This window comes from Lyngbya sp. CCAP 1446/10, assembly GCF_026130175.1.
GTDB lineage: Bacteria > Cyanobacteriota > Cyanobacteriia > Cyanobacteriales > Microcoleaceae > Microcoleus.
The window spans coordinates 1-57671 of sequence record NZ_JAIGNI010000020.1; the positions used below are offsets into that span (position 1 = coordinate 1).

Genomic DNA, 57671 nt, shown 5'->3' on the forward strand with positions numbered 1-57671 from the left:
CTCTCCCCCTCTCCCTCTCTCCCCCTCTCCCTCTCTTCCTCTTCGATCGATACTCTGAGCCGATTTCAGCAACCCCTCCCACAATCTCAAAAGTTTTTTTGATTTAGGGGTTGCAATTTTCCGAAAGATGTGTTTATATTAGAGAGTAGACAAAGCGACGCGGGATAGAGCAGCCTGGTAGCTCGTCGGGCTCATAACCCGAAGGTCAGTGGTTCAAATCCACTTCCCGCCACCAACTTGAAACAAACTCTGTAATCTCAACGATTACAGAGTTTGATTTTCGGAAACGACTAGAAATATAGATTAAGCGACGCGGGATAGAGCAGCCTGGTAGCTCGTCGGGCTCATAACCCGAAGGTCAGTGGTTCAAATCCACTTCCCGCCACCAAATTTAATCAGACAAGCCCCGGCAACCGAAAAGTTGCTGGGGTTTGTTTTATGGCGTCTGGAGCCATAAAACAGACCCTCAACCTCAACACTCAACTCCATACTTTTCTACGCCCGTTTGTGCAAGCTTTATTTCTCAAAAATCGGCAATTCGATATCCCTGTTTGTGAACTTTGCATTTTAAATTGCTAAGCCGGCTGAGTTTGCAGCCAATCAAAGATCAAGTCTAACTGTTCCAGCGTGACTAACCCATACTGCCACAGAACCATCGGCAGTTGGCTGGCATCTTCTTCGCCGTGTCTCAGAGCAACAGCGATCGCAGAATTCGAGATCGCCAACTCCCCCCGCAAATAATCGATCAGTTGAGCCTTTCCCATCACCTTCACCGCCTGTTTTATGCGATCTTGTAAATATATGTATCCGATTTGACTGAATCTGAAGTTTAATAGTCCTAATTTTCTGTTGATAATGGGCGATGTGGTGTGATGGAAAGCGCACGCAATTTGTGATAAAACTGATAAAAAAAGGCGATCGCAGTCACAAGAGATCCCAGCCTCAAAAATAGGATCGGGCGATCGATCGCTTGACATCAATTCATTTAAAATTGTTAGAGTCCTAGCTGAAGCTGAACTCCCCCTCCTGTGCCGCTGTCGTTGGGTTTGAGAGGTAAGGGATTTCCTAGACGCTGGGAGTCGGAAGGAGTAGTGATAAATTCCAATTCCGGGCCAACTTTCATGCGAAATGTATCCGCCAAGCTGCGCTCCCTCCTAGCAGAATTAGCCCCCGTTTGTGATTCACCAATCAAGTTTTGGTAGTCCGAGTCCACGGTTCTGTCCTCCACAGTTCTCAGGGAATCCCCAGATAAAGTCGTTTCCGAATTTTGCGGCCCTGATTGCACTCTTTGTTGGGCGAGAACCGCCGGGGTGAAACTGATAAAAATTGAGCTCAGTCCGAGAACAGTACCAAAATTAGCCATAACTGCGTTCATCATCCATGCCTCCGTTAGCTGCATCCTACTATGTTTATTATATGTAGTTTCAACTCCACAAGCTGTGTGGAATTGACAACGCTAATGGAAAAATAGCTCCAAAAGCTCGATCGCCCTCCCAAAGCTCCCGATCGCGTTAAGATAGCGGTGGCAGCCGTTAAAAATTCAGTTACCAGCGACAGATTCCGATTTCTTAACAGCACTTTGCCTGCTCAAGCAATCTCAACGTTCAAAATCTGCGCTCATCAGGTTGTACTTTACTTAAATGTTGTGGATTCGTAATATTTCTGCTCGATCATGCCAATCAGATCTCTGACAGACCGGATTTTCAAAATATCGAGTAAAGTGCCAATTCGCATCGTCCTTGTCGTGCCTTTTGCCATCCAGACTTTTGCTGCGGTGGGGCTGACGGGGTGGCTGTCGCTGCGCAACGGGCGCATAGCTGTCAACGATGTTGCCACGCAACTGCGGGCCGAAGTCACATCGCGCATCCAGCAACACATTCATAGTTTGATCGAAACGCCACACCAAATCAATCAACTCAATCTTGATGCCATCCGTCTCGGCATTTTGAACGTGCAGGATGAAGTTAGCTTGCGTAACTACTTCTCCAAACAACTCCAAACGTTTGATAAAGTGAGCTACATTCAATTCGGCTCCGAACAAAAAACTTTTACTGGAGTTGAACACCTCGACGATGGCAATTTGCAAGTTCGGATTTCTAATAAATCTACTGGCTATAACTTTCACAGCTACGCACCGTCAGAGTTCGGCAAATCAACTAAGCTATTAAAAACTACTCCTAATTACGACCCCCGCACTCGACCTTGGTACATAGCTCCGGCGAGGGCCGGCAAGCCGACATGGACTAAAATATATACTTATTTTGATACCCCAAAACTAGCAATTACTGCCGCTCAACCAGTTTACGACAAGAATAACAAATTGATTGGAATCCTGGGTTCTGACTTGACACTTTCCAAGATAAATCAATTTTTGGAAGGTTTCAAGATTGGTAAATCAGGGCAGACTTTTATTGTGGAAAGGTCGGGAGAATTGGTGGCAAATTCTACTCCAGAACCGCCGTTTATTGTTAGCAACGGCGTTCCGAAACGAATTGCTGCAACTCAAAGTAACAATGTTCTAATTCGATCGACTGCCCGGTATTTGAAAGAACGTTTTGGGGATTTGAGCAAGATTGACAGCTCTCGCCAGCTAGATTTTGCGATCGACGGGGAACGGCAATTTCTACAAGTGACGCCCTTCTCAGACAGCAGAGGCCTCGACTGGTTGATTGTGGTGGCGGTTCCCGAAGCCGATTTTATGGAAGCGATTAACGCTAACACTCGTTACACAATTTTGCTTTGTTTCGGTGCTTTGGTGGTGGCGACGGCTCTAGGGATTCTGACTTCGAGATGGATTGTGATGCCGATTCAGCGTCTGAGCAAGGCTGCGGAGGCTTTGTCGCGGGGAGAATGGGACTCGATGGCGGTAGATCCCCGCTTGATGGTGTCTCTAGAGCGGGAGGATGAGGTGGGTGTCCTGGCCCGCTCTTTTAATACGATGGCCGGTCAATTGGAAGAGTCGTTTACTACTCTCGAAGAGCGGGTGGAAGCTGCGATTGCTGATAAAACTAAATTAATTGGCTCTCTGGAAAAATCTCAGCAAAAACTCGCTCTCCACCTCTATCAAACTCCTTTGGGGGCGATCGAATGGAATCTAAATTTTGAAGTGGCAGACTGGAATTTGTCAGCCGAAAGAATTTTTGGATACAACCGCTTGGAAGCAATGGGATGCCACGGAGTCGATCTAATAGTTCCTGACAGTGCGAAGGAGTATGTCAGGCAACTATCTATAACTTTGCTCACTAATCAAGGAGGAGTTAGTAGCATTAACGAGAATATCAGAAAGGACGGGCAAATTATTCTTTGCGAGTGGTACAATACTACTTTGGTTGATGCTGACGGCACGATCATCGGGGTGGCATCGCTGATTCAGGACGTAACCGAGTTTCACACTGCGATGGAGCAGTTGCGGGCTAGTGAGGAGCGGTTTCGCCAGTTGGCAGAAAATATTCATGAGGTGTTTTGGATTAGAGAACCAAATCAACAGCAAATAATTTATGTGAGTCCAGCTTGCCAGAAAATATGGCATTTGAGCTATCAGAGTTTGCTGTCAGAACCGGAGGCTTTTTGGGATGCTATTCACCCGGAGGATGTCGATCGCCTCAAGGCTGCTTTTGAAAAACACGCGCAGGGCGATTATGATGAGGAGTATCGGGTAGTGCGATCTGACGGTTCAGTTTGCTGGGTGCGCGATCGGGCTTTTCCAGTCCGCAACGAAACCGGAGAAATTTACCGCATTGTCGGTATTGCAGAAGACATTACCCAACGCAAACTAGCAGAAGAATTCCAAAAAGTCGCTCAAACCGCTCAAGCTGCAAGCCAAGCCAAAAGCGCTTTTTTAGCCAATATGAGCCACGAATTGCGTACTCCCCTCAACGCAATTATCGGTTACAGCGAGATGCTCAAAGAAGACGCCGAGGATTTAGGCCACGAAGATTTTATCCCCGACTTGCACAAAATTCAAACTGCCGGCAAACACTTGCTATCTTTAATTAGCGATATTTTAGATATTTCTAAGATTGAAGCAGGGCGGATGGAACTTTATTTAGAAACTTTCAACCCAGTTAATTTAATTGAGGATGTAGTTTCTACTATCGAATCCCTCGTCGAGAAAAACTCTAATAAGTTTGAAGTTAATTATGTTGGCGATTTGGGAATGATGTATGCTGACATTACCAAAACTCGTCAAATATTGCTTAACCTGCTCAGCAATGCAGCGAAATTTACGGAAGGTGGCACTATTACCCTGTCCATTGAAAAGGTTAAATATGACAGCTTAATAACTCAAGAAATAGCAGAAACTTCCGACTTGATAATTTTCCGGGTAGCTGATACGGGCATTGGGATTCCGGCAGAACAAATGCAGCATTTATTTCAAGCTTTTATGCAGGGCGACGCTTCAACTACGCGCAAGTACGGCGGCACGGGTTTGGGATTGACTATTAGCCGTCATTTTTGCTTGATGATGAGCGGCGATATGCAAGTTCAAAGCCAATTAGGTGGCGGTTCGGTTTTTACAGTTTACTTGCCCGCGCAAGTTGAATTATTAGATAAGACGGCGGTTGAAACCGCGTCTACAAAAACGAAGTCCGCCTCCGCGGACTGAAGAAAATAGCGTAATTTCAACCGCCCGGCCTTCTTCTCCTCCTTCTTGCTCCTCCTTCTTCCTTCTTGCTCCTTCCGACTTCCATCGGACTGAAATCCGTTACATCCGTTACATCCGTTACAGAATCCGTTGCCGAACTGTCTTCTGCCTTCTGCTATACTTCCCGTTTTTTTCGCCCCAACATTTGAGCTGCTAATATCCCGCCTGCAAAGCCAAAGAAATGTGCTTGCCAGGAAACTCCAGGCTGCGAGGGCAAAACTCCCCAAATTAAACTGCCGTAGAAGAAACCGACAATTAAAGATATCATAATAGACGTAAAGCTGCGTTCAAAATAGCCCCGCAGTAGCAAAAATCCGAAGTAACCAAAGATTAATCCGCTGGCACCAATGTGTACGGAATTGGGCGCGCCTGTCAGCCAAACTCCCAATCCGCTGATGAGTACAGTAACGGCACTTACGATAAAAAAGTCGCTAGTTTCTCGCAGCATGATTAACCAACCAAATGTCAAAAAAGGAAGGGTATTGGCGGCTAAGTGAGCAAAACTGCCGTGCAGAAAAGGCATGAAGAGGATGCCTTCGAGTCCGTCGATGCTGCGGGGGCGGACTCCGTAGGAATTCAGCGCGCCTCTAAACACGAATACATCGAGAATCTCGATCGCCCACAGGAGGGAGACGAAGCCGCCGAGAATGGCGGCGTGGCTTTGCAATTCGCGGGTAATAGATTTGGTTTCTGGGTTGCTCATGGGTGGTGAGGGCGGTAATACCGATTATTTATAATTGTAGGAGTTTCTGGGCCATTCCCTACGGGATAGCTACGCCGCGCGTGCGAAGCGACACTTGGCGCTGGGTTTCAGGCTTTTTTGCAGCCGAGCTTATTTGAAACTATTATAACTTTCATTTGAAATTCCGCATTTTCACGTATAGGATAATTCACCTCGATGCGTCACAATTGTAATTGAACTACAAAAGGAGAGTCAACCGAAGGTTGAAGCTAAAACGTAGAAGACAGAATTTTTACCCGATCGATAAATTCTCGATCTGGCAATGAGGACACTTTTGCGATCGCACACTGTCTCTAAAAAAAACTCAGGAACTACTTGTCTCGGTTCTAGTCATTAATTAAAGAACTTTCATCCGGTAAAGCAAAACGAGCTGCTGTAGGTACTTATTGTAGACAAAATCCAGTACAAGCTCTACAAAGAGTTCTTGGCAGCTCGTTCTAAAAGAGGAGAAGAGCAATATGAACGTATTTGAGCAAAAATTACCCCAGAGAATTCTGCCAATTTGGGTATGGCATGGCAAAGAAGAAATTACTGTTACTGTCGCTACAATTTCTCAGCCTTACAGTAAAAAGCCGCGGTTTGATTTATTACATCCGCTGAAAGAGTGGATCGAGAACACGGAAATTAAGAGTCAAAAATTGGCTCGGTTGTTGTGTAAATATATTCCATCGCAGTGTCCGTTTGAGCGGGAAGTCAAGTTTGGCGATCGCACTTTATTTTCCATTCCGCCGTTGTGTAAGTTAAATCCGCTTTACGAGCAAGTAGTTGGGATTCGCTTTCGGGCTTTGTGTTATTTGGCTGACGACTGCGGCGTGGATGTAACTCCCTATTGTTAATTCTCCAAAATTTTAATTTCTAACTCTCTTTTTCGCCCTCCCTTCTCCTTGTTGGGGAGGTTTTTTTGTTTTGTGCGGGCGAATTAGCGATCGGAAGTGCGATCGCCCTTTCGGAAGCTAATACAGCAGATTTCAGGTTTGTAGGGGCGGTTCTAAGAGTTCCCGCCCGCGATCGACCTAAAATCTGCTGCGACGATCCAACGGAGGACTAAAGTCCTTACTACGAACCTATTTTGAGGGACTATCGCTGTCTTTCTCTTCTTGCCTAATATCCTGAAAAATGTGCCAAATTAAGCAAACAATACTAATCCAAAATCCTGAAACTGGATCTAACCACGAGATTAAATTGACGACGCCAAACTCGGTCAATTGTCCAGCAACGCAGGTGAATTTGTGAGTTTTTACAATATCTTTGAACTTCATGGCGGTATTCCTAAATGTCATAATCTACAAATAACCGCATACCAGGGGCAGCATCCAGAGCAAAACAGTGCAGATTGAACTGCACTAATCTGCACTATGATTTTTCCCTAGCTATTCACTAAACTATGAATAGTCGCAATCTCTCCACTTACCACCGATGAGCAAAACTCCCAATTCCAGCACCATAGGGCTTACTCTAGAAGGATTAGAGAAAGTTCGCGAAAGAATGGCCCAATTGCCAAAGCCTGAAAAACCAGATAAGAAAGGTTGGACTCAAGAGGATTTGGCAAAAAAGTCAGGGGTGAGTATTGACACGGTTAAGCGGTTTCTTGATAAAAAGCGAATTAGGAGAGACTTTATTACTTGGATCGCCCAAGCTTTAAATTTAGAAATAACCGAAATTGTCGATCGCCACGAATGGAGCCCGCCCTCACCGCCAGCAACCCAAATCGACTGGCGCGAAACCTGCCGCGCCGCAGCCCAAGCCAAGCGACAAGCGGCCAACACTTTTTTTGCTAACGACTTAGCGCGAAAAATCGACCTCAACGAGATTCACGTCCCCTTGGGATTAATCGAACGCCAGCAAAAACCCCAGCGCCGCGATGATTTCTCCCCTCAAACAGGTTCCCAAGCTTATCAGGAAGCCGAAAAATTGATTCCCCTCAGTTACGACGAATTTTGCGAAAAAGTCCTCACAAACAGCGATAGCCCTAAAAGCAAGGGGAAACGCCTTGCAGTCATCGGCGAACCGGGTGCGGGAAAAACTACTCAATTGTTGAAAATTTGCGATCGCATATTGGCGGAAACTGAATATTTGCCCGTATGGATATCCTTAGCAGAGGTGAAAAAACCTTTGTGCAAATATTTAATCGAAGATTGGCTGCGAATAGCGGCGGGAAAATTGGATGCTGCACCTGCGGAATGGGTGAAAGAATTTAATGAATTACTGAGTGAAGGAAAAATCTGGTTGCTGTTGGACGGCGCGGATGAAATGGGAATAGCCGATTCCCTGGGAACTCTATCGCCACAGTTGAGAGAACGGGTATTTGATAAAGTACGAATAGTAATCAGTTGTCGCCTGAATATTTGGGAGGCTACGGGGAATGCCCTGTCTGATTTTGATACTTATAAAATGCTCGACTTCAGCTATGGAGACGGCGATAATTGCGATCAAGTGAAATTGTTTATCGATCAATGGTTTACCCCCCTTAATCCCCCCTTGGAAAGGGGGGAAACTGGCCCAATTCCTAATCCCTTACCAAGGGTGGAAACTACCTCAATTCCTACTCCCCCCCTTACTAAGGGGGGGCTGGGGGGGGTTCTACGCGCCGCCTTAGACGAACCGGGAAAAGAGCGAATCAAAGATTTAGCACGCAATCCCCTGCGGTTATTCCTGCTGTGTTTAACTTGGGAATTCGGACAGCAAGAATTACCCGATACTAAAGCCGAACTTTATGAGGTATTTGTCACAGCGCTTTATGATTTCAAGAAACAAGCTTTCCCGACAACAGCAGCACAGAGAATAGACTTAAATGCTGCGTTGGGAAGGTTTGCACTGACAGCAATTGAAGCTGGATATAAATCGATATTGCCCGATTGGTTTGTGAGCCAAAATCTGGCGCAACCGCATCCTGAGTTATTTGAAAAAGCAATTGAATTAGGTTGGCTGAATCGAGTGGGAGATGATGCCCAAAACCCGCTGAAATCTGTTTATGCTTTCTATCATCCCACGTTTCAGGAATATTTTGCAGCGTGCGAGATTGAGGATTGGCACTTTTTCTTGAATCATGTGCCGCAGAATCCGCAGCAGGGGATTTATCGGATTTTTGAGCGGCAGTGGAAAGAGGTGATGTTGTTGTGGATGGGGCGAAAGGATGTGGATAGGGAGGAGAAGGAAGCGTTTATTCAGGCGTTGGTGGAGTTTCAGGATGGAATTGAAGATGAGTTTTATTGGTATCGAGCTTATTTTCTAGCTGCTGTCTTAATTGATGAGTTTAAGGATTGTTCTTTGGGTGATGCGATCGTTGCACAAATTGTCCAGTGGGGATTTGGATATTTTAATATTGAAAAGCAGGAGTGGCAGACATTTTTATATCCAATTGCCGAAGCATCAAAAGCAATATTGCCAGAGAGTGATCGTACAATAGCGATCGCAGCTTTAACTAAATTAATCCGCACATCTGAGGCTGAAGATATCCGGTGGCAGGCAGCCTATAGCTTAGAAGAAATAGGCAAAGGCAACCCAGATGCGATCGTCGCTTTAATTGATTTAATCCACACCTCTGAAAATGAATATATCCAGTTGCAGGCAGCAAATAGCTTATGGAAAATAGACGAAGGCAACCCAGATGCTATCGCCTATTTAACTGAGTTAATCCGCACTTCTGAAAATGTAGATATCCGGCGGCAGGCAGCAGAATATTTAGGGAAAATAGATAAAAGGAATTCAGATGCTATCGCCACTTTAACTGAGTTAATCCGCACCTTTAAAAATGAGAATATCCGGTGGGAAGCAGCAGATACATTAGTTAGAATAGACCAAAAAAATTCCGATGCGGTCGCCTATTTTACTGAATTTATTCGCACTTCTGAAAATGGATTACTCCGGTGTCTAGCAGTAGAAAACTTAGGGGAAATAGGTAAAGAACACCCAGATATGATCGCCACTTTAACTCAATTATTCCGCACACCTGAAAATGAATTCATCTTGTGGCAGGCAGCACATAGCTTAGGAAAACTAGACAAAAGTAACCCAGATGCGAGCGTCGCTTTAACTCAATTAAGCTTCAAATCAGATGAGGAATTTATCCAAGCTCTAGCAGCAGGAAACTTATGGAAAATAGGAAAAGGCAACCCAGATATAATCGCCACTTTAACTGAGTTAATCCGCACCTCTGGGAATCTAAGTATCCGGTGGCAGGCAGCAAATAGCTTAGGAAAAATAGACAAAGGCAACCCAGATGCGATCGCCACTTTAACTGAGTTAATCCGTACCTCTGGGAATCTAAATATCCGGAGACAGGCAGCCCATAGCTTAGGAAAAATAGACGAAGGCAACCCAGATGCGATCGCAGCTTTAACTGAGTTAATCCGCACCTCTGGGAATAAATATATCTTCGAGCAGACAGTAGATAGTTTAGTGGAAATAAGCAAAAGCAACCCAGATGCGATAGCCATTTTAACTGAGTTAATCTGTACCTCTGAAAAGGAAGATATCCTATCGCAAGCAGCACATACTTTCAATAAATTTTTGACAGAAACTCAGCAAATGACAGGGGTTGTCACTGCCTTAAAAAATTGCCTATCCGATGAGACTTACGAAAATGACTTGGACAGATACAACAATTCCTACAAAGTCATCTGGCACTGTGCCCAAAATCTCCCTTACCCCACCTTCTATGACGCATGGCACCATCCACCCACCACACCCCATTCTGAAGTTCCCGATTGGCAAACTTTCCTCCAAGACATTGCCAGAGAAATCAATAATCAAGCCGAATTATCCAATCAAATCCAACTTTTGTGCATCGACAGCAAAAACTTCATCAACCCCGACAACCCCGCCGCCAAGATTTACACCCAAATGCTGAAACAAGGCTGTCCCAAAAGTGAGGATGCCACACCGAAAACAATGGCAGATTTACAAACTTATTGGGATTTGCTGCTGATGGATCGCGAGAAATCTTTCATCTTATTATTCTACAACTCGCGGGGGGAAGAGGCGACAGGATTTAGCGAGACATTTCTCAATGATTTAAGCAAGTTTGACGGCAACATTGCTATTGTTAGCGAGAATGACGCGGATTCGCTGACAGCTTTTTCACCAAGTCAATCTGATTTGATTGGAGCGATTGTGCGGTGGATTTGCCAAGTTGTATGCGAAAGTTGATCGGAGCATCTCAGTTTTGCTTTCGTAGTGCTGTCCCCGCTAGCGAGTCTTGTATAGCTCGCGAGCGTATAAAAAAATGCTTTTTACAAAAATGAAATGCTCCCAAGTTATACCATTTTGACAAATTATTGCTACGGTTATTAATCGTATATAAATTATCTGTCATGAGCATAAATTACCGGATACGGCAGTGCCGTGTCCCTACAGGTAAAAACCTTTATTTTTTTTGTAGCAAGGTTTTTTTAAATTGGTATTATACCATTTCTAAGAAGTATTGCTACATAAATTAGAGGATATAATTTGTAGGGAAACGGCATTGCCGTTTCCGGCGGGGGTTATGCAAATGACAGATAATTTGTATAAAGTAATTGTAGCTTATTCAAGGACTTTGATGATAGTGGCGATCGGGATAAAAAGTGAAAGTTCATCATCCTCTAGCGGTATGAAACCGTATTTCAAATAAAACTGTTTCGCTTGCTGATTTTTAGCATCGACTGTCACCGCAAATATTCCCACTTCTGACGAGAATCGAACTGCTTTGCGAAAAGACTCCATCAGTAGCTCCTCCTACTCCTCTCCCTTGCATGGAACGATCTACAGCAAGTTTGCCAAGACGCATCCCTGGTACTGGATAGCGTGGCAATCCTCTCCGATAATTTTCGGGTAGAGACTCCCGTTTAATTTCAGCCATACTGACAGAATAATAGCCTGCTACATCTGGGCTGCCAACTTCAGGAATTGCCACAAAAGTTTTAGAGATGCCTCTTTTATCGTTTTGTTTGGCATATTTTTTAATGTACTCATTTAACTCTGGTACACCGCAGTCGAAAGCTTCTCGTTTGATTCGGTTATCCTCAATGGAGCAAAAAATTAATTCCATTGTTTACCACTTTCCATACTTTTCTTGATGCTCTTTAATGGCTGCTTTTAGTGCTTCGTTGGGCTCCGGTGGGTTTTCGATCGCAGATGCGAAGTTTTCCCAGTCGCGCTCGCTTAACACGATCTGCTCTACTTGAGGAGTTTCTTTGGCTGCTTTCAGTGCTATGTCTAGCAAATATTCGTTGAGGCTCAAGCACTTCGCAGTGGCGGCTTTTTCGAGAATTTCTTTATCTGCTTGGCTGAGGGTGAACTCTATTTTTGTTTGGGTATCGGTTGGTGTTGACATCGTTTTGTTACCAAAGAGCGATCGACTAATTTTATTGTAGCAATTGTCCTCGCGGGCGATCGCCTCTGTGTACCGATCGCTGGAAATGTGGGTTATTATTTAAAAGAGCGATTCCCTACGGGATAGCTTCGCCGATCGCACTCAAAAAAAGTATTTGTTCAACATCCTGGTGGGAGAATAGCTTAATGACAACCACTTTGCCAACAACCGACCAACATTACTTCACAGAAGAGCAATATTTAGCACTGGAAGAAACAGCAGAGGACAAAAGTGAATATCTCGACGGGGAAATTATTCCTATGACAGGCGGCTCTACCAATCACAATCGGCTCGCAGGAAACGTTTACATTGCTTTAAATTTGGCTCTTCCAGAACAAGAGTATGATGTCTTCATCGGTGACGTGCGTCTGTGGGTTCCAAAAGTGCGACTTTATACTTATCCCGACGTAATGGTAATTTTGGGAAAACCGGAGTATCACAACAATCGCACAGACATGATTACTAACCCTCAAGTGATTGTGGAAGTTTTATCAAAGTCTACTAAAAATTACGATCGAGGTGACAAGTTTAAATTATACAAAACTATTCCTAGTTTTCGAGAATACATTCTGATTGACCAAACACAAATTAATGTTGAGCAGTATTCTAAAACCGAGAATAAAAAATGGTTGTATTCCGAGTATGATGAGGAAGATACCGCATTAGTGTTTAATTCCTTCGAGGTTGAAATTCCTCTATCGGCTATTTATAAGAAAGTCAATTTTGAGGAAGTTGAGAAAGACAATAATCAGAATGAGGTGTGAGGGCGATTCCCTACAGGATAGCTTCACTTCATGCACTTGCCTCCTGTTAAACTGAATCTAGCGGTCGTCTTAAGCAAGGAAAAAATAGCCGTGATACCTCTCAAAGAAAAACTCGTTGAAAAACTGAAAAATTTCTCTGAAATTGAACTGCAAGAAATCCTCAACTTTGCTGACTTCCTGTTATGGCAGCGGAAACAACAGGAAATAGCTTCGCCGCTCGATGAAACTGGCAACAGCCAACCAGCAAATATGGATGAAGAGTGCGAGGTTCATTATGTTGGTGGAGTCTTAGTCGTCAAAGCATCATCAATAAAAACTGAATAAGTAATTAATTGGGATACAATCATTTCCGATATGCGCGAAGATGGAAAATATATAATTGAAAAGACATGACTCAAAATAATTTACTCTCTCGCATCTCAATCGACTCGAATATCTGCTTTGGCAAACCCTGTATTCGCGGCCATCGCATCTGGGTTTCTCTGATTCTTGACTTTCTCGCTAGCGGCATGACTTTAGAAGAATTGCTTGAGGAATATCCGGGAATTGAACGAGAAGACGTTTTGGCTTGTATTGCTTATGGGGCTGAGTTGGCAAGAGATTATTATGTCGAAATTCCTCTGGGTGAAAAAAAGGTAGTTTTAAAGTGAAGTTAAAACTTGATGAAAATTTGGGCAGCATCCGCGTTGTTTCGATGTTACGTTTGGCTGGCCATGATGTTGCGACTGTACGGGAACAAAATTTGAGTTCCACACCGGATGAATTATTAATTGATATATGTCGGAGGGAAGATAGATGTTTTGTGACTTTGGATAGGGGGTTTGGCAATCGCCTCCGCTACAATCCTTCTGATTATTCTGGGATTGTGTTACTGCGTCTGCCTTCTCAATCGAAACCGCAAGATTTGCAAGCGGCAGTAGAAATATTAATTCGCGGATTGGATGCCGCAGAAGTTGCGGGTAAATTGTGGATTATCCGAGGGGAACAGCTTTTGGAATATCAAGCAATATCGGAAGATGAATCTGACTAAATGCGGGCAGAAATAATGGAAAAATTTATTCTTGAATAAACTTTTTAGCTGAAATAATCTTCATTATCAATATCACTGAAGTAATTCCAAAATTAAGGGTTGAAAGAGATCTGTCCAAGATTTTATAGATCTGCAAGGGCATCCACAACAGAGGCCCTTACCCAACTAACTACGCGCCGACAGCTTCCTTGGCCGCGTACAACACCTCAGCATTAATTAAAGCAATACCGCGCTCGCGAGCAAACTTCTCAGTATTTCGCTTCACCTTACCCCGGACAAAACCAGGGATTTTATTCAACTCAGCTTGTCCATCCTTCGTCCAATTCATATCAGAATCAGCCGAAATACCCTTAGTAATCACTTCCTTAGTATCGTGGCCGCCGAAGATTTCTAGCAAGTGGTCTTCCATGCCCAAAGTAAAGGAATTGTAGACCAAATCTACGCACTGATTTGTGCCTTCATAACCCAAAAATGGCTTGTAGCCGATCGGGAAATTTTGAACGTGAATCGGCGCAGCAATCACACCGCACGGAATATCAAGCCTTTTACCGACGTGGCGTTCCATTTGCGTGCCGAAAATTGCCGAAGGTTCCGCTTTCGCGATCGCATCCCCGATCGCCCCGTGATCCTCCGTCACCAGCACTTCATCACAATACCCTTTTACCTCTTCCCGGAACCAATCAGCATCGTGTTTGCAGTAGGTTCCTGCCCATACAACGTGGATTCCCATCTCGCGAGCCAAAATCTTCGTCATCGCCGCAGCGTGCGTATTATCGCCAAATACGACCGCTTTTTTGCCCGTTAAGTTTTGGCAGTCGATCGACCTTGAGAACCAAGCAGCCTGAGACACAAACCGCGTTTGTTGGTCAATAAACTCTTCATAATTAACATCCGCACCTTGAGCATTCAACACTTCCTGAATCTTGCGAATACAGCGCGCAGTTTCTACCACACCCATCGGCGTAATATCCACCATCGGAGTGCCAAATTCTTTTTGCAAATACTTCCCAGTCATCATCCCCAATTCCCGATAAGGAACCAAGTTAAACCAAGCGCGCGGCAGTCTTTTTAAGTTATGAACCGAAGCACCTTCGGGAATAACTTCGTTAACTTCAATTCCCAAATCTGCCATCAAACGCTTCAACTCGGTGCAGTCGTGCTGGTTGTGAAAACCCAGCGTAGACATACCGATAATATTCACCGATGGTTTTTCACTTTTACTTTCCAAATCGCCTTTTTTGCGAGCTTTGTTAATGTAAAATTGCACGATTTGATCTAAAGTGCGATCGGCAGCTTCGAGTTCGTTAACCCGATAATGGTTGACATCGGCTAGCAACACGTCGCCTTTGGCATCCAATTGAGCTCGCTCCACGAAGTTTTCCAAGTCTTCTTGCAAAATGCTGGAGGTGCAAGTCGGAGTCAACACGATTAAATCTGGGCTTTCTTCTCTGTCTTTGCGGGTGATATTGTCCACCACCCGTTCCTGCGAGCCCCGCGCCAGTACGTGTCTGTCAACGACGCTGGTAGTTACAGGCGTGAAATCCCGTTCCCTCTCTAGCATGGAGCGCATGACGTTAAAATAGTCATCTCCAATCGGTGCGTGCATGATGGCGTGGACGTTTTTGAAGGAAGTCGCAACGCGCAAAGTGCCGATGTGGGCTGGGCCTGCGTACATCCAATAAGCCAATTTCATAGGTATTTTTCCTGGTGTTGGTTGAGATTTGCCCGATCGGGCGATTACTGCTAAATTTTAAGGTTGTTTCCGATTTTCTCACCGGATGAATCCTTTAGAAATAATAACTTTCTGAAGATTTACAGATGGGAAAAATCCTCAAACCCTTTTCCTGGCTGGGATTTTACTCGCCATTCCCACAATTTTACCTTTGTTTTATGGCAATAATTCTTAATCTATTGTCAAGTTTCGTTAAGAACCGGACACATCTTATCAACCTAGGATACGCCAGCCGCACCTGACACCTAAATTGCTACAATAATTTTCGCCCAACTGCATTATTGACTTTTTAAGCAACATCAAATACACTATTAATTAATCCACTATTTCCTCTGTCGCGCAACTTGCTTTATTAGGGGAAATATTGACCTAAAACAAATCATTGATAAATCCTATGAAACTATCCAAAATTGACTTGAGCAATGTCTTAGCAGTCGGTCACTCTAACGGCCAGTTAGGACTATTGATCGATCGCGGTGAACAAGTCGAATTTATCGAAATTGCTGCTCCCGAAGCTGCAATGCAGGGCCTGCAAATGGTTGATTTCATCGCCAATACAGATTCAACCGAACTCGATCCCGGTATTGAATTAACAGAAATTGCTCACCGCGACGAACCGATTGCTATGATCCCGGTTGATTCGGCAATGGCTAGCGCGATCGGATACAACGAAGAGGAGCAAGTTTTGCAAATAGAATTTAGCAGCGGGTCAGTCTATCAATACAGCCACGTAGAACCGGAAATTTGGGAATCTCTGCAAGAAGCTGATTCTACAGGCCGATTTTTTAACTCCGAGATTAAAGGTTATTATTCCAGCCAGCGCGTAGATGACCCAATAGATAAGACAGCGGTTGAAACCGCTTTTGAAATCGAACTCGGATGACGGGCGCTTCGCCACATACGAGTTCGATCTCAAACTACAAAAACGTAGGCGTTAACCTTCCCGAAGGGTAGTCCGCCTCCGCGGGCTGAAGAAAAATCACCTAATTTTAACCCCCCGTTCTTCAACCCGCTTGGAGTGCATGAGTGTTTGTGTAGACGCGGTTTCAACCGCCCGGTCTCTGTCAAGGCCTGTCTTCCCATACATCCCAAAAGATAGCTTTTGAGTGATAATGAAGAATAACATAGGATTTACCAAAATAAACCCGGTTCACACTAAAAAATCTTGGGTTTGTCAACGACTAGCAACGAAAAAATCGGGTTTCTAGCCCGCCGCGCGCAACTCCTGTAATATTGACCAAGCACACCTAATTTGAGAGAACCTGACTATGATGGCAATTCCCGGCGTTGCAGTTCTCGCTCTTATTTATGAAAGCAGCACTTCCCTGGTTTACCGCGGCCGTAACGAGCAAGACAACCAACCTGTTATTATCAAAATTATCAAAGAAGACTATCCGACTCCCGAAGAACTGAATAGATACAAACGCGAATATGATATTACTGCCAACTTAAACCAGCTCGACGGAGTTGTTAAAGTGTACAAGTTGCAGCAGGTTAGCAATATTTTGGCAATGATTTTAGAAGATTTTGGCGGCGAATCTTTAAAAATATTTATGGCTACCCAAAAATTTACCACTTTAGGATTTTTGACTACAGCCATCAAAGTTGCTGAAACTTTGGGAGAAATTCACGCAAAAAATGTAATACATAAAGATATAAACCCCTCTAATATAGTTTTTAATCCCGCAACGGGACAAGTTAAACTTATAGATTTTAGCATCTCAACTGACTCAAATCAAGAAAATCTTGCCAATAAAAATCCTAATTTTTTAGAAGGCACTTTAGCCTATATGTCGCCGGAACAAACCGGCAGAATGAACAGGGTTATTGATTACCGCACAGACTTTTATTCCCTTGGTGTCACCTTCTATGAAATCCTGTCAGGACAGCTCCCTTTTCCCACTACCGATCCGATGGAGTTAGTTCACTGTCACATCGCCAAACAGCCAGTACCTCTCGCTGAAATTGCACCAGAAATTCCTCAAGCTATTTCAGACATTGTGATGAAATTACTAGCAAAAACGGCGGAGGATCGCTATCAAAGTGCTTGGGGACTGAAAGCAGATTTGGAATCCTGTCTGTTTCAGTTGCAAACATCTGGGGTTATTTCTGAGTTTGCTCTTGGCAACCAAGATATTTCCGACAAATTTCAAATTCCTCAAAAACTTTATGGCAGACAGCGAGAAGTTGAAACTCTTTTAGCGGCATTTGAACGGGTAGCAGCAACAAATAATCGAGCCTACCGCATCGAACACTCCCAAATTTCTGTCATCAAGAAAGAGAGCAAATCGAAACAAGAAAATTCTGTGTCCGTGCTGGCGAGAGGACAGCATAAATCCCGCAGCGAGATGATGCTGATTGCTGGTTATTCCGGCATTGGCAAATCTGCAATGGTGAAGATTTTAGACAAACCAATTACCCGCAGGCGTGGCTATTTTATTTGGGGAAAATTTGACCAGTACAAGCGGACTATTCCTTACTCTGCCGTTGTCAGCGCTTTTTCGGAATTGGTGCGGCAACTGTTAACTGAAAGCGAAGCTCAATTGGCAGTTTGGCGCGAAAAACTCCGCACTTCTTTCGGGCAAAATGGGCAAATTATTATTGATGTACTTCCAGAAGTTGAACTAATTGTCGGAGCTCAGTCTCCTGTAGCTGAATTGGGGCCAACGGAATCTCTGAATCGCTTTAATTTAGTCTTTCAAAACTTCATTCGCGTATTTTGTCAGCCCGAACATCCGCTGGTGATTTTTCTCGACGATTTGCAGTGGGCTGATTCTGCCACACTCAAATTGATCGAATTGATGATGACAGATGAAGCGACACAATATCTGTTTTTAATTGGCGCTTATCGGGATAATGAAGTCAGTCCCACTCATCCTTTAATGATGACTGTGGAGACGCTGCGAAATCAGGAAGCTATCATTAATCAGATTGCTTTGTCGCCGCTGGGGGTGGAAAATATAACTCATTTGATTGCCGAGACTTTGCACAGCGATCGCGAATCTGTCAAACCTTTAGCTGAACTGGTAGTCAGCAAAACAGACGGCAATCCTTTTTTTGTAAATCAATTCCTGCAAACATTGTATCAAGAAAACCTGCTAGTTTTTCAGCCACCGCAAGCGGGGAGCAAGGGCGGCTGGCATTGGGATATGACTCAAATTGAGCAGTGCGCTATCACTGACAATGTGGTAGATTTGATGGTACAAAAATTGAGAAAACTGCCAAGTTCAACGCAGCAGGTTTTGCGTTTAGTGGCTTGTTTGGGTAACGAATTTGACTTAAACACTCTTTCTTTAATTCATGAAAAAGAAGCGTCGGAAACTTTTTCTCACCTGTTGCCAGCGATTAAGTCTGGACTGATCTTGCCAACTTCGGAATTGGAAAGTAAGTCATTAGATTACGTGCTGTTTCCGCTATTAATTCTCAATTATAAATTTTTGCACGATCGAGTCCAACAAGCAGCTTATGCTTTAATTGACGACTCGCAAAAAAAAGACGTTCACCTGAAAATTGGCAGGCAGATTCTCGAAAATACTCCGGCTGAATATCGCGCTGACAGAATCTTTGAATTAGTCGATCACTTGAATGTAGCCCGATCGCTAATTCGAGACGAGCGAGAATTAATTGAACTGGCAACGCTGAATTTAGACGCGGCTCGGAGAGCTAAAGATGCCACTGCTTATGTTGCTGCGTTGCAGTATTTAACCGCAGGTATGGACGGTTTAACCGCCGATATTTGGGATTCCCACTACGATTTAGCCTTTGCTCTGCACATGGAGCGCGCAAATGTTGAGTATTTAAACGGTTATTTTGAGCATTCAGAAGAATTTATCAACATAACCTTGCAAAAAGCGCGATCGGCCTTAGAAAAAGTAGAAATTTACAACCTGCTGATCGTGCAGTACACCCTGCGAGCGAAGTATGAAGAAGCCGTTAAAGCCGGAATCAAAGCTTTGGACTTGCTGGGAATTGACTTGCCGCTAGACGGGCTGCAAAAAGTCATCTCCGAAGAATTTGCAGCAGCCACAAATTTTTTAGCAGGTAGAGAAATATCTTCGCTGATTGACGCTCCCGAAATGACTGTACCCGATAAAAAAGTGGCAGTCAAATTAATCACAAACCTGTTAACATCGGCTTACCTCAAAAATCCCGACTTGTGGAAAGTCAGCGTATTAAAAGGAGTCAATCTTTCTCTCACATACGGTTTGGTTCCCGAAGCATCTCTCTGCTACGCGGGCTACGGTATGTTCTTAAACGCTGTTTCTGGAGATTACAAAACAGCTTATCAATTTGCCCTGCTGTCGCTAAATTTGAGCGAAAAATCGGGAAATATCGGCTTGAAGTGCAGAGCTTGTTCGTCCTTGGTCAGTATTTTTCATTACTGGTTCAATCATATTAAAGAAGCACACGCAATCAGCAATGAAGGGTATCAAGCAGCTTTAGAATCAGGAGATTTAGAATACGCAGGTTATATCCTGTCCAACCGTATAGCCAATTACTTTTTTCAAGGTAAAGAAATCTCGCAAATTCTAGCAGACACGAGCAGGTATTTGCAGTTCAGCCAAAAAACGAAAAATCAGCTTGTTACCGATATATTATTAGGGGTAGAGTTAATCCTACGCAACTTGAGCCAACTGACTCCTGAAAAGTTTGTATTTGAAAGCGAAGATTTGAGCGAAGCTGAATACGTACACAACTGTCAAGCTCATCAAAATTTGTACTCGCTCTGCCTTTATCAGATTCGCAAATGCCAGGTAATGTACTGGTATGGCAACTTTAACGAAGCGTTACAACTAGCTTTGGAAGTTGAAAAGCAGCTATCTTTTATTACTGGAGCAATCCCCGCTACCGAGTGGAATTTTTTCTTTTCTCTAACTTTGGCGGCAGTTTTTCCCAATGTTTCGGAAGACAAACAAAAGCAATACTTGGAGAAGTTAGAAGCTAATCAAAAACAAATGAAAATTTGGTCAGACAACTGTGCAGAAAATTTTCTGCACAAGTACCTTTTAGTCCAAGCAGAAATAGCCCGAATTACCAAGAAAGATTCAGAAGCTGTAGAGCTTTACGATTTCTCGATAAATTTAGCTCAAGATAATGAGTTTGTGCAAAATGAAGCCCTCGCCAATGAACTAGCGGCTAAGTTTTGGTTGAGTAAAGGCAAATATCAATATGCCAAAATCCACTTGCGCGAAGCTCACTCATGCTACTTGCGCTGGGGTGCAGTCCGCAAAGTTGAAGATTTAGAACAGAAGTATCCGCAGTTGCGGGAAATGACGCCGCTCCACGGAAGTTTTAACAACAATCAAACTACAAATACTATTCATACTTCTACTGGCAGTGATGCGAGAGTGCTGGATTTAGCAACTGTAATGAAAGCATCTCTGGCAATTTCCAGCGAAATTGTCCTCGACAAGCTGCTGGCTTCTTTGATGAGGATATCGCTAGAAAACGCGGGGGCACAATCCGGTTTTTTAATCTTAGTTAGAGATGGAAAACTTTTAATATCAGCTCAAGCGTCAGTAGTTGCTGAAGATGTCGCGGTGCTGCAATTTACGCCTGTTGAAGAATGTCAGGATTTACCTGTGACGGTGATTAATTATGTGGAAAGGACTCGCGAAGATTTGGTGTTGAGCAATGCCGCGGCTGAAGGGCGATTTACTGCCGATGCTTACATCGCCAAACACCAGCTCAAATCTCTTTTGTGTACGCCGATAGTCAATCAACGCAAATTAATCGGCATTCTTTATTTAGAAAATAACTTAACTGTTGGGGCTTTTACTGCCCACAGATTAGAAGTTTTAAGGCTGCTTTCTTCCCAAGTTGCTATTTCTTTGGAAAATGCTCTGCTTTACAATTCTGTGGAGCAGAAAGTGCAAGAGCGGACGTATGAGTTAAATGATAAAAACGAGCGTTTAGAAAAAACTTTGCGGGAGCTGAAACTGACTCAAGCTCAATTAATTCAAACGGAAAAGATGTCGAGTTTAGGGCAAATGGTGGCTGGTGTAGCTCACGAAATCAATAATCCTGTAAGTTTCATCTACGGTAATCTCAATCCAGCTAGCGAATACGTTAAAGATTTGCTAAAATTGATTGAGCTCTACCAGCAACACTATCCAGAACCTGCTGATGAAATCCTAGAGGAAATAGAAACAATTGAACTGGAATTTTTGAGTGAAGATTTGCAAAAGTTGCTGGATTCAATGAAAGTGGGAGCCGAAAGAATCCGGGATATTGTGTTGAGTTTGCGGAATTTCTCGCGCCTCGACGAAGCGCAAATGAAGTCGGTTGATATCCATGAAGGCATCGACAGTACGGTGATGTTGCTGCAACCGCGCCTGAGAAAAGAGGGCGGCCGTTTGGGGATTGAGCTGATTAAAAATTATGCCAACTTGCCGTTAATTACTTGTTATGCGTCGCAGTTGAATCAGGTATTTATGAATATTCTTACCAATGCGATCGATGCGATGCTGTTGGCAAGAAATTGCCCGGAAACGTCTCAAAATACTCCTAATATTACAATTTCTACGGAGGTGACAGACCGCAATTCTGTAATAATCAGAATGGCTGACAGCGGGCCGGGGATGAGCACTGAGGTGCTGCACAAGATATTCGATCCGTTTTTTACAACTAAGCCGGTGGGTTCGGGCACTGGTTTGGGATTGTCTATTTCTCACTCGATTGTTGTTAGTTCTCATGGCGGAAATTTGACTTGTGTGTCTGTACCGGGAGAGGGGAGTGAGTTTGTTATTGAAATTCCGATCGCCCCCAGGCAAGTTTTGTAAAGAAAGAAAAATGGCGAATATAATGCAAATATAGGGCGAATTATAGGGCGAATAGAATTCGCTTCTACACAAACAAAGTCCGCCTCCGCGGACTAAGAAAACTGCACTTGGCGGTATAAATCCCCGATCGCAATTTCGACATCCACTGATTCCAGTTGCAAAGCATCGCCCAAACCATACTCCGACAGCACCCATAACCCTTGTTCGTTGCGCCGAAACATCTCTACTCCGGGCTGTTCAACTTGCACCAAGACATACTCTTGCAGCGTGGAAAATTGACGGTATTTAGCAAATTTTGCGCCGCGATCTAGGGCTTCAGTTGAAGGTGACAAAACTTCGATAATCAAGGAAGGAAATTGAACCAATTGCGGATCGTTATCGCGATCGTCGCAAGTTACGACAACATCAGGATAAAAATACTTTCTCCCTGGTTCTACCCGTAGTTTAACAGCTAGGATGTAAATTTCGTAGGGCAGATTAAGGCGATCGTCTAATAGCTTGAAGAAGTTGAAGGTAATTCGATTGTGATTGCGGGTTCCACCTGTCATAGCGACGACTTCGCCATCCCAATACTCGTAGCGTTCTTCTTGGGTGGGTTCCCAAGTCAGGTATTCTGCTGCGCTCATCAATTGGCGATCGGGTAAAGCAACCATGATGCGATCGGGGAATGAAGTATGTTTCTAGGATAACAGGAAGATTGGCTTCCCTGGATACTGTTGAATGAAGGGCGATCGCTCTCAAATATCAAGTTTGCTAAACCCTGATAAAATATGACATAATTGGTAAAAAATACCTTGAGGAGAAACAGATGAAAGCTGTTGAAGTATTGGGAACTATAGATGATAAAGGTCAATTATTTCTCGATCGCCCGATCGAAGACTTCCCCCCTAGCCGCGTGCGAGTGATTGTACTTTTTGCTGAAGTAGCAGAGGAAGTCGAAACCGATCCTGATGATACTCCCATTGCAGAAGTGAAAGCAAGTCTCAGGAGAGCATTAGAGGAAGCAAAAGCAGGACAACGCATCCCCCTTTCAGAAATGTGGGAGGGAATAGATGTCGAATGAAATTGCTTTCATACAGATTGATTTAACCCCTGAATACAAACGGAATTTGCGTGAATTATCAAAAAAATATCGCAATGTCAGGTTAGATACTCAGCCAATTATTGAACAATTCCAAGGGGGCAACTTTACTGGCGATCGCATCCCCGGAATGGGTGAAGATTATGTCATATTAAAGGTGAGAGTCAAAAATAGCAATATCCAAAAAGGGAAAAGCGCTGGTTATCGACTGATCTATCAAGTTGAGTCACCGAATAGCCTACTTCTATTAACCATTTATGCTAAATCAGACCGAGAAGATATTAGTCCTAATGAGATTCGTAACATCTTAGCTGAGTTAGATCGGGATGAATGATTAATGTCGGCAATTACGAGGTCAAAATAAACCAATTTAAAGAGCTTGCCGCTGAGCCTCCAACAATTCCTGAATCCCTATTTCTGCCAAGTCTAAAATTTGATTTAACTGAGGGCGACTAAAACTTCCTTCTTCCGCAGTTCCCTGGATTTCTATGATGCTCAAATCTCCATTCATTACCACATTACAATCAATTTGGGCCGCCACATCTTCAAGATAATTCAAATCTAAAAATGGCTCGCCTTCCAAAAGCCCCACAGAAACGGCGGCCACTTGACGAATAATGGGCGATCGCTCTAATTGACCTTTTTGTACCAATTTGTTCAAAGCATCAGCCACAGCCACAAACCCGCCATTAATTGAAGTTGTGCGAGTCCCCGCGTCTGCTTGCAAAACATCCGCATCCACAAGTATCGTGCGTTCGCCCAATAGCTGCATATCCAAGCACGATCGCAAACTGCGCCCAATCAACCGCTGAATCTCTTGAGTGCGTCCCGATAATTTCATAAATTCCCGCTCTTGTCGCTGCGGCGTAGATCCGGGTAACATTCGGTATTCCGCCGTCAGCCAACCTTGTCCGGTATTCTCCAGAAATCTCGGCACTCCCGGCTTGATTGTAACGCTGCAAAGTACCTGAGTATCGCCACTTTTTGCTAGCACGGAACCGCTAGCAAATTTGTTGAATTCGCGATCGAAACTAATCGGGCGAAGTTGATTTGATTTTCTGCCGTCAGGACGCTGGAAAGACATAATATTTAGGTAATTGGGAATTGGGCATTGGGAATTGGGAATTGGGAATTGGGAATTGGGAATTAATATTCCTTCTTGCTAATGACTATTGACTATTGATCAGGTTCGCGAGCGGGGACGATCGCACTAATAACTAATGATCGGGTTCGCGAGCGGGGACGATCGCACTAATGACTAATGACTAATGACTAATGACTAATGACTAATGACTAATGACTAATGACTATTTGGCGTTAGCTTCGAGAAGTTTGAGAAGATCCTGCTGGACTTGTTCTGGAGATTGATCGCCGTTGATAGTTAACAATTTGTGGCGGTATTCGTAATAATCTAAAAGAGGAATAGTCCGTTCCTCGAACAAATCGAGCCGGCGCTGTAAAATTTCTGGCTCGTCGTCCGATCGATCGCGTTCGATCGATCGACTCAGCAACACTTCATGAGGCACTTTCAGCCAAATTGCCCAATCTAGCTCCTGCGCCAAACTCTCTAATAAAAAATCCAATTCCTCAGCTTGAAAAGCCGTTCGCGGATATCCCTCCAACACCCAGCCATTAAAGACATCCCACAGCAGCAACCGGCGGCCGATAAATTTAATCAAAATTTCATCGGGAACTAGCTCCCCGGATTCCACAGAAGACACGGCCAACTTGCCCAAGTCTGTTTCACTTGCGATTTCCGCGCGCAGAATGTCCCCTAATGCCAGCAAAGGAATGCTCAAATTGTTGCACAATTGTTGTGCTTGAGTTCCCTTTCCCGCTCCTGGCCCTCCCAGAATCACCAATCTCACAGTGTTTGCTCCTAGTGCCGTGACATTCAAATTCTATGCGATGTTTACCTTTTGTTGACACTCCTGGACGCAGCCAGACTCTCAGAAACGGGGGTTTGCACCTGATAACTCTGGCACTCGATGCTGTGTTTTTGTAAAAAACCCGGTTTCTGCGTAAGTGTTTGCTTGAGTTGAAAAATCGAACTAACGACTCCGAATGCTACTGCCGCTAGCTTTTGACAATTTGTATATCTAGCGTTCGATCGGATGTACACTCGGCCCAGTACACTATATATTGTTAAGCAGGCTTCAGCCGCGCCAAGGTCGGAGCAGCAGTCAAGACTTAGTTACTAATTAAATATTGCCCTATGGTTGCTCAGTTACAAACCCCTAAACTCAATTTGACCCACAGCTTGCCCTACACCGTTGAAGGGCTGGTGCAAGTTTTTACAGGCCCGAACCGCTGCTTTTTTACCAGTGTCATGGCTCAAGCGCTCCGAATTGCAGGACAGGGAGCTCCGGTGTTGGCGGTGCAGTTCCTCAAAGGGGGCATCAATCAAGGGCATCAACATCCGGTGCGACTGGGGCAAAATTTAGATTGGGTGCGGTGCGATTTGTCTCGCTGTATTGACAAGGCCGATTTAGATGAGCTGGAAACGCGATCGATCGCACAATTGTGGGAGTACGTTCAAAAAGCGGTGCGTTCCGGCAGTTACGCCTTAATTATTCTCGACGAGTTGAGTTTAGCGGTGAATTTAGGCTTGATTCCCGAAGCAGAAGTGCTGGCATTGATTGACAGCAAGCCGCAGGATTTGGATATTATTTTGACTGGGCCTTCGATGCCGCCAGCAATTTTGGATATTGCCGACCAAGTTACTGAAATTCGCCGCAGTTAAGGACAATAGACAAGATTGCCTGAGTCCTTTTAATCAAATCAAATTTTCGGACGGGCATCCCGCCGTCCCACAAGCAAAAAAAATTGTGTGTGGGATGGGCGTCTCGCCCGTCATAGGTATTTTTGCAATATATCTAATGATTTTAGTTGCGATCGCCCACACGGGCGATCGCAATTTTTATGTATTTTATGTAAATTTTATGTAAAAAAAAGAGGCGACCGCTGAGTTCACGCGATCGCACGCCGCTTTAGCAGCGACATTACGCTGAAACTATCGGATCGAACACAACAGTCAAGCGGTCAGCCGGAACCATCCGTTTGAGAATTTTTAAATGACCGTCTGCATCAGACCAACTGCGAAATTGACCCACAATCACCTTTTCTAAATTCGGAAGCGATCGAACTATAGTCCACGGTTTGAGACGTTTTTCTTGCAACATAGTAGAGAAATCTCCTTGGTAAATTGGAGCCAAAGCCCGTCCTAATACTTTTCTACGGGTAAGGACTGGTCTGTAACTTTGTAAACTTGCCCTTCTCTCACAACATATCACAAAAAAAATCCTTTGGGATTATATCTGATTTTCTGTTCTTTTTCTACCTAATTTCTACATAATATATCCCTAAGCTGTGGCGCATTTAAATTGCATATTCGGGGCAGGCTTACGTCCCCACCCCACAAGAGTTTGATTATTTTTTGAACACCTACAATTTAAATGCAGAATAGCTTAACTCTTTAAATAATTGCCACCTTTGCCATTATTCCCCAATTCTTCCCTCTTCCTTCTTCCCTCTTCCTTCTTCCCTCTTCCTTCTTCCCTCTTCCTTCTTCCCTCTTCCTTCTTCCCTCTTCCTTCTTCCTTCTTCCCTCTTCCTTCTTCCTTCTTCCCTCTTCCTTCTTCCTACAAATCTCGCCGCGACAGCAAAAACCAGATCCCACCCAAACCCAAAACACCGCACAAAACCCCACCTTCCCATCCAAAAACAGTCCCTCCCGGCAAATGTCCAGGCTTTGCCTTAGAAGTAAAATTCAGTTCAGAATAGTATACCCACTGATTGTTAACCCACCAGCCCACTCGAACGCCAAACTTCTCCCAAACTGTAGCATCATAAACACCAGCCTTTCCCCCCGACTTAACCCACAAACCCTTTTGCACAGAAAAACCGAACCTCCGGTGACTGTGGCGTACCCAAAGTTGGTCAATCGTCTGCAAATCCTTAGCCGGAAACTTCCTAATATCTTCCTCACTCAAATAACCCCTCGAAACTTGCTGCATCACTTCCAGCATTTTTACAGAAGTTTCCTCATCAGCACCCCGCCAATTTTTAGCAGCCAGCAGCCTTTCCAACCGAGAATAATCAATCCCTTTTTCTGATTCTAAATTAACAGAAACTAGCGGATTTTGAGTCACAGGTTGGGTCGGTAAAGAAGGACTAAGAACTGTTGCCTGCTGCAATTGAAAATCAGGTGGAACAACAACAACAGGTTTTAAAAATTCAAACACTTCCATAGAAGACTTGTAGCGGTCTTTCACATATTCCTGAATCAACTTATCTAAAATCTGACCTAAATCCTCGCTAATCTTGGTTCCTTTCGGCAAAGCCTCCCTCCAAAGCCAGCGACCTTCGAGCGGATCGTAAAGGTCATCGTGAATGTCCCCGTAGATATCCAAATAAGGCATAACAGAAGTCAGCAAGCGAATGCAAGTCACCCCCAAACTGTAAAGGTCGCTAGCCGGAACAGCCATACCATGTCGCTGTTCTAGAGCTGCATAACCCGGAGTGCCCAACTTAGTACCCGTTTTGGTCGGAGCCTCAGCTACTACCTGTTTGGACACCCCAAAATCTATTAGCACCAACTTGCGATCGCGATTGCGGCGGATCACATTTTCCGGCTTAATATCCCGGTGAATGACATTGCGTTCGTGAACAAAATTCAGCAAAGGCAACAAATCTAACAGCAGTTCCCTAGTTTTAATTTCGCTATAAGCACCGTACTTTTCTAACTCATCCTTTAAATTATTGCCATCAATAAATTCTTGCACTAAATACAATCGCCCATCTTCCTCAAAATAAGAAATTAGCTGAGGAATTTGTGGGTGTTTCAGTTCGTAAAGCCGCCTTGCCTCTTGTTCAAACAGTCGAACATACTTTTTAAAATGAGCGGGCTTCCGCTGAAACTCCTGCGGTGGCGACAACTGTTTGATAACGCACAATTCTTCAAATTTTCCATGATTGACAGCTCTAAAAGTCCTGCCAAATCCTCCATCGCGCAGTGGTTCAGTTGCTGCATAAAGGTCTTTTAGCAGCAGCTTGGAACCACAATTAAGACAATACTTTGTGCCTGGTGGGTTCTGACGCTTGTCTCTTGGGCAATCGAGATTAAGGCAGTATGTCATATATTAAAAAAATGCGAACAAAATTATACTCAGGGTGTCATTTTATTCAAGAGTCCGATCGCTAGCTGGTTTTTGTGGAGGCGAGATCCCGAACCTTACCTTACGGAGGTGGCAGCTATCAGGGGCGATCGCACGCGCGGGCGCTCTCGCCAGACTGTCCCTGAGCAAGTATACCTCTGTTGAGGGTTTGACCTCAAACTCGAAGTCCAAATCTAAGCTTAAACTGCGATCGGCGCAATAGATTTAATTTAGGGGTCAAATAGCCAGCAGATCAAACAGAAATAGTAATTTATTACCAGCTCAGTTAGCTCTGCAACGCCGAAAAAAAAACTGAGGATTCCGCCTGAGATATAATTTTATTGACAGAGAGAATCAGACTAACGGGATCTGCGGCTGCCACCTGTGTTCGCGCGGCGAAGCTATCCCGTGGGGAATCGACCTTAATATTTGACAAGTATAAAAGTTTACCAAACCCTGCAAAATCAACAATCCCAAACTACCCAACTTTCCCCAGGTTAAAATAAATACTAGCTTGCTCGATCGCCATCCGATCGCGATCGCGACAATCAGCTAGTTTAAGCTGTTTCCTTTTTTCAGCTATTACCAGTTACATTTATTGCGCTCCGTCTACTTAATTAGGAACTGCCAGTGACACCAAAACTACAGCCATCTCAAACTCCCAACTCCCGCAACAAAAAATCATCCAAAGTACCCTGGTTCGAGCGGTTAATGGCAGTGCTTGCCCTAGGGAATTTAAGCCTAGTATTATTTGACATAAGTTACGTCCCTGGGCGAAATTTCTACTTCCGGCAACTACCAGTCCTCACCCAAATATACGACCCATTTAAAGGAATTACACCCCACAGAGAAACCCAGAAATATCTAGAAACCTTAGAAGAATTAAAAAATCAAGTAGTGCAAACAGGCTTGCCCTCTCCCCAAGTAGCAGCCAAATTGCAGGAAATAAACAATCTAAGCGCGAACATGATCGACGAAGATCCGTTTCGAGTAGCATCAAAAAGCGGCACCCTAGAAAAAATTAAAGACCGGATGCGCGATCGCACCCCCAATCCGCAACAATCCGCAAAACAATCATTCAAAACATTCTGGAGCCCTGAGTATTTAAGCAAACAAGGCTGGCAACAAGAAATCACTTGGTTTGACGCCAAAATCAAGCCATTAATCGCCATCAACTATTACCGTGAGATCGGAGAAAACGGCGAATTTACCGACAAGTTCTGGCAAATCGACCTGCCATTTATTGCCATATTCGCGATCGAATTTCTAGCCCGTACCTACTTGATCAGCCGCCGCCACCGCAGCGTCACTTGGCGAGCAGCCATGCTCTGGCGTTGGTACGACATCTTCCTGCTCCTTCCCTTCTGGCGCTTGTTGCGAATATTACCCGTCACAATTCGCATCCACCAAGCCAAAATGCCCGACCTCCAACCCATACGCACCCAAATCAGCCGGGGTTTCGTCGCCAACTTCGCCCAAGAATTGACCGAAGTAGTAGTAATTCAACTCATCAACCAGATGCAACAATCAATTACCACAGGCGAACTCACTCGTCAACTCTTTCAATCTCAAAAACAGCGCTATCTAGACATCAACAATATCAATGAAATAGAAGCGATCGCCACCCATCTAGTCCAAATCACCGTCTACAAAGTCCTACCCCAACTCCAGCCAGACCTAGAAGCCCTGCTTCGTTACAATATAGAAATGTTTCTCAAACAATCCCCCCTCTATCAAGGATGGAAGCAAGTACCCGGACTGGGAAACCTGCCCGCACAACTAGCAGAGCAATTAGTTGCAGAACTCTCCAAATTAGTCACCATCGGCCCCCAAGATGCCTACGAAGCCTTTAAAATCGCCAGCGAAGACCCCGTAGGTACTAAACTCTCAAGCCAGCTAGTCCAACATTTCGGGCAAGCTTTGGGAGCCGAACTGCAACAGCAGCAAACCTGGCAAGAAATACAAATCTTGCTGTGTGATTTCCTCGAAGAGTTCAAAATCAACTACATCCAGCGGTTGAGCGAAGAAGACTTCGAGAAAATTTTAGAACAAGCCAAAGAACTGCAACGGATAGCCCCGCGTTAGGGCAAGTCTCCCCACAGAATGCCCCCTCGGTAGCGGTACAACACCGCTTCCACGAACAACCGATTGTAGGCAGGCTGTCGAACACAAATAACCTTCACATCCCGGCAACAAATCTTTGATCCTTTTCCACTGTTCATCCCGTAGGGCATAACGGCGACTTGTCATGACGATCGAATCCTTCTAGTCGGCTGTATCTGCTGCACCGCATTACTTATTTTTTTCTTCCGCTATTAGTAATTAGCAATTACCCTGCTGTAACTCCTGCAAATGAAACTTGCTGGACTTGTAAACTTTCATGTGCGATCGGCATTGTCTACGAGAGTCATCGGCAGGGTTGTGCATCAAATCTTCAGCGCGGTAGTTAGTTAGACCGCCGTTAGGGTTCTCAGCGGCCTGGCGTGTCATTTTTTTAGCGAGAGAGGGATCAAATTTTTAGACGTATATTATATCAATTTATATGTAAGTTTAATGAAATTATACTTTTCAAGGCCAATCTGTAAAGTAAAGTTAAAAACTACTACAAATAGCTCTAAACCAAGTAATCTATTAGATATGATTGCTAACTGCTTTTGTCAAGGATAAAATTTTTTATAAATACTCGTGAAAAAATCAGGCGTGCATCTTTAGTAAGCTATAATTATAACGATTTCATAGTAAACACGTCAGGAGCCATGCTTGTTCAAGCAAGTTACTGTCTAAAAATTTTCAATAACTATTATAGATTGCTTTTCAATATATATTGCCTCAGCCTCATTTCACTAAATCCACTGAGATTTTTCAGCCAACTCGTTACCCTAGGGGTAACACCAATCAATGTCACACACATCTCCAACCACTTTTCTGTCAAACCGTTCTCAAAAAAAGCTGTCACTTCGCCTGATTTTGGTATTGCCATTCGTCGTGCAAATCTTTGCTGCTGTCGGGCTAACAGGCTGGCTATCCTTACGCAACGGGCAAAAAGCAGTCAACGAAGTTGCTAGCCAGTTGCGGAGTGAAATTACGGCCCGCATCCATCAGCAGCTCAACACATACCTAGATACAGCCCCTCGCGTTAATCAACTGAATGCCAATGCGATTCGACTAGGATACTTAAATCCCGACGACTTAGAGAGTGCAGAGCGCTATTTGTGGGAGCAAATTCAAGTTTTTCCTTCTCTGCCCAATATGGGTTTTGCGACTAAAACTGGAGAGTTCATTGCCATTGAACGCCAAGAGAATGGCCAAGTAGTTTTTAAAATAGCAGACAAAGAGCATCGGAATGAACTTCATATTTATGAATCTGATAGCAAAGGCAATCAAACGAAGCTTTTAAAAATCTCCCGTAACTACAATATACTCAGCCGTTCATGGTATAAAGACAGTGTACGCTTAGGCAAGCCCAGATGGAGCGAAATTTTTTCGCTTACAGGTCAGAAAACGCTCTCCCTTCCTGCCGGACATCCAGTTTATGACGAAAGTGGCGAGCTGCGCGGGGTATTCGTTGCTAATTTTCTGATCTCTTTCCTTAGTGACTTCCTGCACAGCTTAAACATCGGTCGTTCAGGACAGACATTCATTATGGAACGTTCTGGACTCCTAGTAGCCAGTTCAACTCTCAAAGAAGCATTTATCACCAACAATGACCAGCTCGATCGCCTGAATGCTTTAGATAGCAGAGATGATTTAATTCGGCTGACAACAGCACAGTTAAAAGAACACTTTGGCGACCTCACTAAAATTAGCAAATCTCAGCAAATAGATTTTACGATCGCCGGCCAGCGGCAATTCCTCCAAGTTATGCCCTTTCAGGATAGCCGAGGATTGGACTGGCTGATCGTGGTCGTAGTTCCTGAAAGCGATTTCATGGATCAAATTAACGCCAATACCCAGACTACCATTTTGTTGTGTTTGGGAGCCTTGGCGCTGGCTACCGTTCTGGGAATCTTAACCGCACGCTGGATTACCAGCCCGATTCTCAGTTTGAGCGCAGCTTCTAGAGCGATCGCCAGTGGAGACTTAGAAAAAAATGTAGAGGTAAAAGGCATAAAAGAACTAGAAGTTCTGGCTCAGTCTTTCAACCTGATGGCACAACAGTTGCGCGAATCCTTTGAGGCGCTAGCCAAGACCAATTCCGAGCTAGAAATCCGAGTAGAAGAACGCACCGCCGAACTGACGGAAGCCAAACAAATCGCTGATAGTGCCAACCAAGCTAAAAGTGAATTTTTAGCGAATATGAGTCACGAATTGAGAACGCCACTCAATGGAATTTTAGGATACGCTCAAATCCTAGAACGCTCAAAAACGATGGCTCCGAAGGAACTCCAAGGCATCAGCATTATTCACAAGTGTGGTTCCCACCTGCTAACCCTGATCAATGACATCTTAGACCTCGCTAAAATTGAAGCCCAGAAATTGGAACTGTACGCGAAAGATTTCCATTTTCCTTTCTTTTTGCAGGGAGTCGCGGAAATCTGCCGCATCCGAGCCGAACAAAAAGGAATTGCTTTTGTGTATCTACCCAGTTCTGAAATGCCTCGTGGCATCCACGCTGACGAAAAACGGTTGCGACAGGTACTCATTAACTTACTGAGCAATGCAATTAAGTTTACCGACTCTGGAGGGGTGACTTTTAAGATAGAATATCTGGAAAAGGGGACAGGTAAAAAGGTAAAAAGCAATGAGCAAAAGCCAGCCTCACCAATTCACAAAATTCGGTTTCAAATTGAAGATACTGGTGTTGGCATGACACTAGAACAAGTGAAAAAAATATTTTTGCCTTTTGAACAGGTAGGAGACAGCAAGCGTCAGGCGGAAGGAACCGGGCTCGGTTTAACAATTAGCCAGAAAATTGTTGAAATGATGGGTAGTACCATTCAAGTAAAAAGTCAGTCAGCAGCAGGCAGTGTTTTTTGGCTAGATTTGGATTTACTGGAAGCGGCAGATTGGGAAAATACAGCCACGATTGCCAAGCAAAGAAAGCTGGTTGGCTACCAAGGTAGAAAGCAGAAAATTTTGGTTGTGGATGACAAATGGGAAAACCTCTCCGTCATTGTCAATCTCCTGGAACCCCTCGGCTTTGAAGTAACCGAAGCTAAAAACGGTCAAGAAGGTTTAGAAAAAGTAGAAGAGTTTCAGTTCGATTTGATTATCACTGACTTGGTGATGCCAGTGTTGGATGGCTTTGAGATGATGCGCCGTATCCGAAATTTGTCACACTATAAAGACGTGGCAATCATTGCTTCATCTGCTAGTGTATTTGCTACCGATCAACATAAAAGTTTGGAGGGTGGAGCCAACGATTTTATTGGTAAGCCAGTGCAGGCAGAAGAGCTATTTGAAATGTTGCAAAAATATTTTAAAATTGAATGGATATATGACGAGATAGAGAAGGAACAAAGCAGCACAATTCCCCTTTCCTCTGATTCTCTATCACTTTCTAAATCGACCTCTGTAGTGGCTCCCCCACCAGGAGAAATGGAACTCCTATTTGAACTGGCGATGAGAGGCAACGTGAAAGGAATTGTGAAGCGCAGCGAGCATCTAGAGAAGTTGGATCAGAAATTTGTGTCCTTTGCTGTTGAGCTGCGCCAGTTAGCGCAAGGCTATCAGATCAAAAAAATCAAAGAGTTTATTACATCCCACAGGATAGAAAAAGAATGAAGGCAGCAAATAGGGAAACAAGTAGCATCTTAATCGTCGATGATAATCCTAGCAATCTCGACGTGCTTTCTGAAGCTTTAACTGGTTCTGGATGGGAGATATTGGTAGCAACTGATGGCGAAACTGCGATCGAACAGGCTGAATATAGTCAACCTGATTTGATTCTGTTAGATGTGATGATGCCAGGAATTGACGGGTTTGAAACCTGTCGTCGGCTAAAGGCAAGTCTGTTGACAACCGAAATTTCGGTAATTTTTATGACGGCTCTTTCTGACATAGGAGATAAGGTCAAAGGCTTTAATTTAGGGGCTGTGGATTACATTACTAAGCCCTTTGAACAAAAGGAGGTGTTAGCTCGCGTCAACCTCCATTTAAAACTGCGTTCTCTTACTAAAAATCTGGCAGATCAAAATCTGCTTCTCAAACGGGAAATAGAAGACAGGCTCGCAGCAGAAGCAGCGTTACATCAGCTCGCGCAGGAGTTAGAAAAACGGGTAGAAGAACGAACTGCTGAACTTTCTCAAGCTTTGGATAATCTTAAAAAAGCTCAAGTGCAAATCGTTCAAAGTGAAAAGATGGCTTGCCTTGGTCAACTTGTAGCTGGGGTGGCTCACGAAATTAACAATCCAGTTAGTTTTATCTCCAATAATATCCCTATTGCCAAGGAATATATTGCCGATTTGATCGGGATGACTCGGCTTTGCCAGCACAACGTTACTTCGACATCAGAATTTGAGGATAAGTCCCAGGAGATTGAGTTAGATTTTATTGTTGAAGATTTGCCAAAAATTATTGATTCAATGGCGGTGGGAACAGAGCGACTTTACAATCTTTCTATGTCACTGCGTAATTTCTCTCGGTTGGATACATCGGCACTAACGCCAGTGAATATTCACGATGGGCTAGATAGTACGTTATTAATTTTAGGGCATCGGCTGAAATCTAAAGGAAGTTTCCCAGGAATTGCAGTGATTAAAGAGTATGGCGAATTGCCCCTAGTTGAGTGTTATCCGGGGCAACTGAATCAGGTGTTTATGAATATATTGGCGAATGGAATTGATGCTTTAGAAGAGTCTACGATTAGTTGTCCGCTGTGCGGGGAAAAGAAACAAAGCAATGACAGTCCACAGATTCGGATCTGCACTGAAATGCTTCAGGATGACAGAGTGGTGATTCGGATTGCTGATAATGGGGTTGGGATAACTCAGGAAGTAATGCAGCATTTATTCACGCCGATGTTTACTACTAAATCAGTGGGTAAAGGGACAGGTTTAGGTTTGTCGATTAGCCGTGAGATTGTAGAAGCAAAACATGGTGGTACGCTGACCTGCATTTCCTCGCCCGAATGGGGGGTAGAGTTTGTAATTGAGCTTCCTATTCAGCATTAGTAATGGGGATTTTTTATGGTGAATCTTAGTTTGGCTGTTTTGTCAATATACCGTTAATTTGACGATCGCCCATGTCGAATCTACCAATCACCATCACTCTCAAGCTCTTCACCCCCTATCAAGAAGCAGAGGGCTTGTCCGAACTGAAATTAGAATTTCCCAAAGAAACCTCCGTATCGCAAGTCCTAGAACGCCTGAGTGCCACTCCCCCCCTGTTCTAGGCTCGATCGCACCGGCTTCGGTATCAACCAGGAATTTGCCCTCGCCCCACTCCAAAACGGTGATCAAGTCGTCCTTATTCCCCCTGTCAGCTCTCCCCTTCTGCCCTCGGACAGTCCGCCGATGGCGATCGGTTTGTCACCGGGCGGGCGATCGAGCTAAAATGAAAAATGAGGCACACTTCGATCGGAAGCAGGTCTCAAACTTCTTGGAAGAAATTGTTTTACCTAGGAGTGGGTCAAGCCCACTTTTTTTGTTGCATTAGTCGCAGGAAAAGAGAGCTGGGCGTCAGACTTGCCAGTTGAAGACTGATCCAGTAGGGATAATTCCCCCGCTTGAGATTCCCAGCAGGGATGCTGGCTAAGTCCCAAAGTTGAAGACGAAAGTCGCAGCAACCCAATAAAACCACCTCAAAGCAAAGCAATCTCAACACCTGATTTTTCCTTGCCCGTGTCCGAGTTCAGGAGTGTTAACTTAAATATTCGATATGACTCATCCCCTAATCCCACAAATCATTGACTTAGCTACCCCCGTTGCGGAAACACTGGGATTGGAAGTAGTGGGAGCAGTGTTTCACACCAACCAAAATCCCCCCGTCTTGCGGGTAGACATCCGCAACATCGAGCAAGACACAGGTTTAGCCGACTGCCAGCGGATGAGCACAGCTCTCGAAGCCGAGTTAGACGCAGCCGACATCATACCCGACGCCTACGTGCTAGAGATTTCCAGTCCCGGAATATCCCGATTGCTCAGTAGCGATCGAGAATTCATTACTTTTAAAGGTTTCCCCATCACAGTCAAAACCACCGAACCGGACTCGCGAGTCAAAGAGTGGAAAGGACTACTTGTGGGCCGGGATGAAACAACTGTTTATCTCAATCAAAAAGGGCGACAGGTTAAAATTCCCCGCCCTCAGATTGTCAAAGTTGAACTAGACGAAGGAAAGGAGTAGTAAAGGTCAATTTTGAGTTTTGAGTTTTGAGCTGTAGGGGCAGTGGATGGTGCGTTCCCGCCCGATTTGAGTGTTGAGATTGCCTCGCAGCAAGCTGAAAATGCTTCGCTGCGAGTTAATTTTTAAGAATCACATCTTTAGCAGCGGGGTTGAATTGGCACAATAAATAAATTGTTACAGCACCCAGATTTCCTAAGCCTATCCTGCAACTGATCAATCATCAGTCATCACTTTTTCTCGAAAATCACCAATTACTGATTACCGATTACCAGTTACGTATTGTCAAAACAAAAAAAGGAGTGTTTTATATGTCAATGGTTCCCCTCCCAGGACTCAAAGAAATGGTCGAAGGTATTAGCAAAGAGCGAAATTTACCCAAACACGCCGTCCAAGCAGCCTTGCGAGAAGCCCTGCTCAAAGGATACGAGCGCTACCGTCGCACCCAAAAACTAGATCACTTCAGCGAAGAATACTTCGACAACTTTGATGTAGAACTGGACGCAGAACAAGAAGGTTTCCGCGTTTTAGCGAACAAAACTATTGTCGAAGAAGTCACCAATCCCGATCACGAAATATCACTTTCGGAAGTGCAAGAAGTAGCCACGGAAGCTCAGCCTGGGAGCATCGTGCTCGTAGACGTAACACCAAATCAAAAAGAATTTGGTCGCATGGCTGCCATCCAGACCAAACAAGTTCTCGCTCAAAAATTGCGCGACCAACAGCGCAAAATGATTCAAGAAGAGTTTAAAGATTTAGAAGAAACTGTTCTTCAAGCCAGAGTTCTCAGGTTTGAGAGGCAGTCGGTAATTTTAGCAGTTACCAGCAGCTTCGGTCAGCCCGAAGTAGATGCCGAACTCCCGAAGCGCGAACAGTTGCCCAACGATAATTACCGGGCAAATGCTACATTCAAGGTTTATCTCAAAAAAGTAGGCGAAGGCTCCACGAGAGGGCCGCAGTTACTTGTTTCTAGAGCTGACGCAGGTTTGGTGGTTTACCTGTTTGCTAACGAAGTGCCAGAAATAGAAGACGGAGTAGTCAGAATTGTTGCGGTAGCCAGAGAGGCAAATCCTCCCTCGCGGCACGTCGGCCCCCGGACTAAAATAGCAGTAGATACTCTCGATCGCGACGTAGACCCCGTAGGAGCCTGCATCGGAGCGCGGGGATCGCGAATTCAGGTAGTAGTCAACGAATTGCGTGGCGAAAAAATAGATGTGATCCGCTGGTCTCCAGATCCCGCAACTTATATCGCTAATGCTTTGAGTCCTGCTAGAGTAGATGAAGTGCGTTTGGTTGCCCCAGAAGGCAGGCGCGCTCACATTTTGGTCGCTGAAGACCAACTGAGTCTTGCCATTGGTAAAGAAGGTCAGAACGTCCGCCTCGCAGCCCGCCTGACTGGTTGGAAAATCGATATCAAAGATATTGCTAAGTACGATCGCGACGCCGAAGACACCAAATTGGCAGCAGAAGCAAGCAGGCTCGAAGAACTAGCAGGGGACTATTACGAAGACGAAGACGAATCATCAGGCTTCGACGGCGAGGAGGAAAACGCAGAATATGAGACCCAAGAGGCGGCGGCCACGGACGAAACCGCAGCCACAGTCTAAAAACTGCGACACTCACTCTTATTTGATTGACGGAGAGACAAGGAGGAAAAGTCCCCACTATCCCTCTCTCCCCCTTTCCCACTCTCCGCTTCTTACTCCGATGAAACTGAACTACCGGTGTTGCGCAAGTTGTCGAAAAATAGGTACTAAGGAAGCTTTTTGGCGAGTAGTCAGGCTCTATCCTTCTCATCAGGTACAATTAGATCGCGGCCTCGGTCGTTCCGCTTATCTTTGTCCGGCGAGCGAATGCCTCAAAGCAGCTCAGAAAAAAAATCGACTTGGGCGATCGCTCAAAGCGCCTGTGTCTGACGAACTGTACCAAACACTTTGGCAGCGTTTAGCCACATCTGACTGTACATCTGACTTACGCTCGACCTGGCGCCAAAGCGACAATAGTTCGGCCTCGACTGTATAAACCTTCGCGGGCAGCCCTACCAGTAATTACCGGTAGCGCCAGCTCTAAAACCCCAATCCGATCGGCCCACCAGTCTGGAAAGATTTGTGTCAGATTAGATAAGGGTAGGGTACTAGCAGAGGTATCCTCAAGGTGGAAAGGTAAACTTGGAAGCTGGATTTGTGGCTGTTGCTAAAATTCAGACTTGAGAGTTCCAAATTCCTAAAAAGACTTGAGAATTCTACAACCGCAGAGTTCAGCCAGTTGCATCTTTTAGATCAAATTGCTGAGCGAGTACCAAAACCCCGATTCCTGACACTGAATCAATCACAGCGAATGATGTCGTCATTAGAACAAAAAATCAAAATGTAAAAACTGGTTGGCACAAAAGAGGGCAGAGTGGATGAACAACGGCAAAGTAAGAATTTACGAATTATCACGGGAACTAAATTTGGATAATAAAGACATCTTGGCAGTTTGCGAGCGGCTCAATATTTCAGTCAAGAGCCACAGCAGCACAATTACAGAATCAGAAGCAGAACGCATTCGCAAAACAGCGGAAAAATACGTAGCCAGCCACTCTTCCCCCGGCAAGCCAGCTCCTACCGAAAGAGCAGCAGCGCCATCTAGAGAATCTGGCCCTCACCCTAACGACCAACAAAAAAAGCAGCAAATTTTAGAAATACGCAGTCCAAAAGTACGGCCGGCTGGTGCTTCATCCCAGCCTGCGGGCAACGAGGAGCAACAAACCCAGCCTGGGGCCACCGTGGCAACTCCTCCCAAATCGCCCGCCTCTCAACAACTCCAGTCTCCAGCTAAACCAAATATCAATCGACCTGTACTGTCGAAGCCAAATGTCGCTGTCTCGGCGGCTCCTTCAGAAACAGTGTCGGAAATAGTGTCGGAAACAGTGTCGGAAACAGTGTCGGAAACAGTAGGTGCGATCGCCGATGAAGTAACCGCCGAGGCTCAAGCACCTGCGGCACTTCAACAACCGCCGTCGTCCAAGGCTCCCGAACGCACCCAGCGCCCGCCGGTCGCCCCTCCAGCGCCGCCCGGGGCAAAACTCACGTCGCCGCCAGTCAGAGGAGCGTCGGACTCGGCGACGCGCAACGCCCCAAATCTGGGAAACAAGCCCGTACTGAAACTTGCCAGAACTGAGCAAGAACAATCAGAACAGGGAGAAACTCTGGAAGCGCCGGCGAAACCGAGCCGCCCCAGCAGACCTGCACCAGGAGGTAGCGACGCCCAAAGACCTCGCCCAGGTGCTGGTGGGCCAGTTAAAACGGCACTTGCCGATCGACCCCAACAAGGCCCACGCCGGAGCCTTGCCCCCGCAACTTCAGCCGCCGGGCTGCGGAGCCGGGGCGGTGACAGCGCAACCACAGGAGAAGACGGAGACGATCTCGAAGACGATACGCCGTTGCTGGATACTCCTCTCCTCACCAGGCCGACACTGCCTGTTCCTCGCAAAAAGACCCAGGTCGTTTGGGAAGAAGATGATGACGAAAACTCAGATGCTGCCAAAGCTGCCAAAAAGGTCAAGCAGGCACGTTCTCGCCTCAAACCAATTGACGAGGATGACGATGACTTAGAAAACGGCTTGGATATGCCAGCACCGGTCACGGTCAGCCTGTCCCTAGCCCGCCCAGCTAAAGCGAAAACCCCAGCACCACCTAAGTCAACACCAACTCCGGGCGCACCCGGCAGCAGTGGCAAAAATAAGAGACCAGGCCCTTCTCACGATAAGAGCTCTTCTAGTTCTTCCGGGGGACGCGGCAACCGGGGTAAAACAGCCGAAGCTAAGGTAGAACGTCCAGAAAAACTGCTACTGAGCAGACCGATGACCGTTCAAGAACTAGCAGTTACTTTGGCTGTTCCCGAAACCGAAATTATTAAGCGGTTGTTCTCTAAAGGTATTGCGGTCAATATTACCGAAACCCTGGACATTCCAGCGGTGAGGATGGTAGCCGAAGAAATGGGTGTAGAGGTAGAAACTCCAGAAAAGGTGGCCCCAGCAGAAAAACTGATCGAGATGCTGGACGCCACCGATATGGAATACCTCCAGCGCCGTCCGCCAGTGGTAACGATTATGGGTCACGTGGATCACGGCAAAACTACGTTGCTCGACTCGATCCGCAAAACAAAGGTGGCTCAGGGAGAAGCTGGGGGGATTACTCAGCACATCGGTGCTTACCACGTGGATGTGGTACACGAAGGCAGGAGCCAGCAGGTTGTATTTTTGGATACACCGGGCCACGAAGCCTTTACAGCAATGCGGGCTCGTGGAACGCGGGTTACTGACATCGCCATCTTGGTGGTGGCGGCGGACGACGGCGTGCGACCTCAGACAATTGAAGCTATCAGTCACGCGAAAGCGGCAAAAGTGCCAATTGTCGTGGCTATTAATAAAGTTGACAAGGAGGGCGCTCAGCCGGAACGGGTGAAGCAAGAGCTGACTGAGTACGGCTTGGTCGCAGATGACTGGGGCGGTGATATCACGATGGTTCCAGTCAGCGCTATTCGAGGCGAAAACCTCGATACGCTGTTGGAAATGATTCTGACAGTCGCGGAAATGGAAGACCTCTACGCTAACCCCAACCGACCTGCTAAGGGTACGGTGATTGAAGCTCACCTCGACAAGGCAAGAGGGCCTGTGGCAACTCTGTTGGTGCAGAACGGTACTCTGCGAGTGGGCGATATTGTGGTCGCAGGCTCTGCTCTGGGCAGGGTGCGGGCAATGATCGATGACCGGGGCGCTCATGTAGAGCAAGCAACTCCATCCTTCGCGGTGGAAGTGCTGGGCTTACGGGAAGTTCCTCGCGCTGGAGACGAGTTTGATGTCTTCGCCAACGAAAAAGAAGCAGCGGCGATCGCCAGCGGAAGAGCTACATCCCAACGAGATTCCCGTCTGCTGCAAGGCGGCCGGATCAGCCTCAGCGGCTTCTCTCAACAAGCTAAGGAAGGCGTTCTTAAGGAACTCAACTTGATCTTGAAGGCAGATGTCCAAGGCTCCCTCGAAGCAATTGTCGGCGCTCTGACTCAACTTCCTCAAAAAGAAGTTCAACTCCGACTGCTGCTATCTGCTCCAGGAGAAGTCACTGAAACGGATATTGACCTCGCCGCCGCCAGTAATGGTGTGATTATCGGGTTCAATACTAATCTCGCTACCGGCGCTCGCCAAGCAGCCGACCAAGCGGGCGTTGACGTGCGGGAATACAGCATCATCTACAACCTCTTGGATGACATTCAAGGGGCAATGGAAGGTCTGCTGGAACCCGAACTGGTGGAAGAACCTCTGGGTCAAGTGGAAGTCCGTGCTGTCTTTGCGATCGGTCGCGGGGCTGTGGCTGGATGTTATGTACTCTCAGGCAAGGTCGTCCGTAACTGTAAGGTTCGGGTGCGCCGCGGCAACAATGTCGTTTACGAAGGTGTCCTCGACTCCCTCAAACGGATGAAGGAAGATGCCAAGGAAGTCAATACTGGATACGAATGCGGTATTTCCTTGAGCGGGTTTAGCGACTGGGCGGATGGCGATCTGATTGAAGCCTACCGGATGGTTACTAAGCGCCGCACGCTATCTCAATAGTTTTGAGTTGTGAGTGTTGAGTTGGAAGAGAAGTTTTGAGTGAAGGGCACTAAATGGCCTCTAGCTCTTAACTATTCTCTTCACTCAATATTCCAAAACTCATCTGGCAGTTGGCAGTTGGCAGTTGGCAATTGGCAGTTGATAGTTGGCAGTTGGTAGTTGGTAGTTGACAGTTGATAGTTGGCAGAAGGAACTTCCTAATCGTCTTTACTCTTGCTTAAAATTCAAAATTCGGTCACTCCAGTAAGAATTACCGAAAGAAACCGGATTTATGATCAGAAGTCTTCGGTTTGACCGCTAAATATTTACTCCTCGCACCTGGTTTCAGAGTCAAGAGTGCATCCAAAAAGCTCAAAGTTAAAAATTAAAAATTCATAACTAATAATTAATTAAAGTGCGTTCTTTTTGGTCAGATCCTTTCTTGTGGATTCACCTTTCTGGGGCGGCTGCGTTGCCGATTTTCCTCGGACTGTGCTTGCTGGGACTCGCAGTGGGTTCTCCCATGCTCCCTGTCTGGTTAGAAGTGTTTTTAGTGGCTGTAGCAGGTATTGCTCCTGTGCTTTGGATGCAGTTGTTCCGCCCTTTTTACATTTTTAGTATTTTAGTTGTGGCGGTGAAACCACAGAATTTAACACCTTCACAGCAGCAGATTCTGACTCGGTTTAAAACTAAGTTAAATCAAGGACTTGCTCTTTTTGTCGCTGTTTTGCTAGCAGTAATTTTGTGGCAGATATACCGATTTGCTCCCCTGGCTGCTGGGGTGGCTCCGTTTCCTCCTTCCTGGCGGTGGGCTGGATTGTTGTTGGCAGCTTCGGCTTTTTTAGCTAGCAATTTGTTTTTGCAGGTGTCTGCTAGTGTGATGGCTGTTTTGCTGACAGCGGAATCAGAATTTGCAGCGACAAAGCCTCATGTTTTAGAAAAAATTAGGCAGGATTTTACGATCGCAGGTTGGCAAGTCGATCGACTTTTGCCTGCTTTTGCGGGCGAGAAAACTGTCACTCCCCGTGCACCCACAGAGTCAATCCCACCAGCAGAAATCATCAAAAATTCGTCACCCAGCAGTATAGTCAACCCAGAACCTGCTGACACCAACGGCGCTACATCTCTACCCCAAAAGTAGATCAAAAAGTAAAATTAAAAATAAAGAGGCAAAAAAGTGTAGTTTAAGCTACTTCACTTTCGACAAATGTATGCAGTCAAAAAAATAGCTAATGCCCAGGCTCAGATTGAAATTATTAATAGTCTTAATATTGAATTTTTAATCGCAAGTTGTGGATATTTTAGGTTGGCTATTTGGAGAGAAGAATCTATAATAGAGAGAGTCAAGGTAAGCTTTCAATCCTTACAGGGGATTAAAACAGAGGTATAACAATATGGCGAATTATCTACCGATCGCACAAGAACCTCAAGCCGTAGAGCCGATCGAGCTTTGCAAAGATTCTGAAATCTGGGGCAGTCTCAAATCTGCGATCGGCGCAAGCTCAGGATTTCAACGCTGGCAGCTAGAACTCAATTTTGAGAGTCAGCAGCAAAATGTCACCATCGATCAGCGGGTTCGCTCTTATCTGCGCGAAACTTTAGAAACTTTGGCTTACTGAGCGTAGCAAGACCAGAGATTGTAATGGTTTGTGAAATTCAACGTCAAATTCCGCCCCTATCCCCTCCAATATGCTACGTGAGTGAACTCTCAACTTCGGAGTTCAATATTGCAGGGGAGAATGCTTTGACATCAGCGCCGGGGCTATTTAGTTTTTATTTGATCTTCATTTTTTGGAGAATCTGCTCTCGACGCCTAGCAGCAACTTGCGGCCAAGTCAACTCCAAAGCTCGCTGGCGGGCGGCGGCTCCCATCTTAGCCCGCAAATCAGGAGAATTAGATAATTTTCGCAGTCCCTCCACCCAGGCGTCAGTATCGTAGGGTTCAAGAATTATGCCGTCAATGCCATCACGCACAATACCGCCTCCTCCCATCGGCGAAGCAAGAATTGGCAAACCATGACCCATTGCCTCATAGATGACGAGTGCGCTACCTTCCTCAAGACTGGGAAAGGCAAAAAAGTCAGCTTCGCGATAGGCAGAACTGTAGTCCACAGCATGATCAAAGTGAACTACATCAGGACGTTTCAGCCAATGACTGCAAGTTTGAGCGATCGCAGGCTCGATCGATCCAAAAATTGTCAGCGTTCCCTTAATCCCAGCTAGCTCCCAAGCCCGCAACAGCAGATGAACCCCTTTGCGGACGCAGACAAAACCCAAGAAAAGGACGTTAACTTCCTCCTTGGGCGGTTTCTGGAATTGATAATTGGGGAAACGCTGAGGCGACCAACCTTCTGTCGTTACAAGTATTTTCTCTTCAGGAACTCCGGCTGCTTGAAACGATTTTGCTACGATCGGACTAGGACAAAACAGAAAATCAATTACCTTGAGTTTTTCCTTTTCATTCTGAATGCTTTCTGCGGTAATTGTGTGTTGAGGTTCCAATCCCAAGCGAGAGTAAGCATCGTCAAGGATTCTCTTAGCTTTGCTTTGATAACAATTAACTTGCTCCTCAAAAATAGGCTTGTTGTGCTTGTAAACGTTCTTTGCAATATCTACTGAGAGACCAGGCCACAAGTAGGCAACATCAAAATCTTTGAGATCTTTGAGAAAACGCTTCTCTGTCTTGACGATCGGAAGACTAGGACTGCGGTAATATAGGTTTTTCAGAAATGATGGAATTGCTTCAACTACATTGGGGCCACGACACTCGCGATCGCAACTTGGAACAACCATGCGAGCCTTCAGTTCAGGGCCTTGCCATTCTTTGCACACTGAAAAAAATACGCCGCTGATGCCTCGGTTAGTCGAATGTATTGGGAATACAGCACTCAATTTTAACATAACATTAATCTGCAATATTACTCAAAGTGGTCAGTATCATTAAGTAGGTCAACCTAATTAAACGTAAACAGCGATCTCGCTGTCTTATCCCCGACTTCTTTAAGTGCTGTAGGGATCTGGGTATTCGGTTGTTTTAGGTAGGTTTAGATACCAATTACCTACGAATAAAGCTAATCATTTTGATGCAACCTGATTTGAGATCACGAGTCAGGAATCAGGAGTAGGATGATTGACTCTGAAGGATCGAAGCAATCATCCTATTTCAGGAATTTAGCCTGCTGTTGCCAGAATATAATTCTGAGTTTTGCCGATCGCCAAACACTTTGTAACACCAGCAATTACATCTTCAACATCTGCATCTGTTAATTTTGCTGAAATCGGCAAGCTAACTGTATGACGTCCGATGTAGCGAGCATGAGGATAGTCTTCGGTCTGCCATCCAAACATTTTTTGATAGACAGGATGTTCCGGTATACTCATGTAATGTACGCCGACACCGATATTTTCAGCATTGATAGCGTTGAGAAACTCGTCGCGACTGATTCCTGCTCTGGCTTCGTCTACCAGAATTGTGTACAGGTGATAACCATGAATTGTGTCCGGTTCGGGGCTTGCGGGCAAAGTAATCGGCAGATCCGCAAATGCTTCGTTGTAGCGCTGCCAAATCTGCTCCCGCCGCTGCCAATAAGGGGTGACTCGTTTTAATTGATGAATGCCGATCGCAGCTTGCAGATCCATCATATTGTATTTAAAGCCGACTTCCACCACTTCGTAGTGCTTGTAACCCGAGTCGCTGAAGCGCTTCCAAGCATCTTTGCTCATACCGTGCAGCGCTAAAATGTTAAGCCTGTCGGTATCTTCTTGACTCTTGACGATAATCATTCCTCCTTCGCCCGTCGTGATGTTTTTGGTAACATAAAAGCTGAAACATCCGAAGTCGCCAAAAGTGCCTGCTTTCCGTCCCTTGTACTGTGTTTCGATCGCGTGAGCGCAGTCTTCAATCAACTTCAAATTGTGACGGCTAGCAATGGAACAAAGCGCATCCATATCGCAGGGACGACCGGCGAAGTGAACCGGCAAAATTGCCTTAGTTTTTGGAGTTATTTTAGCTTCGACTTGAGCCTGGTCAATATTCATTGTCACCGGATCTACATCCGCCAGTACCGGTGTTGCTCCAGCGTGAATAATCGCATTAACTGTAGCGCAAAAAGTCATCGGAGTAGTAATGACTTCATCCCCAGGTTGCAAGCCAGCAGCGAGGACGCTCAAGTGCAGTCCCGCCGTACAGGAATTAACCGCAACCGCGTACTGGGAACCCTTGTAAGCATTGAATTCGTCTTGAAAAAGCCTGACTTTCGGGCCCGTACCCAACCAACCTGTTTTCATGGTTGCCACCACTTCTTGAATTTCAGCATCTTCGATCGCCGGAGCGCCGAAAACCAAGAAACGGTCTTTTGGACGAATAGGATTGTTTTTCATGTTGCTAGTGTTAGCCAGTATATAGAGTCGATGGAATGAAAGTGTACTACCCTGAAAAGTACGATTTTATTTGGATGTGAGGTGCTGTTAATTAATCCAGTCTCTCACCCTTTCCGTTTTTAACTTTTTTTAGTCAAAAGTTTGGGGGAATGCGTTGTGTAATGTTATCTGTGATAGCACGAGCTTACTAATGACTGGTCGTTTTTCTGCAAGCGCCTGACTCTGACAGCATTTCCATATCTTAAGATACATAATCTGTAATGTCCAGCCGATCGTATTTCTGTTTGTGGGGAATACAGAAGCTCTTGCCCGCATTTTTTTCTCAAAAAACTTTCCTAAACAAAAATATGATTTCTCCCTATAAACTTTTTATTAACTGTCGAACATCTATCTTGAGATAGATTTTAGAGCAAAATTAGACGATGTGAGATTTGCCATTTTTCGATTTGAGATTTGGGACTGACTGATTCCCGTCGGGTTTGGAGCTTGTCTACCGCTGCATTCTTGTTTTAGACTCGTGTTAAAATCAGGAAATTTTGCAAAAATAAAATGTGAGTTTGGTGTAATTTATGCAGGTTGCGAAACATGGTGCGATCACCCAAATCAACCCCGGTTGACAAAATCCGCTACAATCTCGGCAGACGAATCTTGTTCAAAATGTCTTGGAGCCGTTCTGAAACGCCGCCCAATTGTTCTGACAAAACTACAAGTTTACCGTAAGCTTCAACTAAGCGATCGCCCTCAACGTAAACTTCTGGAGTCGGATAATTCTTCATTGTTTCCAGCAACGTAATCTCGTTATCATTAGTTGCAGATAGCACCAATGCCGATCGCAAAGCTTCTCGATTTGCATTCCCAGAAGGAGTCCGAATTACCTGACCAACCTCATCAAGAATCACTTCTCCAACTTTACTATTCAGCGTCCGATCCAAAAACCTTGGATTGACTTTAACCGGCCTGGTCAGATAACGGCGTAGTGTTTCGGGGTCTTTTTTTGCCTTTCCCAGCAGCATTTCTAACCCAGGCGACATTTTCCCAGTTTCTGCAAAAACTTCTAATTCACTGACTGGTAAAGTCATTCGGATCACACTGTATTTGAGCACTACCTTTTCGGCAGCCACCGCAGCACTGCTGTAAAATAGAATTCCCGCACCTGCTGCTACAAATAACGTCCACCGCCCTTTGAAAAATGACCGCCCCATAGTAAAATCTCCCAACATCTTTTTCTACTTCGACTTTGGCACATCTAATTAGTTACTGCACTGGCAAATTGGTTCGGGAAACGCCTTCGGGATGCGATCGTCCCAACACTTAAGTATAAAATCAAACATAAAATTTACACAAAACTCGATCGAGACTTGAATTTTCCCCAATTTCCCCGAAGCCCAATCCCAGATTCCCACAAAAACACCAAGCGCCAACTCTTCTCTAATTGAAGGCTGGCGCTGGGCTTAAATTTGTTTTGTATATTTAGGGTCTTTATCCAAGCTGACCCCAATTGAACGAGTTAGAAACGGTTTATGATTAGGGTCTTTAAATTTGCTGACCCCAATTCAACCAACCTCTTCATAATTACAGGGATCGATCGCTTTCCCAGGATTTCGTAATAATTTCTTTATCTTTATAACTTTTGCTTGCCTCAGATATATTTTTGTGTCTATTTGTAAATTTTTGTTACTTCGACTTCGGCGATCGGGCTTCGGCGCGCTGCTCCAGGCGAAACAGAAACACCATCAGAGCCACGACTCCCACTTGCAGGGCAAAATTGGGCAAAGCAGAGCCAATTTCCCGGCCAGAGGCAATTTTAGCGAGGAAAACCACGCCGCCGATGAAGCCGGAAGCGCCACAAGCTACGTAGACAAACTGTCGCAAAGGCCGATAGGGAGCGGCGATTTCTGCGGTTAAACGCTCGTATTGTTGGCGGCTGAGGTTGCGAGGGTTTTTGGGGATGTACGGGCGATCGTCCGAATTTGGGGCTGCCATAAATTTAATAAATAAGTAAATTAGATCGGACGTACCGTTGAAACCGCATCTACACAAACAAATCCCACTCCAAGCGGAATGAATAAAATAACCTAATTGTAATCGCTCAGTCTTCAACCCGCTCCCGTCGGGTTTTGTTTGAAAAGAAGCGGTTTCAACCGCCCGGTCTTATGTGCGCGCAAGTTCTGTGATAAATATCATACTACAACAATGATCTCAAAACTGCCGCAATAAATCACCGCTGAAGCAAAAGCACAACTGTCTGCAAACAGCCGACGAAAATGCCCAAAACCCCTCCTAAATTTACAATTCCCTGCAATTCGCTTTTGACGATTCCCTGAATTGCTAACTCTAAATCTTCGGGAGAAGTACCTTTTACTCGATCGACAATCACCTGGTCGATATTCAAAATCGGGATAGCCTGAGCTACAATATTTTCTAAATCCCGCTCCAGATATCGCTCTAAAACCAAAGCCAGTTCTTTGCTGACAATTTCCAGCGAAGCGCTCATCACCGCTGAAGTTTGCAATCGATTGAGAATCAACCGCGAAATATTTTCCCAGTCAATAGATTTGCTCAACCCATCAAGTACCTCCGTACCCCGCTCTTGAACGTAGCTACGAACGCTGTCGCGCATAGTTTTTCGCAACTGTCTCACCGTCGAAACCGGTAAGTTTTGCATCGACAAATTTTGCAGCCATTCCTGAAGTCGCCCGCGAATTCCCAAAGAAACAGTTAACTCTGCTAACCGCTGATTTGTGACTTGTCTGTCATCTAGACAAAAAGTCCGCAGCCGAGTTAAAGTGTTACGCAAACCAAACAAATTTGCTACTACCCAATAGGTGCCGCTGCTTTTTTCTCGAAACCCTTCATCGATGATCGAAATATTGCGATCGGTCAAAAAGTCAATCAAAGCCTGCCGCAGCACTTCCGGCGGTATTACTATCTGCAACAGCCAATCAGCCAACTGGCCCGCCTGAGCTTCAGTTAACTGAATTTCCAGCAAAACTTGGTCAAAAATTTGATTGAGCTGAGCTTCTAAAAAATCTTCCCGGCGCGCCAAAACTTTGAGAATTCGCGGCACAGATTCCCCCAACAAATCTCGCAGAATGTTAGCAAGAATTTTAGCGGTTTTTTGCTCTGCGTCTGCTTTTACCTGATCCAGCGCCAACTGCAACAGCCAGAGGATTATCGACTGCATCCGCTCAGTTTGCAGGAGGCGACGTGCTAATTTTTGCAGTTCCTGCGGCGTCAGCAGCGAACCCATAATTGTGTCGGAAATTCGCTTTGCTAAGCGTTCTTGGTTGCGGGGGATTAAGCCGGGAGTGAAAGGTAACTTCCGCCCTTTGATATAAATAGGTCGATAGGGGCGGAACAGCATTTTGATAGCTATATCGTTGGTGAAATAGCCAATAATTCCTCCCACTACAGGTGGGGCAAACAACAGCCAAATATCAGACGGGTTCATCAATAATTGGGGAATTGGGAATTGGGAATTGGGCGAAGCGAAGCGGAGGCATGGGGCATGGGGCATGGGGCATGGGGCATGGGGCATGGGTAATGGGTAATAGTTAATGGTTACTTGTTAGTGATTTTTCTAATAACCAATTCCCAATTCCCAATGACTAATGACTAATGACTAATGACTAATGACCAATACTCCCATCATAGCTCCGGCAATGGGATAGTGGGTGGCGGTGGCAAATCCGGCTTGGTGGGCGATCGCGACTTGCTGCTCGCCGATCGGGAATTTTTCTAAACTAGGATTAATGTAGGCATATTCTTGAGTCATCCCAAATTGCTGAGCAATGGGCACCACGAGACTGTCGAGATAAAACTGCTGAAAGCTCCGCATGAGGGAATTGCTGGGGCGGTGGAGGTCGAGAATAGCTGCTTTGGCGCCCGGTTTGAGGACGCGGTGCAGTTCCTGAAGACTGCGGGGGATGTCCGTCACGTTGCGGAGGCCGTAACCCATTGTGGCGCAGTCGAAGTAATTGTCGGCAAAAGGCAAGTCTAGGGCATCAGCTTCTACCCAGGTAATGGGACTTGCAGGGGTGAGAAAAGGTCGATCGCGCTGGCCCGCAACTGCCAATTGTGCGGCGGAAAAATCTACTCCAAATACGCAACCGGTAGACCCTGCTTGTCTTGCCAACAGCAATGCTATGTCCCCGCTACCGCAGCACAAGTCTAAACAAGTATTTCCGGGGCCGGCACCGCTCCATTTGACCGCCATTTGCTTCCAAATCCGGTGCTGCCCCAAGCTCAACCAGTCGTTCATTTGGTTGTAAACTGGTGCAATTCGATTAAATATAGTTTTAATTTGTTCTGAGTTATTAGTCATTAGGAAGAAGGAAGAGGGAAGAAGGAAGAGGGAAGAGGGAAGAAAGATTTAAATGTAAAAAATTGGGATTTGCGATCGACCGCACAAGTAAGAAAGCCAGTAATTTCGCTTTTTGTCTGGGGGAAAGTTTACGGTCTATCGGTCAAATAATCCATAACTAATGACTAATGACTGATGACTAATGACCAATGACTACTTATCCTGAAAACTCGTCAATACCAAAGCAACTTGTTGAGCGGCGAGGTGAACTGTTGTGAGTTCGTCGGGGCGCAGGGAACAAGGTTGCTTCCACTGGAGGGACATCATGGCGATCGATCGACCTTTGTGAACTACTGGGACGCTGAGGTGAGCTTGAATGCCAGATTTTTGATAGTGCGGCAGACTCGCTAGGGCTGCGTCGGTCGTAATATTCACAGCACCCTGCATAGTTTGAGAGGAGATTGCCTCTAGAACCAGAGGGTCATCTGCTAGCCAATTTTCCACAATTTGGCCGCTGCTGTGAGTGCCTTGGGTTGGCATTAAAACAGTTCCTTCCACCAGTTGCAAAATACAAGCGTCCGCCAAGAAATTATCGCTCACAGCAGTAGCAATTGGCTCTAAACTTGCTTCCACACTCGGATAATCCATAGCCGTTTGCATGATTGTTGCTAACAGTTGTATTTGATTTTGGGCGCGGTGCAATTCCTCAGTCCGCTGCTTGAGAACTTCATAGGTCTCGGCCGCTTTTTGCACCACCATTTTCAATTCGTTCGGGTCCCAAGGCTTGGTGATATACTTGTAAACCTGTCCGGAGTTAATCGCATCCACCAAGTCTTCAATATCCGTAAAACCAGTCAAGATAATTCTGACAGTATTCGGAAACTGTGGCACGGTCTTGCTGAGAAATTCCGTTCCCTTCATTTCTGGCATTCGCTGGTCGGAAATGATGACGGCGACCTCGCCCTCGATGCCGAGGACTTCCAAGGCGCGAATCCCGCTCTCAGCTTTGAGCACATTAAAATCTCGTCGGAAAGTGCGGTAGAGTAAATCCAGATTGTCTGGTTCATCGTCTACTACCAGCATTTTGGGTTTTTTCGGTCGGTGTAGGGTCATGAGCTGGCGTTTAATTTGATCTAGCTCTGGAATGGCATTATCCATAACAATACGATAAACTCCCCTTGGCAAATTTAGGTGAGCAACTATTCTGTAACAATAGTCTCATAACTCACTCTATCCATCGATCGCTATGCAGCGACACGATCCTTGCTGATATCGAATCACACATAAATTAGCGCTGATTTTTGATTCAATTATGACTGATACACCTCAAGATTCCTCCGCTCCTGCATCTGCACCCTCCACGAATGCTGTGGATGTCGAAAAGTTAATTCGATCGCTCCGCCGCAAGGAAGGCACTTGGGTAGAGTGGGGACAGGCCTGCACGGCTCTGCTGCAAGCGGGCTGCAATTCTCAGCAGATTTTTGAACAAACTGGTTTTGAGCCAATTCAGCAAAATCAGGTCGGCGTTGCAGCCCAAGTTTACACCAGCATGGTCAATGCTGGCGCTTCGGAAGAAGTTCGATCGCACTTTCTGCGGAAAGGTAGTGACATTTTATACGAGTTTCGGATTCTCTCTCAAGCAGAGCGGGCTGGTGCGGCAGCTTTGATGCTAGCCCAAAATTTGGATGTTGACGATGCTCGCCAAGTTGCCAAAGCGATCAAAGAGTTTTCGCACTTCGGGAGTCTGCCGCAGGGCTTTACAGACACTCCTGGGGATGCTGTAGCTTACCAGTGTTGGCAGTTGGCGAGACAGAAAAGCGATTTGCAAGAGCGATCGCGCTTAATTGCTCGCGGCCTAAAATTAGCTAGTAGCCAAAGTGCTAGGGCACAAATCGAGCAGTTGTTGGTCGATTTTACAGTAGTTGCGAGGCGGGCTGCGCCCCGATTGCCAATCTATCGGCTCGATTCTGAGGAACAATTGCCACGGATTGTCCCCGTGGTGGGCAAATTGCCGCTTTCTACGTCAGATTTGCTGGCAGTGCCTTTGCCGGAGGAAATCTGGCCGTTCCGAATGGTAAAATTTTCGGGAGCAGGAGCTTGGGTGGCGATTCCTGGATGGCAGGTAATTTTGAACGCGGAAGATCCGGTGGCGGTTTTGGAAATGAGCGATCGATTGCCGGTACCGCTCGAAGGTAAAGTTGAAGAAGTTTTGATTATTGCCGATCGCGCCCAAAGACAGTGGGATGCTGACAGTTATTTCCTCGCAGATAACGGCGGAAATTTAGAATTGCACTGGTTTGAAACATCCCCAGATATTGCAGTTTTGGGGCGAGTTGTGCTGGTGATGCGGCCGAAGAAGATTGTGGATGAAGATTATACCAAAGATGGATGGCAAATAGACGATTAGTCATTGGTCATTAGTCAGTAGTCATTGGTCATTGGTCATTAGTCATCAGTAATTAGTAGGGTGCGTTGCGAGCGAAAATCCCTAAACAAATATCGACAATCTCGTCGCGACGCACCTTATGCCATTTTCGATTGGCGATGGGGAATGATATGAAGTGCGATCGAGCGATCGTCATATTTCCGCGCTTGGTGCGTCGCTACCAGATATTCGATTTGCTCCCAAAATGTTCTGCAAGCGACACACCCTACAAGCTTCTTTCTTCTTCCTTCTTCCTTCTTCCTTCTTCCTTCTTCCTTCTTCCTTCTTCCTTCTTCCTTCTTCCTTCTGCATGACTAATTAGGCGGTTTCGGTTCTTGAATTTTCGGAACAGAATGCTGTTTCCTAAATCGATTAAAACCGTAAGCCGCAGCCCCAATTACCAGGAAATAAGGACTGTAAGCCAACATCCAAATACCCAAAGCAAACAAACCAAGCGTCAATTCGCCCACAGAATGAGTCGCTTGTCCCCAAGTTTCCTGCATCCGCAAACCGAGAGAAGGTTCGGGATCTTGCTGAGCCGATACTGCTGCTTCTAGAGTTAAGTTAATAGTTGAATAGGCCACTTGATTCCGCAAACTTTTTAACTCAGCGTCAATGCGCTCAATAGACTCCCGAATATTGCTCAACTCTTGAGCAGCTTTCAGTACATCCCCCACAGAACCCGATCGCTCCATAATTTTTAACACAACTTCTTCCGATTTGCGAAGATTCCTCAGCCTAGCGTCATTATCAACTAATTGAGTAGTAACATCCTCAGCCGTAAGCCCTCGGTTCTGTACACTTCCGAGCTTGGCCAAAGCATCTAAAGTAGTTTCTAACTTTGCTTGAGGTACCCGAATCTCCACCGTTGCGGTTTGGCGGATACTAGAATCCGGTGGCTTTTGGTTTTGGAAACCTAAGACATCGCCTTGCTGCTTTTTCACAATCTCGGTAACAGATTTACTGCTAGTGTCAATTGATTTGACAACGACACTGAGTTCGGCTTTTTTAATCAGTTGGGGAGGAGTTGCTGGAGTTTCTGGGGGTGCTGTTTTTGATACAGCAGAAGTTTTTGACTGTGCGCCTTGTCTGGTGATTGAGGCGGGTGGGGGTTGGGGCGTAGATGCGGCCATTTGGCTTTCGCGGCTGCTGGATGAATCTGCGTCGGCTGGAGCGCTGCTGCTGGTCATAGCTCCTCCACAACTCGGTAAAGCAATGGCTGAAGATAAACTTAAGAATACCGCCACAGCAAAACGAGTTGTGCTGCTGTGGGTTGGGTTTGGGTTTGGCTTGTGGGGCGGGGAATTGGTTTTGAGGTGAGTTTTCATTGAGGGTTTGTCCTATAAAAAAGGCTTGGGTCTTGAATTTTATGCTGGTTTTAATTTAAGCTCGAATAGATAGCGTTAGTTTACCTGATACAAAAATGGAAACGGTAGAGGTTGAAGATTTTTAGATTTTTAACCGCAGATGAACGCAGATAAACGCGGATGTAATAATGACTGATGAATTTGATCCTGATTTTAGCCGATCGCCAACCGAGATCGATCGCCCTGACAGCAATTTCTCCGAGTTAGAGCCGGCGGCTTTTTTGGCTGTAGCTTGCGGTAAAATTCGTGACAGCCTGCGTAAGGGCCAGCACGAGATGGCGGATTGGACAGGCGGCCCCCTTGCCGTTTCCGCCGTTCCAGGGGCCGGGAAGTCTACGGGAATGGCTGCTGCGTCCGCAATTGCGATCGCCCGCAACCGGCTGCACAACCGCCGCCAGTTAATTGTGGTGACATTTACGCGATCGGCTGCTGCTAATATTAAAGCTAAAATTCGCCAAAGATTGGCAGAATTGTCTTTATCTCAAGGTGGTTTTGCAGTACACACATTGCACGGTTTAGCTTTAAACATTGCCATGCGCCACCCCGATTTATCGGGTTTAAATTTAGAAAATTCTACCTTAGTGACTCCCACTCAAAGTCACCGATTAATTCGCACTTGTGTAGAACTTTGGATCGCCGAAAATCCCCGCCGATATCAAGTTTTGCTAGAAGGACAGCAATTCGATGGAGAGGAAACGGAGAGACTGCGGCGACAATCGGTTTTGCGGACGGAGATTTTGCCGCAGTTAGCTAAAACTGTGATTCACGAGGCGAAATCTTCTGGTTTGTCTCCCCAAGAGTTGTTAGAAATCAGCGATGAAGATTCGGGCGACGCTTATGAAATTTTAGCCGTAGCTGGCGGTTTATATCAAAAATATCAGACTTTGTTGAGGAGTCGAGAATTTATCGATTACGACGAGATGATTTTAGCAGCTTTGCGGGTGTTGAAAAATCCGGGAGCAAGGGCGATCGAGCAAAAGCAAGTATTTGCCGTTTTCGAGGACGAAGCCCAGGATTCTACACCTTTGCAGACTGAACTTTTGCAAATATTGGCGATCGATCCAGACAATCTTAACTCACCTGCGAATTTTATCAGAGTTGGCGATCCAAATCAAGCGATAAATTCTACTTTTACTCCTGCAGATCCGATTTATTTTAACAGATTTTGTGACGATTGCGAAGTTGAAAACAAGTTGGCGACAATGGACGGCGCAGGGCGGAGTAGCCAGATAATTATCGATGCAGCTAATTTTATGTTGCAATGGGTAAATCGCTCGGAATTAGCCGGAACCGAACAACCTTTTCGCAACCAAATTATTCAACCCGTTCCCAGCGACGACCCCCAGCAGAATGCAAATCCCGCTCCGATTGGGCGCGGTTTAGAATTGTGTAATCCCAGGGATATTTACCATAGCGTTGAGTTAATTGGTAAGCGGGTGATTGAGTTGGTTGAGGAATTTTTGCCTGCGGATTTTGAATGGGTAAACCCAGACCAAAATATCGAATCAGGCGGTGAAGCGCCGGATGCAGAAAATAGCCCCAAATTGCCCTTAGAAAATCTAAAATCAATGGCAGTTTTGGTGCGGGAAAACAAACAAGGCAAATTTATCAAAGAAGTTCTAGAAAATCCGCAAAAACACGGATTAAGCTTTGATTTGCGTAAATACGGGATTAAAATTGAGGATGTGGGAGAACGCGACAGACATTCTCAAGTACCTTGGGAAATCTTAACACTGCTGCAATTTCTCGATCGCCCGCACTCACCAGATTACCTGAAAGCAGCCTTAAAGATTTTGAGCGATCGGCAACTCATCCCCAAACAAGACTACAATGCCTTTACCACCAGCCCAGAACAATTCCTCTACCCAGGCCCCCTAGACCCGCAGCAGTCAGATCCCGTAAAGAAATGCCACTATTTTTGCTGCAGTTTGCTGCAAGCACGCTTAGAATTACCACCCTACCAAATTATCTCATTTTTAGCCTTAGCGCTGCAATACGACCAAACAGAATTAGCCACCGCCGACAAATTAGCAGAACGAGTAGCAATCCAAACCGCCGGCAACAATTCAATGCACAATATTTTAGACGTATTGAGCGAAATTGTCAGTTCCGAAAGATTTGAACCGGTGGATGCAGACGACAAAATAGAAGAACGTTATACCAGCAAAGGTCAACTCACAATTATTACCATGCACAAAGCTAAAGGCTTAGATTGGGATTGCGTATTTTTGCCGTTTCTGCACGAACAAACCATCCCCGGAAGTTTGCGAGTTTTGCCACAAACTAGATTTTTAGGAGATTTCACTTTAGCAGAGGTAGCGAGAGCAAAAATTAGAGCGAGTTTGCACGATAAAAATCCCTTACCAAATCTCGGGGAAGCGTGGGAACAAGCAGGTTATTTAAAAATAGCAGAAGAGTTTAGATTGCTTTACGTAGCGATGACTAGGGCAAAAAGTTTACTGTGGATGGCGGCGGAGAATAAAGGGCCTTTTACTTGGAACAAACCGGAGAATTTGCAAACTCAAAAACCTTGTCCGGTGATGCCAGTTTTGAAGCAGCAGTTTCCCGAAAATGTAATCCATTATGATATAATATGATACAATACTAAAGTAGTGTACCAGAAACTATAAGGGGGATACTATGGCACGGGCTGTAGATGTGGCGAAATACATATTAACTAAAGCTGGTGAAATGACTGCCATGAAGCTTCAGAAGCTTGTGTATTACACTCAAGCATGGTCTCTTGTTTGGGATGAAAACCCGTTGTTCGAGGACGATATCCAAGCTTGGGCTAATGGACCTGTAGTTCCAGTTATCTATGACTATCATCGAGGCCAATTTAAGGTAGACAAAAATACCTTTTCTGACGGAGACATTGATGCCCTCACTCCCAACCAGAAGGACTCTATCGACAAAGTTCTTGATGCCCTGCAAGAAAAGAGCGCGCAGTGGCTGAGTGAATTAACCCATATGGAAGCCCCATGGAAGGATGCTAGAGGCGATCTGAAGCCTACAGAAAAATGCGATAAGGTAATTCTCTTGGCTGCAATGCACGAATACTAT

49 protein-coding genes, 2 tRNA genes and 1 pseudogene (1 of these 52 running past the window's edge) are annotated in these 57671 nt (G+C 45.4%); 29 read left to right on the top strand and 23 right to left on the bottom strand.

Translation table 11 applies throughout. The features are described from left to right. Positions 1-158: 158 nt before the first annotated feature. A tRNA-Met gene (locus tag K4039_RS10895) sits at positions 159-235 on the top strand. 76 nt (positions 236-311) lie between these two features. Beyond that, a tRNA-Met gene (locus tag K4039_RS10900) sits at positions 312-388 on the top strand. A 187-nt stretch (positions 389-575) separates the two neighbouring features. Here K4039_RS10900 and K4039_RS10905 read toward each other — a convergent pair. Next, positions 576-764, bottom strand: coding sequence for a DUF2949 domain-containing protein (locus K4039_RS10905; protein WP_265235201.1), 189 nt, complete (start codon positions 762-764; stop codon positions 576-578). Between the two features lie 230 nt (positions 765-994). After that, positions 995-1378: a hypothetical protein gene (locus K4039_RS10910; RefSeq protein WP_265235202.1), complete on the bottom strand. Its 384-nt coding sequence runs from the start codon at positions 1376-1378 to the stop codon at positions 995-997. 294 nt (positions 1379-1672) lie between these two features. Between K4039_RS10910 and K4039_RS10915 the strand changes: the two genes are divergently transcribed. Beyond that, positions 1673-4606 carry a PAS domain S-box protein gene (locus K4039_RS10915; protein WP_265235203.1) on the top strand — a complete coding sequence of 978 codons (2934 nt, stop codon included), beginning with the start codon at positions 1673-1675 and terminating at the stop codon, positions 4604-4606. Between the two features lie 154 nt (positions 4607-4760). On the opposite strand, the gene K4039_RS10920 is transcribed toward K4039_RS10915, so the two are convergent. Further along, positions 4761-5348: a rhomboid family intramembrane serine protease gene (locus K4039_RS10920; RefSeq protein WP_265235204.1), complete on the bottom strand. Its 588-nt coding sequence runs from the start codon at positions 5346-5348 to the stop codon at positions 4761-4763. Between the two features lie 497 nt (positions 5349-5845). Between K4039_RS10920 and K4039_RS10925 the strand changes: the two genes are divergently transcribed. The 3 genes from K4039_RS10925 (at position 5846) to K4039_RS10935 (ending at position 10535) form a co-directional block, all read left to right on the top strand. Next, positions 5846-6223: a Mo-dependent nitrogenase C-terminal domain-containing protein gene (locus tag K4039_RS10925; RefSeq protein ID WP_265235205.1), complete on the top strand. Its 378-nt coding sequence runs from the start codon at positions 5846-5848 to the stop codon at positions 6221-6223. 65 nt (positions 6224-6288) lie between these two features. After that, entirely contained in the window at positions 6289-6435 is a 147-nt protein-coding gene (locus K4039_RS10930) for a hypothetical protein (RefSeq protein WP_265235206.1), read from the top strand. A gap of 368 nt (positions 6436-6803) precedes the next feature. After that, entirely contained in the window at positions 6804-10535 is a 3732-nt protein-coding gene (locus K4039_RS10935; RefSeq protein WP_265235207.1) for a HEAT repeat domain-containing protein, read from the top strand. A 484-nt stretch (positions 10536-11019) separates the two neighbouring features. Here the strand turns inward: K4039_RS10935 and K4039_RS10940 are convergent, their stop codons facing one another. Further along, the gene (locus tag K4039_RS10940; RefSeq protein WP_265235208.1) at positions 11020-11415 is read right to left on the bottom strand and encodes a hypothetical protein; all 396 of its coding nucleotides are present in this window, start codon (positions 11413-11415) and stop codon (positions 11020-11022) included. 3 nt (positions 11416-11418) lie between these two features. Next, complete coding sequence (locus K4039_RS10945; RefSeq protein ID WP_265235209.1) at positions 11419-11700, bottom strand: DUF1778 domain-containing protein; 282 nt, start codon at positions 11698-11700, stop codon at positions 11419-11421. A gap of 185 nt (positions 11701-11885) precedes the next feature. On the opposite strand from K4039_RS10945, the gene K4039_RS10950 reads away from it, so the two are divergent. The 4 genes from K4039_RS10950 (at position 11886) to K4039_RS10965 (ending at position 13533) form a co-directional block, all read left to right on the top strand. After that, positions 11886-12503, top strand: coding sequence for a Uma2 family endonuclease (locus K4039_RS10950; RefSeq protein ID WP_265235210.1), 618 nt, complete (start codon positions 11886-11888; stop codon positions 12501-12503). 90 nt (positions 12504-12593) lie between these two features. Then, positions 12594-12827, top strand: coding sequence for a hypothetical protein (locus K4039_RS10955; protein WP_265235211.1), 234 nt, complete (start codon positions 12594-12596; stop codon positions 12825-12827). A gap of 65 nt (positions 12828-12892) precedes the next feature. After that, a complete protein-coding gene (locus K4039_RS10960) occupies positions 12893-13153 on the top strand; it encodes a DUF433 domain-containing protein (RefSeq protein WP_242723171.1) in 261 nt (86 codons plus the stop codon). Continuing rightward, on the top strand, positions 13150-13533 hold the full coding sequence (locus K4039_RS10965) for a DUF5615 family PIN-like protein (protein ID WP_265235212.1): 384 nt from the start codon (positions 13150-13152) through the stop codon (positions 13531-13533). Before K4039_RS10960 ends, K4039_RS10965 begins: the two co-directional genes overlap by 4 nt. A 169-nt stretch (positions 13534-13702) precedes the next feature. Here K4039_RS10965 and bchB read toward each other — a convergent pair whose 3' ends face one another. Continuing rightward, positions 13703-15226 carry a ferredoxin:protochlorophyllide reductase (ATP-dependent) subunit B gene (bchB, locus tag K4039_RS10970; RefSeq protein ID WP_265235213.1) on the bottom strand — a complete coding sequence of 508 codons (1524 nt, stop codon included), beginning with the start codon at positions 15224-15226 and terminating at the stop codon, positions 13703-13705. A gap of 433 nt (positions 15227-15659) precedes the next feature. Here bchB and K4039_RS10975 point away from each other — a divergent pair, with 433 nt between their 5' ends. Further along, complete coding sequence (locus tag K4039_RS10975; protein ID WP_265235214.1) at positions 15660-16148, top strand: KTSC domain-containing protein; 489 nt, start codon at positions 15660-15662, stop codon at positions 16146-16148. Positions 16149-16533: 385 nt separating this feature from the next. Further along, positions 16534-22047 (top strand): ATP-binding sensor histidine kinase, encoded by a 5514-nt coding sequence (locus K4039_RS10980; protein ID WP_265235215.1) that lies wholly within the window; start codon positions 16534-16536, stop codon positions 22045-22047. Between the two features lie 92 nt (positions 22048-22139). On the opposite strand, the gene K4039_RS10985 is transcribed toward K4039_RS10980, so the two are convergent. Next, complete coding sequence (locus tag K4039_RS10985; RefSeq protein WP_265235217.1) at positions 22140-22700, bottom strand: Uma2 family endonuclease; 561 nt, start codon at positions 22698-22700, stop codon at positions 22140-22142. 155 nt (positions 22701-22855) lie between these two features. On the opposite strand from K4039_RS10985, the gene K4039_RS10990 reads away from it, so the two are divergent. Further along, complete coding sequence (locus K4039_RS10990; protein WP_265235218.1) at positions 22856-23110, top strand: hypothetical protein; 255 nt, start codon at positions 22856-22858, stop codon at positions 23108-23110. Continuing rightward, entirely contained in the window at positions 23100-23462 is a 363-nt protein-coding gene (locus tag K4039_RS10995) for a type II toxin-antitoxin system RelE/ParE family toxin (protein ID WP_265235219.1), read from the top strand. Before K4039_RS10990 ends, K4039_RS10995 begins: the two co-directional genes overlap by 11 nt. 36 nt (positions 23463-23498) lie before the next feature. Here the strand turns inward: K4039_RS10995 and rph are convergent, their stop codons facing one another. Both rph and K4039_RS11005 read right to left on the bottom strand, forming a co-directional pair. Next, the gene (rph, locus tag K4039_RS11000) at positions 23499-24212 is read right to left on the bottom strand and encodes a ribonuclease PH (protein WP_265235220.1); all 714 of its coding nucleotides are present in this window, start codon (positions 24210-24212) and stop codon (positions 23499-23501) included. A gap of 223 nt (positions 24213-24435) precedes the next feature. After that, positions 24436-24996 carry a nucleoside monophosphate kinase gene (locus K4039_RS11005; protein ID WP_265235261.1) on the bottom strand — a complete coding sequence of 187 codons (561 nt, stop codon included), beginning with the start codon at positions 24994-24996 and terminating at the stop codon, positions 24436-24438. 347 nt (positions 24997-25343) lie between these two features. On the opposite strand from K4039_RS11005, the gene K4039_RS11010 reads away from it, so the two are divergent. After that, positions 25344-25871, top strand: a complete 528-nt coding sequence (locus tag K4039_RS11010) for a P-loop NTPase family protein (protein WP_265235221.1) — start codon at positions 25344-25346, stop codon at positions 25869-25871. Positions 25872-26130: 259 nt separating this feature from the next. Here K4039_RS11010 and K4039_RS11015 read toward each other — a convergent pair whose 3' ends face one another. From K4039_RS11015 to K4039_RS11025, 3 genes are all read right to left on the bottom strand, one after another. Next, positions 26131-26310, bottom strand: coding sequence for a hypothetical protein (locus tag K4039_RS11015; protein ID WP_265235222.1), 180 nt, complete (start codon positions 26308-26310; stop codon positions 26131-26133). Positions 26311-26603: 293 nt separating this feature from the next. Beyond that, a complete protein-coding gene (locus K4039_RS11020; protein ID WP_265235223.1) occupies positions 26604-26807 on the bottom strand; it encodes a hypothetical protein in 204 nt (67 codons plus the stop codon). Next, positions 26770-28266 carry a GUN4 domain-containing protein gene (locus K4039_RS11025; protein WP_265235224.1) on the bottom strand — a complete coding sequence of 499 codons (1497 nt, stop codon included), beginning with the start codon at positions 28264-28266 and terminating at the stop codon, positions 26770-26772. Before K4039_RS11025 ends, K4039_RS11020 begins: the two co-directional genes overlap by 38 nt. A 648-nt stretch (positions 28267-28914) precedes the next feature. Here K4039_RS11025 and K4039_RS11030 point away from each other — a divergent pair. Beyond that, positions 28915-30369, top strand: a complete 1455-nt coding sequence (locus tag K4039_RS11030) for a hypothetical protein (RefSeq protein ID WP_321161592.1) — start codon at positions 28915-28917, stop codon at positions 30367-30369. Here the strand turns inward: K4039_RS11030 and K4039_RS11035 are convergent. Together K4039_RS11035 and K4039_RS11040 are read right to left on the bottom strand one after the other, a co-directional pair. Then, positions 30369-30534 (bottom strand): annotated as a pseudogene (locus tag K4039_RS11035) (transposase); the annotation flags it as partial. The gene K4039_RS11030 and the pseudogene K4039_RS11035 sit on opposite strands and share 1 nt — an antisense overlap. Positions 30535-30606: 72 nt before the next feature. Next, positions 30607-30774 (bottom strand): hypothetical protein, encoded by a 168-nt coding sequence (locus K4039_RS11040; RefSeq protein ID WP_265235225.1) that lies wholly within the window; start codon positions 30772-30774, stop codon positions 30607-30609. Positions 30775-31182: 408 nt separating this feature from the next. Between K4039_RS11040 and K4039_RS11045 the strand changes: the two genes are divergently transcribed. The 10 genes from K4039_RS11045 (at position 31183) to K4039_RS11085 (ending at position 43752) form a co-directional block, all read left to right on the top strand. Further along, complete coding sequence (locus K4039_RS11045) at positions 31183-34008, top strand: hybrid sensor histidine kinase/response regulator (protein ID WP_265235226.1); 2826 nt, start codon at positions 31183-31185, stop codon at positions 34006-34008. Then, positions 34005-35396 carry a response regulator gene (locus K4039_RS11050; protein ID WP_265235227.1) on the top strand — a complete coding sequence of 464 codons (1392 nt, stop codon included), beginning with the start codon at positions 34005-34007 and terminating at the stop codon, positions 35394-35396. The genes K4039_RS11045 and K4039_RS11050 overlap by 4 nt, the downstream gene beginning before the upstream one ends. A 71-nt stretch (positions 35397-35467) precedes the next feature. Continuing rightward, positions 35468-35617, top strand: coding sequence for a thiamine S protein (locus K4039_RS29800; RefSeq protein ID WP_321161593.1), 150 nt, complete (start codon positions 35468-35470; stop codon positions 35615-35617). Further along, positions 35595-35777: a hypothetical protein gene (locus K4039_RS29805; protein ID WP_321161594.1), complete on the top strand. Its 183-nt coding sequence runs from the start codon at positions 35595-35597 to the stop codon at positions 35775-35777. Before K4039_RS29800 ends, K4039_RS29805 begins: the two co-directional genes overlap by 23 nt. A gap of 325 nt (positions 35778-36102) precedes the next feature. Then, the gene (gene rimP / locus K4039_RS11060; RefSeq protein WP_265235228.1) at positions 36103-36567 is read left to right on the top strand and encodes a ribosome maturation factor RimP; all 465 of its coding nucleotides are present in this window, start codon (positions 36103-36105) and stop codon (positions 36565-36567) included. A 308-nt stretch (positions 36568-36875) separates the two neighbouring features. Continuing rightward, positions 36876-38171 (top strand): transcription termination factor NusA, encoded by a 1296-nt coding sequence (gene nusA, locus K4039_RS11065; RefSeq protein WP_265235230.1) that lies wholly within the window; start codon positions 36876-36878, stop codon positions 38169-38171. A gap of 100 nt (positions 38172-38271) precedes the next feature. After that, positions 38272-38586, top strand: coding sequence for a YlxR family protein (locus K4039_RS11070; RefSeq protein WP_265235232.1), 315 nt, complete (start codon positions 38272-38274; stop codon positions 38584-38586). Between the two features lie 382 nt (positions 38587-38968). Further along, complete coding sequence (gene infB, locus K4039_RS11075; RefSeq protein ID WP_265235233.1) at positions 38969-42154, top strand: translation initiation factor IF-2; 3186 nt, start codon at positions 38969-38971, stop codon at positions 42152-42154. Between the two features lie 394 nt (positions 42155-42548). Continuing rightward, positions 42549-43274, top strand: a complete 726-nt coding sequence (locus K4039_RS11080) for a low-complexity tail membrane protein (RefSeq protein WP_265235234.1) — start codon at positions 42549-42551, stop codon at positions 43272-43274. 253 nt (positions 43275-43527) lie between these two features. After that, the gene (locus K4039_RS11085; protein ID WP_265235235.1) at positions 43528-43752 is read left to right on the top strand and encodes a hypothetical protein; all 225 of its coding nucleotides are present in this window, start codon (positions 43528-43530) and stop codon (positions 43750-43752) included. 154 nt (positions 43753-43906) lie between these two features. Here K4039_RS11085 and K4039_RS11090 read toward each other — a convergent pair whose 3' ends face one another. From K4039_RS11090 to K4039_RS11120, 7 genes are all read right to left on the bottom strand, one after another. After that, complete coding sequence (locus K4039_RS11090; RefSeq protein WP_265235236.1) at positions 43907-45034, bottom strand: glycosyltransferase family 4 protein; 1128 nt, start codon at positions 45032-45034, stop codon at positions 43907-43909. A gap of 270 nt (positions 45035-45304) precedes the next feature. Continuing rightward, entirely contained in the window at positions 45305-46513 is a 1209-nt protein-coding gene (locus tag K4039_RS11095; protein WP_265235237.1) for a DegT/DnrJ/EryC1/StrS aminotransferase family protein, read from the bottom strand. Between the two features lie 626 nt (positions 46514-47139). Continuing rightward, entirely contained in the window at positions 47140-47715 is a 576-nt protein-coding gene (locus K4039_RS11100; RefSeq protein ID WP_265235238.1) for an alpha/beta hydrolase, read from the bottom strand. Between the two features lie 472 nt (positions 47716-48187). Then, complete coding sequence (locus K4039_RS11105; protein ID WP_265235239.1) at positions 48188-48496, bottom strand: DUF3493 domain-containing protein; 309 nt, start codon at positions 48494-48496, stop codon at positions 48188-48190. A gap of 235 nt (positions 48497-48731) precedes the next feature. After that, the gene (locus tag K4039_RS11110; protein ID WP_265235263.1) at positions 48732-49964 is read right to left on the bottom strand and encodes a DUF445 domain-containing protein; all 1233 of its coding nucleotides are present in this window, start codon (positions 49962-49964) and stop codon (positions 48732-48734) included. 171 nt (positions 49965-50135) lie between these two features. Next, on the bottom strand, positions 50136-50837 hold the full coding sequence (gene ubiE, locus K4039_RS11115) for a bifunctional demethylmenaquinone methyltransferase/2-methoxy-6-polyprenyl-1,4-benzoquinol methylase UbiE (RefSeq protein ID WP_265235240.1): 702 nt from the start codon (positions 50835-50837) through the stop codon (positions 50136-50138). Positions 50838-51029: 192 nt separating this feature from the next. Further along, positions 51030-51974: a response regulator gene (locus tag K4039_RS11120; RefSeq protein WP_265235241.1), complete on the bottom strand. Its 945-nt coding sequence runs from the start codon at positions 51972-51974 to the stop codon at positions 51030-51032. A 154-nt stretch (positions 51975-52128) separates the two neighbouring features. Between K4039_RS11120 and K4039_RS11125 the strand changes: the two genes are divergently transcribed. Next, the gene (locus tag K4039_RS11125) at positions 52129-53223 is read left to right on the top strand and encodes a RuBisCO accumulation factor 1 (RefSeq protein WP_265235242.1); all 1095 of its coding nucleotides are present in this window, start codon (positions 52129-52131) and stop codon (positions 53221-53223) included. A gap of 171 nt (positions 53224-53394) precedes the next feature. On the opposite strand, the gene K4039_RS11130 is transcribed toward K4039_RS11125, so the two are convergent. Then, positions 53395-53553 carry a hypothetical protein gene (locus K4039_RS11130; protein ID WP_265235243.1) on the bottom strand — a complete coding sequence of 53 codons (159 nt, stop codon included), beginning with the start codon at positions 53551-53553 and terminating at the stop codon, positions 53395-53397. Positions 53554-53555: 2 nt separating this feature from the next. After that, positions 53556-54569 carry a DUF4349 domain-containing protein gene (locus tag K4039_RS11135; protein WP_265235244.1) on the bottom strand — a complete coding sequence of 338 codons (1014 nt, stop codon included), beginning with the start codon at positions 54567-54569 and terminating at the stop codon, positions 53556-53558. A gap of 167 nt (positions 54570-54736) precedes the next feature. On the opposite strand from K4039_RS11135, the gene K4039_RS11140 reads away from it, so the two are divergent. Then, positions 54737-57205 carry an ATP-dependent helicase gene (locus K4039_RS11140; protein ID WP_265235245.1) on the top strand — a complete coding sequence of 823 codons (2469 nt, stop codon included), beginning with the start codon at positions 54737-54739 and terminating at the stop codon, positions 57203-57205. Positions 57206-57248: 43 nt separating this feature from the next. Beyond that, a protein-coding gene (locus K4039_RS11145; RefSeq protein WP_265235246.1) for a Panacea domain-containing protein crosses the window boundary here: on the top strand, positions 57249-57671 show its 5' portion. 12 nt of this gene lie beyond the right edge of the window; 423 of the gene's 435 nt are visible here — the first part of the coding sequence; the start codon lies at positions 57249-57251; its stop codon lies off the right edge, out of view.

What these genes read in the sequence shown, in the direction of transcription:
- K4039_RS10905 (WP_265235201.1), bottom strand. Translation starts at nt 764, where the DNA reads ATGGGAAAGGCTCAACTGATCGATTATTTGCGGGGGGAGTTGGCGATC.
- K4039_RS10910 (WP_265235202.1), bottom strand. Translation starts at nt 1,378, where the DNA reads ATGATGAACGCAGTTATGGCTAATTTTGGTACTGTTCTCGGACTGAGC.
- K4039_RS10915 (WP_265235203.1), top strand. Translation starts at nt 1,673, where the DNA reads ATGCCAATCAGATCTCTGACAGACCGGATTTTCAAAATATCGAGTAAA.
- K4039_RS10920 (WP_265235204.1), bottom strand. Translation starts at nt 5,348, where the DNA reads ATGAGCAACCCAGAAACCAAATCTATTACCCGCGAATTGCAAAGCCAC.
- K4039_RS10925 (WP_265235205.1), top strand. Translation starts at nt 5,846, where the DNA reads ATGAACGTATTTGAGCAAAAATTACCCCAGAGAATTCTGCCAATTTGG.
- K4039_RS10935 (WP_265235207.1), top strand. Translation starts at nt 6,804, where the DNA reads ATGAGCAAAACTCCCAATTCCAGCACCATAGGGCTTACTCTAGAAGGA.
- K4039_RS10940 (WP_265235208.1), bottom strand. Translation starts at nt 11,415, where the DNA reads ATGGAATTAATTTTTTGCTCCATTGAGGATAACCGAATCAAACGAGAA.
- K4039_RS10945 (WP_265235209.1), bottom strand. Translation starts at nt 11,700, where the DNA reads ATGTCAACACCAACCGATACCCAAACAAAAATAGAGTTCACCCTCAGC.
- K4039_RS10950 (WP_265235210.1), top strand. Translation starts at nt 11,886, where the DNA reads ATGACAACCACTTTGCCAACAACCGACCAACATTACTTCACAGAAGAG.
- K4039_RS10960 (WP_242723171.1), top strand. Translation starts at nt 12,893, where the DNA reads ATGACTCAAAATAATTTACTCTCTCGCATCTCAATCGACTCGAATATC.
- bchB (WP_265235213.1), bottom strand. Translation starts at nt 15,226, where the DNA reads ATGAAATTGGCTTATTGGATGTACGCAGGCCCAGCCCACATCGGCACT.
- K4039_RS10975 (WP_265235214.1), top strand. Translation starts at nt 15,660, where the DNA reads ATGAAACTATCCAAAATTGACTTGAGCAATGTCTTAGCAGTCGGTCAC.
- K4039_RS10980 (WP_265235215.1), top strand. Translation starts at nt 16,534, where the DNA reads ATGATGGCAATTCCCGGCGTTGCAGTTCTCGCTCTTATTTATGAAAGC.
- K4039_RS10985 (WP_265235217.1), bottom strand. Translation starts at nt 22,700, where the DNA reads ATGGTTGCTTTACCCGATCGCCAATTGATGAGCGCAGCAGAATACCTG.
- K4039_RS10990 (WP_265235218.1), top strand. Translation starts at nt 22,856, where the DNA reads ATGAAAGCTGTTGAAGTATTGGGAACTATAGATGATAAAGGTCAATTA.
- K4039_RS10995 (WP_265235219.1), top strand. Translation starts at nt 23,100, where the DNA reads ATGTCGAATGAAATTGCTTTCATACAGATTGATTTAACCCCTGAATAC.
- rph (WP_265235220.1), bottom strand. Translation starts at nt 24,212, where the DNA reads ATGTCTTTCCAGCGTCCTGACGGCAGAAAATCAAATCAACTTCGCCCG.
- K4039_RS11010 (WP_265235221.1), top strand. Translation starts at nt 25,344, where the DNA reads ATGGTTGCTCAGTTACAAACCCCTAAACTCAATTTGACCCACAGCTTG.
- K4039_RS11015 (WP_265235222.1), bottom strand. Translation starts at nt 26,310, where the DNA reads ATGTTGCAAGAAAAACGTCTCAAACCGTGGACTATAGTTCGATCGCTT.
- K4039_RS11025 (WP_265235224.1), bottom strand. Translation starts at nt 28,266, where the DNA reads ATGACATACTGCCTTAATCTCGATTGCCCAAGAGACAAGCGTCAGAAC.
- K4039_RS11040 (WP_265235225.1), bottom strand. Translation starts at nt 30,774, where the DNA reads ATGACACGCCAGGCCGCTGAGAACCCTAACGGCGGTCTAACTAACTAC.
- K4039_RS11045 (WP_265235226.1), top strand. Translation starts at nt 31,183, where the DNA reads ATGTCACACACATCTCCAACCACTTTTCTGTCAAACCGTTCTCAAAAA.
- K4039_RS11050 (WP_265235227.1), top strand. Translation starts at nt 34,005, where the DNA reads ATGAAGGCAGCAAATAGGGAAACAAGTAGCATCTTAATCGTCGATGAT.
- K4039_RS29800 (WP_321161593.1), top strand. Translation starts at nt 35,468, where the DNA reads ATGTCGAATCTACCAATCACCATCACTCTCAAGCTCTTCACCCCCTAT.
- rimP (WP_265235228.1), top strand. Translation starts at nt 36,103, where the DNA reads ATGACTCATCCCCTAATCCCACAAATCATTGACTTAGCTACCCCCGTT.
- nusA (WP_265235230.1), top strand. Translation starts at nt 36,876, where the DNA reads ATGTCAATGGTTCCCCTCCCAGGACTCAAAGAAATGGTCGAAGGTATT.
- K4039_RS11070 (WP_265235232.1), top strand. Translation starts at nt 38,272, where the DNA reads ATGAAACTGAACTACCGGTGTTGCGCAAGTTGTCGAAAAATAGGTACT.
- infB (WP_265235233.1), top strand. Translation starts at nt 38,969, where the DNA reads ATGAACAACGGCAAAGTAAGAATTTACGAATTATCACGGGAACTAAAT.
- K4039_RS11085 (WP_265235235.1), top strand. Translation starts at nt 43,528, where the DNA reads ATGGCGAATTATCTACCGATCGCACAAGAACCTCAAGCCGTAGAGCCG.
- K4039_RS11090 (WP_265235236.1), bottom strand. Translation starts at nt 45,034, where the DNA reads ATGTTAAAATTGAGTGCTGTATTCCCAATACATTCGACTAACCGAGGC.
- K4039_RS11095 (WP_265235237.1), bottom strand. Translation starts at nt 46,513, where the DNA reads ATGAAAAACAATCCTATTCGTCCAAAAGACCGTTTCTTGGTTTTCGGC.
- K4039_RS11100 (WP_265235238.1), bottom strand. Translation starts at nt 47,715, where the DNA reads ATGGGGCGGTCATTTTTCAAAGGGCGGTGGACGTTATTTGTAGCAGCA.
- K4039_RS11105 (WP_265235239.1), bottom strand. Translation starts at nt 48,496, where the DNA reads ATGGCAGCCCCAAATTCGGACGATCGCCCGTACATCCCCAAAAACCCT.
- K4039_RS11110 (WP_265235263.1), bottom strand. Translation starts at nt 49,964, where the DNA reads ATGAACCCGTCTGATATTTGGCTGTTGTTTGCCCCACCTGTAGTGGGA.
- ubiE (WP_265235240.1), bottom strand. Translation starts at nt 50,837, where the DNA reads ATGACTAATAACTCAGAACAAATTAAAACTATATTTAATCGAATTGCA.
- K4039_RS11120 (WP_265235241.1), bottom strand. Translation starts at nt 51,974, where the DNA reads ATGGATAATGCCATTCCAGAGCTAGATCAAATTAAACGCCAGCTCATG.
- K4039_RS11125 (WP_265235242.1), top strand. Translation starts at nt 52,129, where the DNA reads ATGACTGATACACCTCAAGATTCCTCCGCTCCTGCATCTGCACCCTCC.
- K4039_RS11130 (WP_265235243.1), bottom strand. Translation starts at nt 53,553, where the DNA reads ATGCAGAAGGAAGAAGGAAGAAGGAAGAAGGAAGAAGGAAGAAGGAAG.
- K4039_RS11135 (WP_265235244.1), bottom strand. Translation starts at nt 54,569, where the DNA reads ATGAAAACTCACCTCAAAACCAATTCCCCGCCCCACAAGCCAAACCCA.
- K4039_RS11140 (WP_265235245.1), top strand. Translation starts at nt 54,737, where the DNA reads ATGACTGATGAATTTGATCCTGATTTTAGCCGATCGCCAACCGAGATC.